The organism is Reyranella sp. GW821-FHT14A01 (genome assembly GCF_058803965.1).
The window spans coordinates 1-57,671 of the sequence record NZ_JBXAPM010000005.1; the positions used below are offsets into that span (position 1 = coordinate 1).

General features: G+C 66.2%; 50 protein-coding genes and 1 other RNA gene (1 of these 51 running past the window's edge). 20 read left to right on the forward strand and 31 right to left on the reverse strand.

The window, feature by feature from the left end; translation table 11 throughout:
- Positions 1–61: 61 nt before the first annotated feature.
- The 14 genes from AC1ROX_RS10985 to AC1ROX_RS11050 all read right to left on the reverse strand — a co-directional run bounded on the left by AC1ROX_RS10985 (position 62) and on the right by AC1ROX_RS11050 (position 17,598).
- The gene (locus AC1ROX_RS10985) at positions 62–1,603 is read right to left on the reverse strand and encodes an amidohydrolase family protein (protein WP_493125348.1); all 1,542 of its coding nucleotides are present in this window, start codon (positions 1,601–1,603) and stop codon (positions 62–64) included.
- Between the two features lie 33 nt (positions 1,604–1,636).
- Positions 1,637–2,464 carry an ABC transporter ATP-binding protein gene (locus tag AC1ROX_RS10990; RefSeq protein WP_493125350.1) on the reverse strand — a complete coding sequence of 276 codons (828 nt, stop codon included), beginning with the start codon at positions 2,462–2,464 and terminating at the stop codon, positions 1,637–1,639.
- Entirely contained in the window at positions 2,454–3,389 is a 936-nt protein-coding gene (locus tag AC1ROX_RS10995; protein ID WP_493125352.1) for an ABC transporter permease, read from the reverse strand. Before AC1ROX_RS10995 ends, AC1ROX_RS10990 begins: the two co-directional genes overlap by 11 nt.
- Positions 3,389–4,471: an ABC transporter substrate-binding protein gene (locus AC1ROX_RS11000; RefSeq protein WP_493125354.1), complete on the reverse strand. Its 1,083-nt coding sequence runs from the start codon at positions 4,469–4,471 to the stop codon at positions 3,389–3,391. Before AC1ROX_RS11000 ends, AC1ROX_RS10995 begins: the two co-directional genes overlap by 1 nt.
- A gap of 260 nt (positions 4,472–4,731) precedes the next feature.
- A complete protein-coding gene (locus tag AC1ROX_RS11005; protein ID WP_493125356.1) occupies positions 4,732–5,631 on the reverse strand; it encodes a DMT family transporter in 900 nt (299 codons plus the stop codon).
- 122 nt (positions 5,632–5,753) lie between these two features.
- Positions 5,754–6,908: an FUSC family protein gene (locus AC1ROX_RS11010; RefSeq protein ID WP_493125358.1), complete on the reverse strand. Its 1,155-nt coding sequence runs from the start codon at positions 6,906–6,908 to the stop codon at positions 5,754–5,756.
- Entirely contained in the window at positions 6,905–7,894 is a 990-nt protein-coding gene (locus AC1ROX_RS11015) for an HlyD family secretion protein (RefSeq protein ID WP_493125359.1), read from the reverse strand. Before AC1ROX_RS11015 ends, AC1ROX_RS11010 begins: the two co-directional genes overlap by 4 nt.
- Positions 7,895–8,023: 129 nt before the next feature.
- Positions 8,024–10,201 carry a hybrid sensor histidine kinase/response regulator gene (locus AC1ROX_RS11020; RefSeq protein ID WP_493125361.1) on the reverse strand — a complete coding sequence of 726 codons (2,178 nt, stop codon included), beginning with the start codon at positions 10,199–10,201 and terminating at the stop codon, positions 8,024–8,026.
- Positions 10,202–10,207: 6 nt separating this feature from the next.
- A complete protein-coding gene (locus AC1ROX_RS11025; protein ID WP_493125363.1) occupies positions 10,208–10,567 on the reverse strand; it encodes a response regulator in 360 nt (119 codons plus the stop codon).
- 9 nt (positions 10,568–10,576) lie between these two features.
- Positions 10,577–11,713 (reverse strand): NADH:flavin oxidoreductase/NADH oxidase, encoded by a 1,137-nt coding sequence (locus AC1ROX_RS11030; RefSeq protein ID WP_493125365.1) that lies wholly within the window; start codon positions 11,711–11,713, stop codon positions 10,577–10,579.
- An 18-nt stretch (positions 11,714–11,731) separates the two neighbouring features.
- Positions 11,732–12,586, reverse strand: a complete 855-nt coding sequence (gene nudC, locus AC1ROX_RS11035) for an NAD(+) diphosphatase (RefSeq protein ID WP_493125367.1) — start codon at positions 12,584–12,586, stop codon at positions 11,732–11,734.
- A 118-nt stretch (positions 12,587–12,704) separates the two neighbouring features.
- Positions 12,705–15,632: an FAD-binding and (Fe-S)-binding domain-containing protein gene (locus AC1ROX_RS11040; protein WP_493125369.1), complete on the reverse strand. Its 2,928-nt coding sequence runs from the start codon at positions 15,630–15,632 to the stop codon at positions 12,705–12,707.
- A 278-nt stretch (positions 15,633–15,910) separates the two neighbouring features.
- A complete protein-coding gene (locus AC1ROX_RS11045; protein WP_493125371.1) occupies positions 15,911–16,903 on the reverse strand; it encodes a Bug family tripartite tricarboxylate transporter substrate binding protein in 993 nt (330 codons plus the stop codon).
- Between the two features lie 2 nt (positions 16,904–16,905).
- Positions 16,906–17,598: a GntR family transcriptional regulator gene (locus tag AC1ROX_RS11050; RefSeq protein WP_493125373.1), complete on the reverse strand. Its 693-nt coding sequence runs from the start codon at positions 17,596–17,598 to the stop codon at positions 16,906–16,908.
- A gap of 62 nt (positions 17,599–17,660) precedes the next feature.
- Between AC1ROX_RS11050 and AC1ROX_RS11055 the strand changes: the two genes are divergently transcribed.
- Together AC1ROX_RS11055 and AC1ROX_RS11060 are read left to right on the forward strand one after the other, a co-directional pair.
- Positions 17,661–18,857, forward strand: a complete 1,197-nt coding sequence (locus AC1ROX_RS11055; protein ID WP_493125375.1) for a pyridoxal-phosphate-dependent aminotransferase family protein — start codon at positions 17,661–17,663, stop codon at positions 18,855–18,857.
- Complete coding sequence (locus AC1ROX_RS11060) at positions 18,850–19,494, forward strand: glutathione S-transferase family protein (RefSeq protein WP_493125377.1); 645 nt, start codon at positions 18,850–18,852, stop codon at positions 19,492–19,494. Before AC1ROX_RS11055 ends, AC1ROX_RS11060 begins: the two co-directional genes overlap by 8 nt.
- Here AC1ROX_RS11060 and AC1ROX_RS11065 read toward each other — a convergent pair.
- The 7 genes from AC1ROX_RS11065 to AC1ROX_RS11095 form a co-directional block, all read right to left on the reverse strand.
- A complete protein-coding gene (locus tag AC1ROX_RS11065; RefSeq protein ID WP_493125379.1) occupies positions 19,491–20,501 on the reverse strand; it encodes an ABC transporter ATP-binding protein in 1,011 nt (336 codons plus the stop codon). The genes AC1ROX_RS11060 and AC1ROX_RS11065 overlap by 4 nt on opposite strands.
- Positions 20,498–21,511 (reverse strand): ABC transporter ATP-binding protein, encoded by a 1,014-nt coding sequence (locus AC1ROX_RS11070; protein WP_493125381.1) that lies wholly within the window; start codon positions 21,509–21,511, stop codon positions 20,498–20,500. The genes AC1ROX_RS11065 and AC1ROX_RS11070 overlap by 4 nt, the downstream gene beginning before the upstream one ends.
- Positions 21,508–22,383 carry an ABC transporter permease gene (locus tag AC1ROX_RS11075; protein ID WP_493125383.1) on the reverse strand — a complete coding sequence of 292 codons (876 nt, stop codon included), beginning with the start codon at positions 22,381–22,383 and terminating at the stop codon, positions 21,508–21,510. Before AC1ROX_RS11075 ends, AC1ROX_RS11070 begins: the two co-directional genes overlap by 4 nt.
- 1 nt (position 22,384) lies before the next feature.
- Complete coding sequence (locus tag AC1ROX_RS11080; protein ID WP_493125385.1) at positions 22,385–23,326, reverse strand: ABC transporter permease; 942 nt, start codon at positions 23,324–23,326, stop codon at positions 22,385–22,387.
- Positions 23,327–23,393: 67 nt separating this feature from the next.
- Positions 23,394–24,974: an ABC transporter substrate-binding protein gene (locus tag AC1ROX_RS11085; RefSeq protein WP_493125387.1), complete on the reverse strand. Its 1,581-nt coding sequence runs from the start codon at positions 24,972–24,974 to the stop codon at positions 23,394–23,396.
- A 62-nt stretch (positions 24,975–25,036) separates the two neighbouring features.
- Positions 25,037–26,509 (reverse strand): M81 family metallopeptidase, encoded by a 1,473-nt coding sequence (locus AC1ROX_RS11090; protein ID WP_493125389.1) that lies wholly within the window; start codon positions 26,507–26,509, stop codon positions 25,037–25,039.
- Positions 26,510–26,516: 7 nt separating this feature from the next.
- Positions 26,517–27,407, reverse strand: coding sequence for a polysaccharide deacetylase family protein (locus AC1ROX_RS11095; RefSeq protein ID WP_493125391.1), 891 nt, complete (start codon positions 27,405–27,407; stop codon positions 26,517–26,519).
- Here AC1ROX_RS11095 and AC1ROX_RS11100 point away from each other — a divergent pair.
- The 4 genes from AC1ROX_RS11100 (at position 27,390) to AC1ROX_RS11115 (ending at position 32,806) form a co-directional block, all read left to right on the forward strand.
- Entirely contained in the window at positions 27,390–28,742 is a 1,353-nt protein-coding gene (locus AC1ROX_RS11100) for a hypothetical protein (protein ID WP_493125393.1), read from the forward strand. The genes AC1ROX_RS11095 and AC1ROX_RS11100 overlap by 18 nt on opposite strands.
- 137 nt (positions 28,743–28,879) lie before the next feature.
- The gene (locus tag AC1ROX_RS11105) at positions 28,880–30,643 is read left to right on the forward strand and encodes an ABC transporter permease (protein WP_493125395.1); all 1,764 of its coding nucleotides are present in this window, start codon (positions 28,880–28,882) and stop codon (positions 30,641–30,643) included.
- A gap of 28 nt (positions 30,644–30,671) precedes the next feature.
- Complete coding sequence (locus AC1ROX_RS11110; protein WP_493125397.1) at positions 30,672–31,700, forward strand: extracellular solute-binding protein; 1,029 nt, start codon at positions 30,672–30,674, stop codon at positions 31,698–31,700.
- Positions 31,697–32,806, forward strand: coding sequence for an ABC transporter ATP-binding protein (locus tag AC1ROX_RS11115; RefSeq protein WP_493125399.1), 1,110 nt, complete (start codon positions 31,697–31,699; stop codon positions 32,804–32,806). Before AC1ROX_RS11110 ends, AC1ROX_RS11115 begins: the two co-directional genes overlap by 4 nt.
- On the opposite strand, the gene AC1ROX_RS11120 is transcribed toward AC1ROX_RS11115, so the two are convergent.
- The 6 genes from AC1ROX_RS11120 to AC1ROX_RS11145 all read right to left on the reverse strand — a co-directional run bounded on the left by AC1ROX_RS11120 (position 32,788) and on the right by AC1ROX_RS11145 (position 39,242).
- Positions 32,788–33,978, reverse strand: a complete 1,191-nt coding sequence (locus AC1ROX_RS11120) for an aminotransferase class V-fold PLP-dependent enzyme (protein WP_493125401.1) — start codon at positions 33,976–33,978, stop codon at positions 32,788–32,790. The two genes, AC1ROX_RS11115 and AC1ROX_RS11120, sit on opposite strands and share 19 nt — an antisense overlap.
- Positions 33,979–34,000: 22 nt before the next feature.
- Entirely contained in the window at positions 34,001–35,074 is a 1,074-nt protein-coding gene (atzD, locus tag AC1ROX_RS11125; protein ID WP_493125403.1) for a cyanuric acid amidohydrolase, read from the reverse strand.
- Position 35,075: 1 nt separating this feature from the next.
- Positions 35,076–35,918 (reverse strand): ABC transporter permease, encoded by an 843-nt coding sequence (locus AC1ROX_RS11130; protein ID WP_493125405.1) that lies wholly within the window; start codon positions 35,916–35,918, stop codon positions 35,076–35,078.
- A gap of 1 nt (position 35,919) precedes the next feature.
- The gene (locus AC1ROX_RS11135) at positions 35,920–36,774 is read right to left on the reverse strand and encodes an ABC transporter permease (RefSeq protein ID WP_493125407.1); all 855 of its coding nucleotides are present in this window, start codon (positions 36,772–36,774) and stop codon (positions 35,920–35,922) included.
- A gap of 90 nt (positions 36,775–36,864) precedes the next feature.
- On the reverse strand, positions 36,865–38,154 hold the full coding sequence (locus tag AC1ROX_RS11140) for an ABC transporter substrate-binding protein (RefSeq protein WP_493125409.1): 1,290 nt from the start codon (positions 38,152–38,154) through the stop codon (positions 36,865–36,867).
- Between the two features lie 65 nt (positions 38,155–38,219).
- Positions 38,220–39,242: an ABC transporter ATP-binding protein gene (locus AC1ROX_RS11145; protein WP_493125411.1), complete on the reverse strand. Its 1,023-nt coding sequence runs from the start codon at positions 39,240–39,242 to the stop codon at positions 38,220–38,222.
- Between the two features lie 135 nt (positions 39,243–39,377).
- Between AC1ROX_RS11145 and AC1ROX_RS11150 the strand changes: the two genes are divergently transcribed.
- The 14 genes from AC1ROX_RS11150 (at position 39,378) to AC1ROX_RS11215 (ending at position 53,225) form a co-directional block, all read left to right on the forward strand.
- Positions 39,378–41,456: a hydantoinase/oxoprolinase family protein gene (locus tag AC1ROX_RS11150; RefSeq protein ID WP_493125413.1), complete on the forward strand. Its 2,079-nt coding sequence runs from the start codon at positions 39,378–39,380 to the stop codon at positions 41,454–41,456.
- Positions 41,457–41,562: 106 nt separating this feature from the next.
- Positions 41,563–43,353, forward strand: a complete 1,791-nt coding sequence (locus AC1ROX_RS11155; RefSeq protein WP_493125415.1) for a hydantoinase B/oxoprolinase family protein — start codon at positions 41,563–41,565, stop codon at positions 43,351–43,353.
- Between the two features lie 60 nt (positions 43,354–43,413).
- Positions 43,414–44,145, forward strand: coding sequence for an SDR family NAD(P)-dependent oxidoreductase (locus tag AC1ROX_RS11160; RefSeq protein ID WP_493125417.1), 732 nt, complete (start codon positions 43,414–43,416; stop codon positions 44,143–44,145).
- A 57-nt stretch (positions 44,146–44,202) separates the two neighbouring features.
- A complete protein-coding gene (locus tag AC1ROX_RS11165) occupies positions 44,203–44,616 on the forward strand; it encodes a copper chaperone PCu(A)C (protein ID WP_493125419.1) in 414 nt (137 codons plus the stop codon).
- The gene (locus AC1ROX_RS11170) at positions 44,616–45,929 is read left to right on the forward strand and encodes an LLM class flavin-dependent oxidoreductase (RefSeq protein WP_493125421.1); all 1,314 of its coding nucleotides are present in this window, start codon (positions 44,616–44,618) and stop codon (positions 45,927–45,929) included. Before AC1ROX_RS11165 ends, AC1ROX_RS11170 begins: the two co-directional genes overlap by 1 nt.
- A gap of 100 nt (positions 45,930–46,029) precedes the next feature.
- An RNA gene (gene ffs, locus AC1ROX_RS11175) (signal recognition particle sRNA small type) lies at positions 46,030–46,124 on the forward strand.
- Between the two features lie 96 nt (positions 46,125–46,220).
- On the forward strand, positions 46,221–47,978 hold the full coding sequence (locus AC1ROX_RS11180; RefSeq protein ID WP_493125423.1) for a DNA polymerase III subunit gamma/tau: 1,758 nt from the start codon (positions 46,221–46,223) through the stop codon (positions 47,976–47,978).
- A 1-nt stretch (position 47,979) separates the two neighbouring features.
- On the forward strand, positions 47,980–48,309 hold the full coding sequence (locus AC1ROX_RS11185) for a YbaB/EbfC family nucleoid-associated protein (RefSeq protein ID WP_493125425.1): 330 nt from the start codon (positions 47,980–47,982) through the stop codon (positions 48,307–48,309).
- 13 nt (positions 48,310–48,322) lie between these two features.
- Positions 48,323–48,916, forward strand: a complete 594-nt coding sequence (gene recR / locus AC1ROX_RS11190) for a recombination mediator RecR (protein ID WP_493125427.1) — start codon at positions 48,323–48,325, stop codon at positions 48,914–48,916.
- Between the two features lie 22 nt (positions 48,917–48,938).
- Positions 48,939–49,541, forward strand: a complete 603-nt coding sequence (locus AC1ROX_RS11195) for a DUF4126 domain-containing protein (RefSeq protein ID WP_493125429.1) — start codon at positions 48,939–48,941, stop codon at positions 49,539–49,541.
- 84 nt (positions 49,542–49,625) lie between these two features.
- The gene (locus AC1ROX_RS11200) at positions 49,626–50,360 is read left to right on the forward strand and encodes an arginyltransferase (protein ID WP_493125431.1); all 735 of its coding nucleotides are present in this window, start codon (positions 49,626–49,628) and stop codon (positions 50,358–50,360) included.
- Positions 50,361–50,515: 155 nt separating this feature from the next.
- Positions 50,516–51,061, forward strand: a complete 546-nt coding sequence (locus tag AC1ROX_RS11205; RefSeq protein WP_493125433.1) for a TRAP transporter small permease subunit — start codon at positions 50,516–50,518, stop codon at positions 51,059–51,061.
- A complete protein-coding gene (locus tag AC1ROX_RS11210; protein ID WP_493125435.1) occupies positions 51,058–52,659 on the forward strand; it encodes a TRAP transporter large permease in 1,602 nt (533 codons plus the stop codon). The genes AC1ROX_RS11205 and AC1ROX_RS11210 overlap by 4 nt, the downstream gene beginning before the upstream one ends.
- Before the next feature lie 83 nt (positions 52,660–52,742).
- Entirely contained in the window at positions 52,743–53,225 is a 483-nt protein-coding gene (locus AC1ROX_RS11215; protein ID WP_493125467.1) for a GNAT family N-acetyltransferase, read from the forward strand.
- Positions 53,226–53,321: 96 nt separating this feature from the next.
- On the opposite strand, the gene AC1ROX_RS11220 is transcribed toward AC1ROX_RS11215, so the two are convergent.
- From AC1ROX_RS11220 to AC1ROX_RS11235, 4 genes are all read right to left on the reverse strand, one after another.
- Complete coding sequence (locus tag AC1ROX_RS11220) at positions 53,322–54,425, reverse strand: TRAP transporter substrate-binding protein (protein ID WP_493125437.1); 1,104 nt, start codon at positions 54,423–54,425, stop codon at positions 53,322–53,324.
- A gap of 195 nt (positions 54,426–54,620) precedes the next feature.
- A complete protein-coding gene (locus AC1ROX_RS11225; protein ID WP_493125439.1) occupies positions 54,621–55,727 on the reverse strand; it encodes a TRAP transporter substrate-binding protein in 1,107 nt (368 codons plus the stop codon).
- A gap of 178 nt (positions 55,728–55,905) precedes the next feature.
- Entirely contained in the window at positions 55,906–57,012 is a 1,107-nt protein-coding gene (locus AC1ROX_RS11230; protein ID WP_493125441.1) for a TRAP transporter substrate-binding protein, read from the reverse strand.
- 94 nt (positions 57,013–57,106) lie between these two features.
- Positions 57,107–57,671 carry the 3' portion of an undecaprenyl-diphosphate phosphatase gene (locus tag AC1ROX_RS11235; RefSeq protein ID WP_493125443.1) on the reverse strand. It continues 242 nt past the right edge of the window, so the window shows 565 of its 807 coding nt (coding positions 243–807); the start codon falls outside the window, past its right edge; it ends in the stop codon at positions 57,107–57,109.

Consider the following 57,671-nt stretch of genomic DNA (forward strand, 5'->3'; position numbering starts at 1 on the left):
CTCCAGTGGCGCGTTCAAGATTCAAGAGAAGACGCGCCACTGGAGTGGCGCGCCCCCAGCATCACACCCGCGAGCTCGTGCTGTAGAACGGCTGGTGCTTCGACGGGTCCATGTAGTTCTCGTAGAACTTCCGGGCGTGCGGCAGCAGCGCGAGCGAGAGCTTGCGGCGCTCGACCTCGTCGTCGGCCAGGGCCTTGCTGAGATCGTCGTGCAGCGCCTTCAGGGCCGCCGTCCGGTCGACCTTGGTGAAGGTGCCGTCCTTGTAGATCACCTCGCCGTCGCACATCGTCATGGTGACGGCCTGCTGCTTGGCGCGCTGCACCACCGCGTCGAGCGTCGGGGTCATCTCGTCGAGATAGGGATAGGCCACGCTCTCCCAGTCGATCAGCACCATGTCGGCGGCCTTGCCGACCTCCAGGGTGCCGATGCTTTCGCCGAACGGCGTCGTCTTCGCGCCGCCGACCGTCGCCATGCGCAGCACCTGCGCCATGGTCGGCACGTCGGCCTCGACCATGCCCGGCACGCGGTGGGCGCGCAGCACCAGCTTCAGCTCCTGCAGCATGTCGCGGTCGTCGTTGATGCCGGCCTCGTCGAGGCCGATCGCGGTGTTGATGCCTTTCTTCTCGAAGTGATTGAGCGCCGCCACGCCCGAGCGCAGGCGGAAGTTGGACGAGCAGTTGTGGCAGACGCAGCCCTTGGCCTCGGCGAGCCGGTCGATGTCCTTCTCGTTCAGCCACACGCCATGGCCCAGGGTTAGGCGCTCGTTCACCATGCCGAAGCGGTCGATATATTCCAGCGCCGTGCAGTTGCCGCGCCGCCAGGCATATTCCTTCTGGTAGGCCGTCTCGAGCAGGTGCATGTGCATCGGTACGTTGTACTTGGCCGAGGCCTCGCTGAGCTTCGTCAGCGCCGGGTCCGAGCACCAGTGCAGGTTGGCCGGCGCGAGCTGGATCTTCACCCGGCGCTTGTTGTGATGCTGCGAATGGAACGATTTGAACATGTCCATCGCGTCGTCGAGGCTCATCTTGAAGCGGTCGAACCAGCGCTGCATCGGCCCCCGCAGCTCGCTCGGCAGGCTCCTGACGAACTCCTCGTCGGCCTGGTAGACGAGCCGGTTCTGGTCGCGCACCGCGTAGCAATAGCTTACGCGCATGCCGACATCTTCGTAGGCCTTGATGGTCTCGGTCGCGCGCTTCTCGACATCGGGCAAGGTGCCCGGCATCCAGCCCTGGATGTGCTGCACCGTGGTGATGCCCGAGCCGATCATCTCGAAGGCCGAGTAGAGGGTGTCGAGATAGAGGTCGAGATTGCGGATCACCATGCGGGTGATGAACCACAGTTCGAGCGGCATGTCGGGCGAGCCCAGCTGGACCGGTGTCAGGCCGACATGGTGATGGCCGTTCACGAAGCCCGGCAGCAGGATCTCCTTGCCGGTGCCGATCACCGACACGGTCGGGTGCTTGGCGTGCAGATCGTCATAGGTGCCGATGGCGACGATGACGCCGTCTTCCTGCAGGACGGCGCCGTCCTTGATCTCGTTCCAGGTGAAACGGTCCTTGGTGCCGGTGATGGCGGCGCGGCTTCGGATCAGGCTGGTGGCCATGGTCGGCTTCTCCTTCGATGAATGACTATGAAATCAGGCCGTTACGGCGAGCGCTTCCTGCTCGGCAAAGGCGCGGTCGACCTCGTCGCGCAACAGGTCGGTGAGCTGGATGCGCAGATCCTCCGCCTCGCGCGAGAAGAGGTTGCGCGGACGCGGCATGTCGATCGGCACGATGGTCTTGATGCGGCCCGGCCGCGAGGTGAAGACGACCACCCGGTCGGCCAGCGCCACCGCCTCGTCGATATGGTGGGTGACGAACAGGACCGAAGCGCCCGAATCGCGCCAGACGTCGAGCAGGAAGTCCTGCATGCGCGCGCGCGTCTGGACGTCGAGCGCGGCAAAGGGCTCGTCCATCAGCAGGACCTTGGGACGCATGGCGAGCGCGCGGGCCACGGCGACCCGCTGGCGCATTCCGCCGGACAGTTCGTCGGGCCGCTTGTCCATCGCGGCCTTGAGGCCGACCCGCTGCAAGGCTTCGCCCGCGACGGTGCGGCGCTCCTCCTTGCTGGCGCCGCGGATCGACAGGCCGAAGCTCACGTTCTCCCACACGGTCAGCCACGGGAAGAGCGAAGTCTCCTGGAAGATCAGGCTGCGCTCGGGCGACGGCTTGTCCACGAGGTCGCCGAACGACCAGAGCTTGCCTTCCGTCGCATCCTCGAGGCCGGCGATCAGGTAGAGCAAGGTGCTCTTGCCGCAGCCCGAGGGGCCGAGGAAGACCACGAACTCGCCCGGTGCGATGTCGAGGTCGATGTCGGTCAGGGCGTTGTGGGCGCGCTTGGTACCCACCGCCCAGGTCTTGCCGACGCCGCGGCAGACCACGGCGTCCTTCGAGGAAAAATGCGGGGCGTCTTCAGAGGACACGCAGTCTCTCCACGGTATCGGGCAACCAGTACAGGATGCGACGCTGCGCCAGCCGCAGCAACCAGTCGAAGGTGAAGCCCAGCACACCGATCACGGCGATGGTGAAGAACACCAGCGATGGATTGAAAGTGTTGCGCGCCAGCATGATCACCTGGCCCATGCCGTAGCCGACACCCGTCGACTCGGCGACCAGCACCACCATCCAGGCACCGAACAGGTTCATGCGCAGGACCTGGAGCATGCCGGGCAGGATGGCGGGAACGATGACGCGCGCATAGATCTGCGCCTTCGAGGCACCCATGGTGCGCGCCACGTTGATGAGGTTGGTGTTGACCGTGTCGATCTGGTTGATGGTCGCCAGCACCATGTGGAAGAATAGCGCCACCACGACCATGAAGATGGCGGGCGCGTTGCCTATGCCGAACAGGAAGATCGCGACCGGCAACCAGGCGATCGGCGACACCGGAGACAGCAGCGTAATGGTCGGCAGCACCAGCCGGTCGAAGAAGCGGTAGTAGCGGATCAGCACGCCGACACCGATCGCCAGCACCGAGGCGATGATGAGGCCCACGAACACGCGCGCCGTTGTGGCGGCTCCGGTGATCAGCACCGATTCGAAGGCCGACGGGCCCTCGGTCATCGACTGGCCGACCTGCCAGCGCGTGGCCGTGTTGAAGTACCGCCCCTGCTCGGCGATGTTGTCGAGGAAGATGTGCGGCGGCGGCAGCAGCTTCTCGTCCGCCCAGCCCATCGCCCAGCACAGTTCCCACAGGCCCGCGAACAGGCCGATCGAGAGGCAGGTCCACCAGATCTTGGCCAGCCAGTCGAGCCCGGCCATCGAGGCCAGCAGCCGGGATGCCGCCGCCGGGCGGGATGTCCCGGCGGCGGCGCCCGATGATTCGCTGTCGCGCGTGACGACAGCCATCAGGCGGACTTGTACTTGAGCTTGCCGTAGAGGTCGGGGTTCTCCTTGATCACCGCCTCGAGCATGGTCCAGTCGATTGCGTCACGGCCGGGCTTTTTCTTGATGTAGCCCATCTCCATAACGCTGTCGGTGCGCTGCAGGATGAAGTCGGTCTGGCTGCGCGCGTCGACCACGGCGGGCTGCTTGCCCTGGGCGATCTTCGCGTTCTCCATCGAGGTCTTGTAGTACTTGCCGACCAGCTCCTTCAGCACCGCCTCGGTCTCGGTCTCGGCGTCGAGCTGGGCCTGCATCATGCTCTTGATGATCGCCTTCAGCCCGGCCGGGTTGTCCTTGATCAGGCTCGCCCGTGCCGCGAGCACGCAATCGGTGTAGCCCTTGCCGTAGAGATCGACGCCGTTGGTCAGCATGACCGCACCCTTGACGTCGGCCACCAGCGCCGAGGCGTAGGGCTCGATCGTGCAGATCCAGTCGATGGCGCCCGCCTTGAAGGCCTCGACGGCCTCGGGCGTGTTGCCCATGTAGCGGACCTTCACGTCCTTGAAGGCGATGTTGTGCTTCTTCAGGTAGTCGTAGGGCATGACCTCCAGCGTATCCATCTGGAAGGTGCCGAGCGTCTTGCCCTTGAGCTTCTCCGGCGAATCGAGGCCGGGCCTCGCCACGATGGCGCAACCTTCGACGCCGCCACCGGCCACGATCTTGACCGGCGCGCCCTTGTCGTGAAGCGCCATGAAGCTGGTGTAGGGCATCAGGCCGATATCGACCTGGCCCATGCCGAGGAACGTCACCATCTCGGCCGAGGTCGGCGTGTTGATGAAGATCAGTTCGGTGCCCGCCGCCTTCGCATATTGCCGCGAATGCGCCAGGAAGAGGTTGAGATTGCAGAAGCCGCTGCCATGGGTCGACTTGATGCCGGCCGCGGCATGGGCCGGACCGCCCATGAACATGCCCGGGCCGGCTGCCATGGTAATGGTGCTGACGGCCGCGGTGCCTTTCAGGAAGCGGCGACGTGACGGCGCGACGGTGCCGCTGAAATTCATCTGGGACAGAGTCGGAAAATGCGTACAGCCGATGCGATCACACATGGAGAGCCTCCTCGGGCAGCGGAGATTGTTGAATGGCGACTGCTGGGTTCTGGCGAGTCTGCGACTGACAACTCCTTGTCGGTCGCTACTCGGTGCGACCGTCCTCAAAGGTGCCGGCACGCCAACCGAGAAGAATCGCGCTAGCGCGATTCTGCGCTGCCGAATTTCAAGCAAGGGATGTGCCAGCACAAAAAGCCGCGATGGCAATGTGAATCCGCCGCGCGGCGGCGCGACCTCAGGTCAATTCCTGACCACGCACGCTACTTCTTGATCAGCGCCTTGTGTCGCTGGCGCTCGATGTGGCCGAGATAGAGGCCCGAGCAGATGATCACGCCCGCGCCGACCCACGTCCAGAAATCGGGGAAGTCGCCGAACACGAGATAACCCAGCGCCGCCGCGCCCAGGAGCTGGACGTAGTTGAATGGCGCCACGACCGCGGCCGGCGCCTGGCTGTAGGCGATGGTTAGGAAGTAATGGCCGACGCCCGCCATGATGCCCATGCCGACGAACAGCACCCAGTGCCAGCCCAAGGTGGGCGTGACCCATTCGAACGGCAGCAGCGGCAAGGCGGCCGCGGTGCCGACGATGGTCGCCATGGTCGCCGAGGAATCGGGCCGCTCGGCCTGGCCGTAGCGCCGGGAGAAGAGCTGGTAGAGAGAACTCGAGATCGTGCTGCCGACGATCCAGAGCGAATGCCATTCGAAGTGCGCGGAGCCGGGCCGCACAACGATGAGCGCGCCGACGAAGCCGATCACGACCGCCACCCAGCGTTTCGGGCCGACCGGTTCCCCCAGGAACTTCGACGACAGCGCCGTGACGATCAGCGGGCTGGTGAGCGAGATCGACGCCGCCGAGGCCAGCGGCATGTCGACGATGCCGTGGAAGTAGAGGTATGAGGACAGGAACAGCAGCAGGCCGCGCACGATCTGGCTCGGCACATTGTGCCAGCGGAACAGCGCCAGTCCGGCACGCGGCAGGAAGATCGCCATCATGAAGACGAAGGCGAAGACGTAACGGCCCCAGATCACCTCGATGACCGGATAGGTCTGGCTCAGCGTCTTGGACATGGCGTTCAGGACGGAGAAGCACAGGACCGAGAATATGATCGAGAGGATGGCCCGCAGGATCCGGTCGGTCGGCGGGGACGCGTCGGCATTCATTCGCGCCAAACTAGCGTCCCGCCTCCGTCAAACAAGCGCAGCGGGCGGACAGCGCAATCCCGGCAGGCGCATGGGTCGTTCCGGCAGATGGCATGGGCCGTGAACGTTTCCCGGGAGCTCGGCTAGGTCTCCCGCTCCGCCTTCATCTCCTCGTCGCTCGGCCACAGCAGCAGCGACACGATCATCAGGATGCCGAGGCCGCCGGTGATGCCCGCGAAGCGGTCGACGCCCGGCATGATGCTGTCGGGCGGCGCCAGCCCCTGCACCATCGTGACGACGAAGACGAACGCGAACTGCGTGCCGACATAGGGGATGCCGTGACGGCCCATCTGGATGTGCATGCCGACCCACACGACACCGCCGATCATGGCCAGCCACCAGAAGAACGATTCGACCTGCAGCGAGAGGCAGGCAAGGGCCACGATGCCGCCCAGCAGGCAGCCCATGAAGCGATGGAACGACTTCTCGGCCACCAGATGCCGGGTGGTGACGCCGCCGCCGTCGGCGATCAGGGGTGCCGCCATCACGACAGCGATCGTGACCGCCATCTCGCCCACGTCCGGCAGGTCGACCATCACCCAGACGATCATCACGATCACCACGGAGATCGCCGAGCGCAGCCCATGCAGCACCGACGGCCATTGCGCCCCCAGCAGGTGCCGCCAGCCCGGCGCCGTCGGCGGCGGCTCGGCATGCCATCCCTGCAGGATGTTGGCCGTCACCATCGCACAGGACACGCCGACCGCCACGTCGAGCGTGCGGTAACAGGCGATCTCGAAGGCCTGGGTCGGGTCGTTCAGGCTCATCAGCAGCACGAGGCTGGAGGTGATCGACATGAAGAGCCAGGCCAGCCCGTGCGGGCTCACCTGCATGGCAACGACCCCGGCCATGGTCGCGCAGCCCAGGAACAGGCAGAGCGCGACCTGGTCGTACGGCAGCCAGCGCGCCATGACGAAGCCGAGCACGGCGCCCGCGATCGTGCCGCTGAGCCGCAGCACGCCGCGCCGCACTGAGCCCGCCCCGGTCGACATCAGGGACATGTAGCCGCTGATCGCCGCCCACCACGGCGCATCGAGCTGCATCAGCAGCGCCACGGTGGTGGTGAGCATCACCGAGACCGCCGCGACGGTGCCCATGCGCGCCTGCGCCGGCCGGGTGCCGATGTCGGCCAGCTCCCGCCAGAAGCCGGTCAGCGTCCGGTCGAAAAGGCGGGCGCCCTCGCGGAAATCCTCGACGACCGCCCGGCCGTAGTGCCCCATGCCCGAACCGCGGCTCACGGGAAGATGACGGTGCGCGCGTCGGCGCCCATGTAGAGCTTGTAGCCGGGCGGCAGATCCTCCAGCACGATCGTCACTGGAATACGGCGCTGCAGGCGGATCCAGTCCGTCGTGGGCGCGACATAGGGCAGAAGCTTGTCCACCCCGGGATTGCGGCTGAAGCCGCGGGCGATGCCGGTGATTCTGGCCTTGTGGAAATGCCAGGGCGAGCTATCGAGCCAGACCCAGGCAGTGTCGCCGACCTTGAAGTCGCGAATATAGTACTGCTTGTAGTTGGCCATGATGCGCCAGGCGTCGGAGTCCACGATGCCGACGATCGGGATATTGATCGTGGCCATGTCGCCCTTGCGGATCGTCAGGTTGGTGATCGCCCCGTTGTTGGGCGCATGGACCACGGTGCGGTCGAGGTTCCATTGCGCGGACGCCAGTTGCGCCTTGGCCAGTTCCAGCGACGCCTGATGCGCGCCGATATCGGTCTCGGCCTTGGCGATGGCCACCGTAGACATCGTCATTTCGGCCTGGGACCGGCGCAGCTGGTCGTTGGCCCGGTCGAGCTCGGCGATCGGTGCGAATTCCCGCTTCGCAAGATCGGAGAACCGGCTCTGCTCCTGGACGGCGTAGGTGTGGCTCGACGTCGACACCTGCAGGGCCGCCTGGGCCAGCGCCAGCTCCTCCTGCGCGACCTTCAGCTGGGCAACGGCCCGATCGATCTGCGCCTTCCACTGATTGACCACGAGCTGGAACGGCTCCGGATCGATCGTGAACAGCTTGTCGCCGATCTTGACGTCCTGGTTGTCGACGACATGGACCTCGATGATCTGCCCCGTCACCTGCGGCGCCACCGCCACCAGGTCGGAGCGGACATAGGCGTCGTCGGTGTAGGCGACAAAGTAGGTGACGACTTCGTAGAGGATGAACAGGCCGAGGATCGTGCCGCCGACCGTCAGCAGGCGATGCAGCCTGGTGGTCTCCCTGGCCGGCCGCACGGGCGGTGCGGCAGCAGCTTCGGGCGCAGGTGCTGGCGCAGGCGCCGCAGCGGGAACAGTCTCCGGTGGCTTGTCTGAAGGCTGGGTTACATCGGGCGGCATTGTGCGCCGAAATTAACCCGCGCCGGCCTAGAAGCCCATGCCCTTGATCTTGGCTGCAAGTGCAGCCACCGAGAACGGCTTCCCGAGGAAATTCACCCCGGCATCGATGACGCCGTGATGAACGATCGCGTTGGCCGTGTAGCCCGTGGTGTAGAGGACCTTGAGATCGGGCCGCCGCGCCACGGCCACGCCGGCAAGCTGGCGGCCGTTCATGCCGCCGGGCAGGCCGACATCGGTGAACAGGAGCTGGATATCGCTGTGATTTTCCAGCAGGCGCAGCGCGTGCTCGCCGTCGCCGGCCTCGTAGACCGTACAGCCGCATTCGCGGCAGGCCGCCACGGCGAACTCGCGCACGACCGGATCGTCCTCGACGACCAGCACGACCGGCCCCGCCCCTGCCGCGACGCTGACCATCGGCGCCAGCTCCGGGATGGCCGTCGCGTCGGCATGGGCGCGCGGCAGATAGATCTTCACCGTCGAGCCGTGGCCGAGCTCGCTGTAGATCTTCAGGTGACCGCTGATCTGTTTCACGTAACCGTAGGTCATGCTGAGGCCGAGGCCGGTGCCCTGGCCGCGTTCCTTGGTGGTGAAGAACGGCTCGAAGGCGCGGGCGATCGTCTGCTGGTCCATGCCGGTGCCGGTGTCGGAGACCGCGATCATCACGAACTGGCCGGGTGTGACCTCGGCGTTGGCCGCGGCATAGGCATCGTCGAGATGGGCGTTCGCCGTCTCGATCGTGAGCGTTCCACCGCCCGGCATCGCGTCGCGCGCGTTGATCGCCAGATTGAGGACCGCGGCCTCGAGCTGTGCCGGGTCGGCGGTCGCACGCCACAGGCCACCGCTCAGCACCGTCTCGATCTCCACGGATTCGCCCAGGGTACGGCGCAGCAGCTCCGACATGCCGGTGACCAGCCGGTTGGCGTCGACCGCCTCGATCTGCAGCGGCTGCTGGCGCGCGAAAGCCAGCATGCGCTGGGTAAGCGTCGCGGCCCGCGACACGCCGGTCCGGGCGAGGTCGAGGAAGCGCACGACGTCGGGCGTCGGCTGCGGCACGCGCCGGCCGACCATCTCGATCGCGCCGCCGATGCCGGTGAGCAGGTTGTTGAAGTCGTGCGCGATGCCGGCGGTGAGCTGGCCGACGGCCGTCATCTTCTGCGACTGGCGGAGGCTCTCTTCCACGGTCGCGCGGCGAATCTGCTCCTCGCGCAGCCTTTCGAGCGTCTCGCTCTGGCTCGCCGCCCGGCGCGAGGCGAGCAGCGCCAGGGCGAACAGCGCCAGGGTCGCCGGCAGGCCGAACAGAAGATGCGCCGCCATGCGATGCAGCCAGGCTTCCCGGACGGAGGCACTGGCAACCCCTACCGCCACATAGACCGGCAAATCGGGCAGTTTGCGATAGACCACCGTGCGCGCAACGCCATCGAAGCTGCCGCTCGACGTGCTGTAGGTACCGGTCTCGGGAGCGGCAGCGATCGCCTGCATGAACCTGGATCCGCGTTCGAGCCGCGTCGTGGTGCCGGGCGAGGCCGGATAGCGCGCCAGCAGTTCGCCGTCGGCGCGCACGAGCGACGTCGTATAGTTGTCCACCCCGGCCGCCTGCTCGAACAGCCTGCTGAAATAGGCCGGCGGTATCGCCACGAGGACGACGCCGTCGAAGCCGCCGTCCGCCCGTTGCCGCCGTTCGCTGTACTGGAAGATGTCGGAGCCCTTGATGCGGCTGCGGAACGCCTCGCTGATGTAGCGCTGCTCGTTGCCGTCGCGATGGGCGATGAAATAGGGCCGGTCCGCGGCCGATACGTTGGCCGGCATGGGAAACACGTTGGCGGCGACCAGCGGCCTGCCGTCCCTGTCCAGGATGAACACGTCCTCGACCTGCGGCAGCCTGCGGATGAGGTGCTGGAGCTGCTCGTGGAGCCTGGCCTCGTTCTGCTGGATCTCGGAATCGTTCAGGTCGTCGACCAGGCCCAGCACGTTGCTCACGATGAGCTGCTGCGTCTCGAAGGTGGCGCGGGCGCCGACGTAGAGAAGATCGAGGGTACGGCCGATCCGCTCCTCGTATTGCCGCTGCGTGTCGCCGTACGCCAGCCAGCTCGCCCCGACGAACAGCAGAACCGGCACGATGACGGTCGCGGCAAGGAGAACGAAGGACGCGTCCGCCGCCGTCGTGCCGCGAAGCGTCCAAGTCTGAAGTTTCAGAAGTCTCCGCACGGGCGCCTAGGGGTCCTTGCGAATGAGGGAGACCACGAAGTTCGAGAGCGCCGACGCACTGTAGGGCTTGGGAAACGAGTGCGTCCTGATACTGGCCGGCAATGCGCTCGGGGCGGAGGCGCCCGAACAGCGGATGATCGGCACATCCGGCCGGTGCCGGGCCGCCGCCTCGATCACCTTCTCGCCCGACATGTCAGGCAGCCCGATATCGACGATGATGGCGGCGAGCGGCGTGTCACCCTGTACGACGTCGAGCGCCTCGCGCCCGGTGGCTGCCTCGATGCATTCGACGCCGACGTCGCTCAGCGCGTCGACCAGGACGGCGCGGATCAGGAACTCGTCTTCCGCCAGCAACACACTCGACATGCAACAGCCCTATTCCGCCGCCTTGGCCATGCCGGGTTGGCGCTTGAACGGCAGGATGGTTGTGGCGCGCGCCGCGGGCAACGGCAAGGACGGGGTTTCCACACCCAGCGTTCGCGCCGCATTCCACGCCCAGCGCGGGTCGAGCAGGAAGGGCCGGGCATGTGCCGTGCAGTCGGCCTCGCCCGACGCGATGATCTTCTCGGCCTGCTCCGGCTCGGTGATGAGACCGACCGCCCAGGTCTTGATGCCCGCTTCCTTGCGGACGCGCGCCGCGAACGGCACGTGATAACCCGGTCCCAGCGTGATCTTCTGGCCAGGCACGTTGCCACCCGAGCTGATGTCGACGAAGTCGCAGCCCAGCGCCTTGAGCTGGCGCGCCGTCTCGATCGTGTCCTCGATGGTGACGCCGCCCTCGACCCATTCGACGGCCGACAGGCGCATGCCCAGTGCCTTCTCCGCGGGCCACATCCTGCGTACGGCTTCGAACACTTCGAGCGGGAAGCGACGCCGCTTGTCGGCCGTGCCGCCATACTCGTCGGTGCGATGGTTGCTGAGCGGCGACAGGAACTGGCTGAGCAGGTAGCCGTGGGCGCCGTGCAGTTCGACCACGTCGAAGCCCAGGCGCAGGCTGCGCTCGGCAGCGTCGACAAAGGCCTGCTTCACCTTCTTCAGACCGACCGTGTCGAGCGCCACCGGCGTGTGCCATTCCTTCTCCGGATCGTAGGCCAGCGCCGACGGGCCGAAGGTCGTCCACGGAAGATCCGGCGCATCGGCCTGGCTGAGCGGACCGCCGCCCTTCCACGGCCGCTGCGCCGAGGCCTTGCGGCCGGCATGGGCGAGCTGCACGCCGAGCTTCACCTCCGGCATCCAGCCGCGCACCCAGTCGATGACGGGCTTCAGCGCCGCTTCGTTCTCGTCGCTGTAGATACCGAGGCAGCCCTGCGTGATGCGGCCCTCGCGCTCGACATGCGTGGCCTCGAGGCAGAGCAGGCCGGCGCCCGACATGGACAGCATGCCGTAATGCACCTGGTGCCAGGGCTGGGCGCTGCCGTCGACGGCCGAGTACTGGCACATCGGCGAGACGATGATGCGGTTGGGCAGCGTGACACCGCCGAGCTCGACGGGTGTGAAGAGTTGGGCGGTCATTGATATTCCTCGAAAGGGTCAGCCGTTGATCGAAGGTCCGGCCTCGTGGCCCAGCCACTCCTCGATCAGGCGGCGGGCGATCGAATCGCGGCGCGGCATGAAGAAGGAGCCGTCCTTCGGCAGGTTCTCGGTCCGCAACTCCTCGCGGCTCATCCAGCGCGCGCTTTCGAGTTCGGATTCGTTGACGCTGAAGTCCAGCGACTCGGCTTCCGCGTGGAAGCCGATCATCACCGAGGCCGGGAATGGCCAGGGCTGGGACGAGCGATAGATCACGTCCCTCACCTTGACCTTCACTTCCTCGTAGACCTCGCGGGCGACCGCATCCTCGAAGCTCTCGCCGGGTTCGACGAAGCCCGCCAGGGTCGAGTGCATGCCGCGCGGGAAATGCTTGCCGCGACCCAGCAGGCACTTGTCGCCGTGATGGACCAGCATGATCACCGCGGGATCGGTGCGCGGGAAGGTCTCGGTCTTGCAATTCTCGTTGGTGCACATGCGCACATGGCCACCGCGCGTGACCTTGGTGCTGGCGCCGCAGACGCCGCAATAGCGATGGCGGCGATGCCAGTAGGTCATGCCGCGCGCATAGGCGAGGATCGAGCCCTCGCGCGCGAAGAGCAGCGGACCGACCTGGCGCAGGTCGACGAACTCGCCGAGGTCCTTCAGCGGCGTGTCCTTGCCGGTGACGTCGACGGCGAAGTACGGCGTACCCTCGACGTAACCCAGGAAGATCTGGACGTCGCTCGAGTTGGCCACCGCCCGGCCCATCATGCCCTGGAGGAAGACGGCTTCCGGATTGCCGCCGGTCTTCACCAGGTTCTTCTCGGTGTCGATCGGCACGAACCGGGCGGCCCCCGAGGAGGCCAGTTCGATCATCCGTTCATCGTCCTCGCGCTCATGGCTGGCACGGTCGATTTCGGCGCTGGAATAGGGATTTCTTGGGTTTCTCATAGGCCGCGGACCGTGCCACAGGCCCGCCGCCGCCGCAATTGGATCAAGCGGCCAAGGCGCGTTCCAGCACCTGCGCCACATGTATCGCCTGACGGTCGGCCCCGTCGGCGATCTGGTGCCGGCATGACGTGCCGTCGGCCACGACCAAGGTCCCGGCATCGGCCTTGCGCACCGCCGGCAAGAGCGACAGCTCGGCCATGGCGATAGAGGTCTCGTAATGCTCGGCTTCGTAACCGAAGCTGCCGGCCATGCCGCAGCAGCTCGATTCGATCGGCGTCACGGCAAGGTCGGGGACCAGCGAGAGCACTTCCTGCACCGCGCTCATCGCCCCGAAGGCCTTCTGATGGCAGTGGCCGTGCAGCAGCGCCTTCTTCTCGGCGAGCGGCTGCAGGTCGAGGTCGAGGCGTCCCGCCTTCTTCTCGCGGGCGAGGAACTCCTCGAACAGCACCGCATGGGCGGCGACCTGCTCGGCATCCTCGCCGAGGCCCAGCGCCAGGAACTCGTCACGCAGGGTGAACAGGCAGGACGGTTCCAGGCCGATGATCGGCACGCCCTTCTGCGCGAAGGGCCGCAGCGCGTTCAGCGTGCGCCGCGCCTCCGCGGTCGCCCGTTCGACCTGGCCGGTCGCCAGATAGGTACGGCCGCAGCACAGGGCCGGCGCGCCCAGCGTCGGCCAGGCGACGGCCACGCGATGGCCGGCCGCCGTCAGCACCCGCCGCGCGGCGTGCAGGATCTCGGGGTCGAAGTTGTTCGAGAAGGTGTCGGCGAAGATCACCACCGTGGCGTCGCCATCGTCGACCCCGGTGGTCGACAGGAACGTGTCGCCGCGCCACCGCGGCAGGCGGCGCTGCTTGGCGAAGCCGAGATACGACTGCACGAACCACGCCGCATTGAACAGCCAGGGCAGGCGGCGGGCCCACGGCGCCAACGACGGCGTGGCGCCGATCAGCCGGTCGCGCCAGCTCAGGCCCTTGGCCATGCGACGCGCCGACTTCACCTCGATCTTCATGCGCGCCATGTCGACGCCGGTCGGGCAGTCGCGCTTGCAGCCCTTGCAGCTCACGCAAAGGTCCATCGCCGCCGCGACCGCGTCGGAGCGCAGGCCTTCCGATCCGAGCTGGCCGGAGAGCGCCAGCCGCAGCGTGTTGGCGCGGCCGCGCGTCAGGTGCTTCTCGTCGCGCGTCACGCGGAAGGACGGGCACATGGTGCCGGCGTCGAACTTCCGGCAATGGCCGTTGTTGTTGCACATCTCCGCGGCCTTCGCGAAGCCGCCGGCCAGGTCGCCGCCGGTGCCGGGTGCCGTCGAGATCTCGGTGACCGGATCGGTCTGGACGTTCCAGGCCGACCAGTCGAGCGCCGGCGTGTAGTTGATCGATTCGTAGCCCGGCTTGAAGCGGAACAGCGATCGGTCGTCCATGCGCGACGGCCGCACGATCTTGCCGGGGTTCAGGATGTTCTCGGGATCGAACAGGTCCTTGACCGTCTCGAATGCCTTGGTGAGTTGCGGCCCGAACTGCCAGGCCACCCATTCCGAGCGCACCAGCCCGTCGCCATGCTCGCCCGAGAAGGCGCCCTTGTACTCACGCACCAGCGCCGAGGCTTCCTCGGCGATCGCGCGCATCTTCTCCGCACCGTCGCGGCGCATGTCGAGGATCGGCCGCACATGCAGCGTGCCGACCGAGGCATGGGCGTACCAGGTGCCGCGCGTGCCGTGCTTGCCGAACACGTCGGTCAGGCGCTGCGTGTAGTCGGCAAGGTGCTCGAGCGGGACGGCGCAGTCCTCGATGAACGAGACGGGCTTACCGTCGCCCTTCATCGACATCATGATGTTGAGGCCGGCCTTGCGGACCTCCCACAGTTCCGACTGCGGCCTGGGCTCCGGCATCTCGACGACGCTGCCCGGCATGCCGAGATCGGCCATCAGCTCGACGAGGCGCGCGAGGTCGCGCAGCTGGTCTTCGCGCTCTTCACCCGCGAACTCGACCAGCAGGATTGCCTCGGGCTTGCCGATCAGCGCCCGCTCGATCACCGGCCGGAAGGCGGGATTGGCGCGCGCCAGCTCGATCATCGTGCGGTCGACCAGCTCCACGGCGGCCGGCTTCAGCTTCACGATGTGCTGGGCGCTGTCCATCGCCTTGTAGAAGCTGGGGAAGTTCACGACGCCCAGGGTCTTGTACTTGGGCAGCGGTGCCAGGTTGAGCGTCAGCCGCTCGGTCACCGCCAGCGTGCCCTCGCTGCCCACCAGCAGGTGCGCGAGGTTCACCGAGTTGTCGGTCGTGTAGGGCCGCTCCGACTGCGGGAAGAAGATGTCGAGATTGTAGCCGCCGACCCGGCGCAGCACGTGCGGATACATGCGCTCGATCTCGGCGCGCTGGGCGAAGGCGAGTTCCGCCACCTTGTCGGCGATGGTGCGCACGCTCTCGGGCATGTCCTCGGGCCGTGCGGATCCAAAGCGCGCCCGCTGGCCGTTGGCCAGCAGCGCGTCGATCGAGGCCACGTTGTGCACCATGTTGCCGTAGCGGATCGACCGCGAGCCGCAGGAATTGTTGCCCGCCATGCCGCCCAGCGTGCACTGCGCCGAGGTCGAGACGTCGACCGGATACCAGAGTCCGTGCGGCTTCAGCCAGGCATTGAGCTGGTCGAGCACGACGCCCGGCTGCACGGTCACCTGCGCCTTGTTCCTGTCGAAGCCCACGATCTCGCGCAGGTACTTCGAGCAGTCGATGACCAGCGCCTCGCCCACGGTCTGCCCGCACTGCGAGGTGCCGGCGCCACGCGGCAGGATCGCAGCCTTGGCATCGCGCGCCACGTCGACGGCACGGGCAAGGTCGGCCTCGTCGCGCGGCACCACCACGCCTACCGGCTCGACCTGATAGATCGACGCATCGGTCGAGTACCGCCCGCGCGAGGCCCGGTCGAACAGGACCTCTCCCTTGAGGGTGCGACGCAACGTTTGTTCGAGACTGGCCATATCCAAAAAACCGTCCTAAAGCGCCCGCCCGCCGCGAAGCGAAAGGTCCCTCACTGCGTTCGGGATGACAGCATTATCGTCGCTGGCGCAGTGCGCTGGTGCAGAAATAGGTGTCATCCCGAACGAAGAGAGGGACCTTTGCGTCATACACGGCAGCCCCGCATATGACCCACCTCTCCCTCCCCGCGCTTCGCGCGGGTCCCCTCCCTCTCCCCCAGCGTATGACGCGGGCGGAGAGGGCATGGTCACGAGTGGAGAAAGCGGACGCATCGCCATCTTCAGTCGAGTTTCACGCCGGCCGCTGCGACGACCTTCTGCCACTTCTCGATTTCGGTGCGGATGCGCTTGGCGAACTCGGCCGGCATTTCGCCGCCGACCTGCGCCAGCTGCTCCTTCCAGATCGTCTGCAGCTTGGGATTGCCCAGCGCCTTGACGATCTCGTCGTACATGCGCTTCACGATCGGCTCCGGCGTGCCCTTGATGGCCCACATGCCGTACCAGGTGGAGACGATCCAGTTCGGCACGCCGATCTCGGCGGCCGTCGGCATGTCGGGGAACTCCGGCACGCGCTTCTCGGTGGCGACGGCCAGCCCCTTGAGCTTGCCCGCCTTGATCTGCTGCGCCGAGGTGCCCATGCCGTCGAACATCATGTCGGCGTTGCCGGCGAGCAGGTCCTGCATCGCCGGGCCGGCGCCGCGATAGGGCACGTGCACGATCTCGGTCTTGGTCTCGAGCTTGAAGAGCTCGCCCGCCAGGTGATGCGCCGTGCCGGCGCCGGCCGAGGCGTAATTCACCTTGTTGGGATTGGCCTTCAGGTAGGCGACGAATTCGGCGGCGTTGTTCACCGGCACCTTGACCGGGTTGATCGAGATCACCTGTGGCACCAGCGCGATCATGGTGATCGGCTCGAAGTTCTTCTCGAGGTCGTAGTCGAGGTTCTTGTAGACCGACGGGGCGATCGTGTGATGGATCGCGCCCACGAAGAAGGTCTGGCCGTCGGGCTTCATCTTGGCCGCCTGCGAGGCGCCCACCGTGCCGCCCGCGCCGCCCTTGTTGTCGATCAGGATCTGCACGCCGAGCTGCTCGCCGACCTGCGCCGCCAGCGGACGGGCGAAGACGTCGGTGCCGCCGCCGGCCGGGAACGGGTTGACCCAAGTGATCGGGCCGCTCGGCCAGCCCTGCTGCGCGCGGGCCACGGCCGGCGCCGCCAGCGTCGCGGCGAGGCCGAGCTTGAGGGCCTTGCGGCGCGAGGTCGAGAAGGTCGAAGTCATGTTTATTTGCCTCCCAGCAGGTTCTTGTCGTCTCGGTTGTCCATGGAATCGAGGACAGCCTGCTGCTTGGCCCGCAGATGCCCTACGAGCAGGTCACGTAGCGCAGCGCCGTCCCGCGCGGCAAGGGCTGCAATCATGGAACGATGTTCCGCGACGGCCTGGTCCCACTTGGCCTGGATGAGGTTGGAGCGGAACCGGAGCGCATGCAGGCGGGCGTTGAGCGTGCGGTAGGTCTGCTCCAGCACCGCGTTGCCGGCGATCGCGTTCAGCCGGTCATGGATCAGGCGGTTGATGCGGTAATAGGCCGGCAGGTCGTGGCTGGCATGGGCGGCCTCCATCTGCTCCTGCAATGCGCGCAGATCGGCGACGTCGGCGTCCGTCACCCGCTTCACGGCCAGCTCGCCCGCCAGCCCTTCCAGCGCCCCCATGACCTCGAAGGCGCCGCGCACATCCTCGCGCGACAGGGCCACGACCTGGGCGCCGCGATTGGGGAGCTGGACCAGCAGCCCGTCGGCCGCGAGCATGCGGAAGGCCTCCCGCAGCGGCGTGCGCGAGACGCCCAGCCGTTCGCTGAGTTCGCGCTCATTCAGCTTGGCGCCGGGCGCCAGCTCGCCCTCGATGATGAGGGCCCGCAGCCTTTCGGCCGCCGCTTCGGGCAACGTCAGACGCGTGATCGGAAAAGTCGAACCGTCCATCTGGACTCACTCTGGCATATTGTATACAAAATGCAACAGCAAAGCCGAAAGGGGCCTCGACCATGCGCCTGAACTCACATCCCGCCGGACGTCATTTCCTGCAAATACCCGGTCCGACCAATGTCCCGGACCGCGTTCTTCGTGCGATGGATTATCCGACGATCGATCACCGCGGCCCCGAGTTCAACGCGCTGGCGAAGAAGGTCCTCCGGTCGGTGCGCCAAGTTTTCCAGACAAAACAACCGGTTATCATCTATCCCGCATCCGGTACCGGAGCCTGGGAAGCGGCCCTCGTGAACACCCTGTCGCCCGGCGACCTGGTGTTGATGTGGGAGACCGGTCACTTCGCCTCTCTCTGGAAGAAGATGGCCGACAAGCTTGGAATCAAATCGGAATTCATGGGCGGTGACTGGCGCAAGCCGGCCGATCCGGCGGCCATCGAGAAGCGCCTGAAGGAAGACACCGGCCACGCCATCAAGGCGGTCTGCATCGTCCACAACGAGACCTCGACCGGCGTGGTGAGCGACATCTCGGCCGTCCGCCAGGCCATCGATGCGGCCAAGCACCCGGCCCTGCTGCTGGTCGACACGATCTCCTCGCTGGGATCGATCGATTATCGCCACGACGCCTGGGGCGTCGACGTGACGGTGGCCGGCTCGCAGAAGGGCCTGATGCTGCCGCCCGGCCTCTCCTTCAACGCGCTGAGCGAGAAGGCGATCGAGGCGTCGAAGGCCTCGAAGATGCTGAAGGCATTCTGGAACTGGGACGAGATGCTGACGGCCAACGCCAACGGCTGGTTCCCCTACACGCCCGCCACCAACCTGCTCTACGGCCTCAACGAGGCCTGCGACATGCTGCTGGAGGAAGGGCTCGACGCGGTGTTCGCCCGTCACGCCCGCCACGCCGAGGCGACGCGCACGGCCGTGAACGCCTGGGGCCTGGAGATCCTGTGCAGCGATCCCAAGGCCTATTCGGGCTCGCTGACGGCGATCGTCATGCCCGAGGGCCACGACGCCGACGCCTTCCGCAAGGTGGCGCTCGAGAACTTCAACATGTCGCTCGGCCAGGGCCTCACCAAAGTCGCGGGCAAGGTCTTCCGCATCGGCCATCTCGGCGACTTCAACGACCTGATGCTGATGGGGACGCTGTCGGGCGTCGAAATGGCGCTCGGCCTCGCCAAGGTGCCGCACAAGGCGGGCGGCGCGCAGGCCGCCCTCACCTATCTCCGCGACACGGCGCCGGGCGCGCGCCGTGACTGAGAAGATGCGCCTCTACGTCACGCCGGCCTCGCCCTGGGTCCGGCGTGTCCGGATCTGCATCGACGAGCTCGGGCTTAGCGACCGCTTCGACTACGTCCAGACGAAGTGGCCCCATGCCTGGGGCACGCGGACCGTCGAGATGCCCGCCGACTTCACGCAGGCGACCCCGGTCGTGCGCATTCCGGCGCTCGTCGCGGATGACGTCACGCTGACCGATTCCCATTCGATCATCGACTATCTCGACGGCAAGTTCGGCAACCATCGCCTGCTCGCGGCCGACGGACCCGAACGGTGGCGCGCGCTGGAGATCAACGCCCTGGCCTCTGCCATCCTCGAAGCGCAGATCATGCGCCGCGCCGAACTTTTACGCATCGGCGCGGACCGCTCCGACGACTTCATCGCCAAAATGCGCGACCGCGGCCTGCGCTGCTTCGCGGCGCTGGAAAAGAAGGTATCGTCGTTCGGCGAAGCCTTCGACCTCGCGCAGATCACGACCGCCGTGGCCTGCGGCTACGACGAATGGCGCTACGGGCCGGGCTGGCGCGAGGCCGCTCCGACGCTCGCCGCCTGGTACGACACCGTCGCGCAACGCCCCTCGATGAAGGCGACCGAACCGGCCGAGACGCCGCAGCGTTAGCCCGGGATCGAGAGCGGCGCCGGATCGCCGCTGACGGGCCTGCGCAGGCAGGCGACATGGTGGCCCGGGGCCACTTCGAGCAGCGGCGGATCTTTCACCCGGCATTCCGCGGTCGCATACAGACAACGTGTGTGGAAGTGACAGCCGGGCGGCGGCTTGGCCGGGCTCGGCACGTCGCCCTGCACGATCTTCTTTCTCATCCCGCGACGCTTCGGGTCGGGCGCGGTTGCGGCCGACAGCAAGGCCTCGGTGTAGGGATGAAGCGGTTGCGTGAAGAGCGTGCGCTTGTCGGTCAGTTCGACGATGCGGCCGAGATACATCACGGCGATGCGATGGCTGATGTGCCGCATGACCGCGAGGTCATGGCTGATGAACAGGTAGGCGAGCCCGTACTCTTCCTGCAGGTCGATCAACAGGTTGAGCACCTGCGCCTGCACCGACACGTCGAGGGCGGAGACCGGCTCGTCGGCCACGATCACGTCGGGATTGACCGACAATGCCTTGGCGATGCCCAGCCGCTGGCGCTGACCGCCCGAGAATTCGTGGGCGTACTTGCGCATCGCCTCGGGACGCAGGCCGACGCGGCGGAAAAGCTGTGCCACCTGGTCGTCGCGCGCCGCGCCCTTCGCGATGCCGAAATTCTCCAGCGGCTCGCCCACGATCGTGCCCGACGGCAGGCGCGGGTTCATCGACGAGTACGGATCCTGGAAGATCGTCTGGATGCGGCGGCGATGGGGCCACATGGCGCCTGGCTTGAGCACGGTCACGTCCTCGCCCGCCAGCACGATCTTGCCGGCGGTCGGCTCGATCAGCTTCAGCACGACCTTGCCGATCGTCGACTTGCCGCAGCCCGACTCGCCCACGAGGCCCAGCGTCTCGCCGCGGCGGATCGAGAAGGTGACACCGTCGACCGCCCTCACCGCCCCCACCTGGCGCTGCAACAGGCCGCCATGGATCGGGAAGTGCTTTACGAGGCCCTCGACCTGCAGGACGGGTGCGTCGCTCATGCCGCCATCCTCACGCGATCGATCTCCCAGCAGGCCACGAGATGCCCTGCCCCGGCATCGACCAGCGGCGGCGATACGCTGCGGCACTGATCGGTGGCGAAGCCGCAGCGCGGCGCGAAGGCACAGCCGATAATCGGCTGGGTCAGGATCGGCACGAGGCCGGGAATTTCCTGCAGGCGCGGGCGCGTGCCGGCCGCATCGGCCTCGACGTCGAGTCGCGGGATCGCGCGCATAAGCCCGCGCGTATAGGGATGCAGCGGCTCGGCAAACAGCGCCTCGACCGTCGCCTGCTCGACCTTGCGGCCGGCATACATGACCACGACGCGCTCCGTGGTTTCGGCCACGACGCCGAGATCGTGCGTGATCAGCACGATGGCGGTGCCGGTCTTCTCCTTGAGCTCGATCATCAGGTCGAGGATCTGCGCCTGGATGGTGACGTCGAGCGCCGTCGTCGGTTCGTCGGCGATCAGCACCTGCGGGTCGCAACTCAGCGCCATGGCGATCATGACGCGCTGGCGCATGCCGCCCGAAAGCTGGTGGGGATATTCGTCGAGCCGCCGCCGCGCGTCCGCGATGCGCACGAGGTCGAGCATCTCGAAGGCCCGCTCCTTCCCCGCCTTCCATGACACGCCAAGATGGCGCACCACGTTCTCGGCGATCTGCGTGCCGACCGTCAGGACCGGATTGAGGCTGGTCATCGGCTCCTGGAAGATCATCGAGATGCGATGGCCACGCAGGCGCTTCATCTCCTCTTCGCTCAGTGTCGTGAGCTCTTCGCCCTCGAACTTGATCGAGCCCTTGGCGATGCGCCCGGTCTCCGGCGGAATGAGCCGCAGGATCGACATGGCCGTCACCGACTTGCCGCAGCCCGATTCGCCCACGATGCCCAGCGTCTCGCCGCGCGCCACCTCGAACGACACGCCGTCGACGGCACGCACGACGCCGTCGAGCGTGCTGAACTGGGTGTGCAGGTCGCGGACTTCGAGGATCGGGCCTGTATTGCCGCTCATAGGCGCCTCGCCAGGCGCGGATCGAGCCGATCACGCAGGCCGTCACCCAGCAGGTTCACCGCCAGCACCGTAACCGCGAGGAACGCGCCGGGGATCATGATCGTCCAGGGCGCGATCTGGAAGAAGGTGCGGCCCTGGGCGATGATGTTGCCCCAGCTCGGCACCTCGGGCGGCACGCCGGCGCCCAGGAAGCTGAGGCTCGCCTCGATCAGCATCGCCGAGGCGCAGACATAGGTCGATTGCACGATCAGCGGCGCCAGCGTGTTGGGCAGGATGTGGCGCGTCAGCAGCTTCCAGTTCTTCGTGCCGCCCGCGATGGCGCTTTCGATATAGGGCTGCGAGCGGATCGACAGGACGACGGCGCGCACCACACGCACGATGCGCGGCACCTCCGGGATCACGATGGCCACGATCACGATGCCGAGGCCGGGACGCGACAGGGTGATCAGCGCAATGGCGAGCAGGATCGAGGGGATCGCCATCAGCCCGTCCATGATGCGCATGACGATCGAATCGACCTTGCGGAAATAGCCGCAGGCCAGACCCAGCGCCAGGCCCAGGATGCTCGAGAAGGCCGCCACCGAGAGGCCGACGATCAGCGAGACGCGCGCGCCGTAGACGGTGCGCGAGAAGATATCGCGGCCAAACTGATCGGTGCCGAACCACCAGCGCTCCGACGGCGGCCGCAACCGGTTGACCGGCGTGATCTTGAAGGGATCGGCGGTGGCGATGAAGGGCGCAAACACCGCCATCACGATCAGGAGGAACAACAGCACCGCGCCCAGCGCGATCGTCGGATTGCGCCGGACCGTCGTCCACAGCGAGAAGCGGCGGGCGGGCGGCAGAGCGAGGTCGTCGGCAAGTACGGCCATGTCAGTACCGGATCCGAGGATCGAGGAAGGCGTAGGAGATGTCGATGATGAGGTTCACCAGCACCTTGGCGCCGGCGAAGACGAGGATCAGCCCCTGCACCACCGGATAGTCGCGCTTCAGCACCGCGTCGACGGTGAGCCGGCCGAGGCCCGGGATGTTGAACACCGTCTCGGTGATGACGACGCCCGAGATCAGCAGCGCGATGCCGATGCCGATCACCGTGATGATCGGCACGGCCGCATTCTTGAGGGCGTGCAGCAGCAACACGCGGTCGGTCGCCAGGCCCTTGGAGTTGGCGGTGCGGATATAATCCTGGGCCAGAACCTCGAGCATCGAGGCACGCGTGATGCGCGCGATCAACGCCATATAAGTGATGCCGAGCGCCACCGACGGCAGGATCAGGCTCTCGGCGAAGGGCCAGAACCCCTCCTTGATCGGCTGATAGCCCTGCACCGGCAAAAGCTGCCATTGCACCGCGAAGAAATAGATCAGGATGTAGGCCAGCACGAAGCCCGGCATGGCGAAACCAAGCACGGCAAAGCCCATGACCAGCCGGTCCACCAGTTTTCGCGCCTTCCACGCCGCCAGAACGCCGATCGGAACGGCCAAGGACACCGCCACGAACAGGGTCGAGAGCGTGAGCGCCACGGTCGGCTCCAGACGCTGCGAGATCAGGCGCGTCACGGGCATGTTGGAGAAGATCGACACCCCCATGTCGCCGCGCAGAAGCTGCGAGGTCCACACGAAGAACTGTTCCACCATCGGCTGGTCGAGGCCGAGTTTGGCCCGGACGGCGGCGATCGATTCGGCCGTCGCGTCCTCGCCGGCGATGATCGCCGCCGGATCGCCCGGCGCGAACCGCAGGAGGAAGAACACGAACAGCGCCACCACTGCCATGACGGGCAGCGTGGCGAAGAGGCGGCGGACGATATAGGCGGTCACGACGAGGCCTTGCCCGGATCAGACAAGGCCTCCGTGCGCGCGACGGCAACGCATACTCGAGACGACATTACTTCTTCGTGATCCCCCAGAGCACGGCGAGACCCGTGTTCGGTACGATACCGTCGATCTTGTCGGCGCGATAGGCAAGTGGCGTGTCCCACTGGCCGAACGGGATGAACACGACGTCTTCCATTGCCTTGGTCTGCAGTTCCTTGGCGATCCGCTTGCGGTCCTCTTCGGTCGAGGCCATGCCGAAGGCGTTGCGCAGCTCCTCGACCTTCGGATCGCAGGGCCAGCCGAACAGACCCTTGTCGCAAGCGGCACCGATCCAGGTGTGCAACACGGGATTGGCCGAGCCGACGCCACCCGACGTGGTGATGAAGATATTCCAGCCACCCTGGGCCGGCGGATCCTTCTTGGCACGCCGCGAGACGACCGAGCCCCAGTCCATCGACTGGACATCGACGTTGATGCCGGCCTCGCGCATCGCCTGAATGAGAATCTGCGTCGCCGGCGTGATGGTCGCGTGATCGGTGGTGGCAAGGATGGTGATGGGTTCACCCTTGTAGCCAGCCTCCTTGAGGAGCTGCAGCGCCTTCTTGGGATTGTATTCCTTCATGAACGCAGTGCCGCCGTCGTTCTCGTACGGACCACCGCAGGTCAGAAGGCCGTGGCATACGCGATAGTATTTCGGGTCGCCGACGATGGCGCGCAGGAAGTCTTCCTGATTGATCAGGTAATACATCGCCTGCCGCGCCTTGATGTTGTCGAACGGCGGATGCAGGTGGTTGAGCCGGATGAAGCCTTGCGTGCTGTCGATCTTGCCGGTCTTCAGCAGCTTCACGCCCTTGGCCTTTTCGAGCAGGGGCAGGAAATCGATCGGGGGCGCTTCGTAGAAGTCGATTTCGCCATTGATCAGCGCCGACATCGCCGTTTGTGGATCGGAGATCCAGACGAGTTCGATGCGATCGACGCCCGGGATCTTGGCGCCGGCGAACGACGACGGTGCCTCGGTCCGCGGCTGGTAGTCCTTGTTCTTGAGGTACACGGCCTTGCTGCCGGGCACCCACAGGTCCTTGGCGAAGACATAGGGGCCGGATCCCACTGACTCCTTCACCTGCTGCTGCGGATCGGTGAGCGCATCCTTCTCGCGCATGATGGCGGCGATCGAGCTGCCGCTCTTGCCGAGCGACTCGAGCACCATGCCGTACGGCTCCTTCAGGACCATGGTGAAGGTCTTGTCGTTGACGGCTTCCATCTTGGTGACGTAGCCCATCAGCCGCTGGCCGACGCCGTCCTTGGAGCCCCACCGCTTCAGCGAGGCGATGACGTCCTTGGTCGTGACGGGCGAGCCATCGTGGAACTTGAGGCCGTCGCGCAGAGTGAACGTATAGGTGAGCTTGTCGGGGCTGACCTCGTACTTGTCGACCATCTGGGGCTTCGGCTTCTGGTCGGCGTCGTTGCCGAACAGCGTGTCGTAGACCAGCGCACCATGGATGTTGGCGATTGTCTGGGTGGTCCAGACCGGATCGATGACGCGCACGTCAGCGTGCATCACGGCCTTGAGGACCTTCTCCTGCGCCAGCGCCTGGCCCGCGGCAAACGGAATGGCAAGCGCGAGAGCACCCGCGAAGATACGGTTGAACATTCGTTAACTCCCTTACTCCCCGCAGAGAGTATGCAAAGCCGCGCTCCGATTTGTCCAGCGCGCTAGAAGATCAAGCCACGTGGCTCGGCGCCTTCGTCGAGCGGCCAGATCGGGCGCTCGACCTTCGTGTACGGGACCTTGCGGTGATTGCGCGGCAGCGGGCCGCTCGATTCGACGTAGATCACTTTCTTGGCGATTGGCCCGTACGCCGCCATGAAGTGGTTCGTCGACTTCACGACGACGATCTTCCGCTGGGTCGGATCGATCCCGAGATTGGTGAACAATTCCAGGCCGGTCGCCTGCGTACGATTCGCAATCAGCACGACCTCGACTCCGCCGATGCGAACGGCCGCACAGTCCCCGACCTTGACCTGAGTCGGCCCGAATTTCTGCCAGGCGTCGCGCTTCAGGCCCACGATCTCGACCTCGGCATCGATCGGCTGGCCGGAGCTCGGCGCGATCTTCCCGCCAAAACGCAGGCCGATGCGGGCGCCGAGGCCCGCGTCGAAGCAGATGCGCACCGCGATCGGGTCCCAGATCGGCCCGAGGCAGGCGCTTTCGACGTTCTTCTCGATCAGGTGTCGCAGGATATCGGTATTGTCCGACGGCGCGCCGCCGCCGGCATTATCGGACGGATCGGCAATGACGACGGGCAGGTCGTTGAAGGCCACGCCCTCGCTGATGCCGGATGCGACATCGAGCGATTGCGGCGCCGTCTTGCCGCGCAGGCCGACCAGCTCCTGGCCGAGCTGCGTCGCCAGCACATCGGCCTTCTTCTTGTCGCCGTCGGCGATGACCAGCACGCGGGTGCCGATCTCGGGAACGTCGCCATAGGGAAAGCAGTGGGCGATCGAGACGGACAGGATGCCGTCCTTGCCTTCCATCGCCATGATCCGGTCGACGATGCCGCGCATCGGCTGCATCGTCGTGGGATAACTCTGGATCTGCCGGCAGTCATAGACCGACATCACCGGCTTCACCTTGCCGCGCAAGGTCGCCAGCACCAGATCGAGCACGTCCTCCGCCCGCTCGACCACGTCGGTATGGGGAAATTCCTTGTAGAGCACGATGATATCGGCGTTGGAGACGCGCTTCATCGTGAGATGGCAATGCGGGTCGAGCTCGACGCCGATCACGCATTTCGGCCCCACGATGGCCCGGCAACGCTCGACGATGTCGCCTTCGACGTCGTCGTAGCCGTGCGCCACCATCGCGCCGTGCAGGCCGAGCAACAGGCCGTCGACCGGCAGTGCCGCCCTGAGCTGGCCCAGGATCTCGTCGCGCATGGTCTCGTAGTCGGCACGGTTGGTCGTGCCGGCCGGGCTGGCGGCAAAGCAGCTGCCCTCAATCAGCTCGAAGCCCTCGGCCTTTGCGCGGGCGCGCGCCACGAACAGCGGCGCGGTGCACATGCGCGGCGCATCGGTCGGATGCTCGCCGGCCCGAAAGAACACCGACTCGCGATAATTCTCCAGGCTCGTCGGCAAGGGGGAGAAGGTGTTGGTTTCGGTGGCCAGGGTGGCCGAGAACAGACGCATGGGACTCCTAGGGAACGATACCGGCGGGAAGGGAAAGACAGTGTTGCGCGATCGCGCCAGGCGTCGTCAGCCATATCGAATCGCGATGCCGGGCGATATGACGAAGCGCGCGCTTCAGATGCCGCAGGCGGTGCGGTTGGCCCACCAGATAGGCGTGCAGCGCGATGCCCATCACCAGCGGCCGCTCCTGCGACAGTTCCAGCATCTCGTCGAACTGGTCGACGACGATGTCGGCGAAGGCGTCGCCGCCGATCTTGCGGCCGACGATTTGCGGAATGTCGTTCACTTCCTGGGGATAGGGCACGGCGAGGATGCGCCTGTCGCCGCGGCAGCGGAACCAGATGGGCTGGTCGTCCATGCACCAGTCCAGCAGGTAGCGATAGCCCGTTTCGGCCAGCAGGTCGGGCGTGACGTGACTGTGTGATATCCACGGTCCCAGCCAGCCTTCCGGCGGACGGCCTTCGGCTTCCGCCAGGCGTGCGGTCGCCTCGCCGATCAACGTCCGTTCGCCCGCCTCGTCGAGCACGCCCTGGCGCTCGGCATTGGTCCGGCCATGGCCCACGATCTCGTCGCCGCGCGCCCGGCAGGCCGCGACCAGGTCCGGCGCATAGTCGTACATCGCGCTGTTGACGAGGGCCGCCATCGGCAGCCGCAGGGCGTCGAAGGCGTCGAGCATGTACCAGGCGCCGACGCGATTGCCATAATCGCGCCATGCATAGTTGAGAATGTCCGGGTGTGGACCACCCGGTGCCAGCTCAGCCCCAAGGCCTTCGCCGTAAGAAAAATGCTCGAGATTGAGCGCAAAGTAGACGGCGAGTCGTCGGCCGGCCGGCCAGGTATAGTCGGCGCGGCCGCGCAGCGGCGCATAGCTGTATCGGTCGTGTGTTCGCAGTTCCATCCCTACAAATTAACGTCACGCGTCACGAAGGGCTACGGTTTCGCCATGCTCAATCGCCTGCTGTCGGCTGCCCTCACCGGCTGCCTGTTTCTCGTCACCGGCTCGCCGGCCTTCGCCTACTATTCGAAGGACTCGTACGAAGCGGAAGTCAGCTTCACCAGCATGGTCGAGATCGCCGCGGACACGCCCGACTACATCCTGCTGCCCTCCTACATCAACCGGCAGCTCCTTTATCTCGCCGGCCCGCTGCAGGCCGCGCCGAAAAAGGCCGCCGCCAAGAACGACGCGAAGGTCGACGTTCTCGGCAGGCAGCGCGACGACAAGACCGGCAAGCTCTATGTGCGTTACCGCTACACCGGCACGATGGTGCTCGATAACGGGCTCCAGGACGTCGTGAAGATCCGCCTGCCCCTCAACCTCGACGAGGTGTGGGACCGCTCGACCGACAAGTGCTTCAGCTGGGGCGAGAAGTATCGCATGGCCTATTTCTGGGCACCGCTGAACAAGGGCTGCCCACTGGTCGACGGCATCGACTATGTCACCTCGGACGGCGCGATCGTCGCCAAGCGCGCCAACACCGCCAATTCCGCGCCCGCCTACGAGCGGCTGGCCAACGCCAACAATGAGATCCGCTTCGTCCTGACCTTCGGCGCCGACGAGGACAAGAACGGTAACCTGTCTCCCGACAAGAACAACACCGACTACAACGCCGGCAACTACCGCGACGTCCGCAAGTACCTGTCGGGCCAGGGCTTCGCGTCGCGCATCGTCTCCGCCGACGAGCGCGCGCGGGAATGCGGAACGACCAAGCCTCTGGCCGCCTCCCCCGGCCATGTCGAGGAATTCACGCGCAAGGATGGCGGCCGCACGCTCGTCGTCCGCCTGTTCTGGGGCGTCACCAACATCGGCGAGGACAGCGTCGCCTTCTTCTGCATGGCCAAGGAGGCCGCGGAGCGCGGCTCGGTGTTCCTCTATGCGGGACATTCCCGCGTCGGCCTGCTGGACCTCACCTACATGGGCGAGCAGATCGGCGCGCCCATCCGGATGAACAAGGACCAGTACCAGATCTACGCCTTCTTCGGCTGCTCCAGCTACAGCTACTACAATCTCTCCTATTTCGCGGCGAAGGCCTCGCAGGCCGATCCCGAGGGCACGAAGAACACCAATATCATCACCAACGGCATCACCGGCTCGTTCGGATCGATGGTGGATTTCACGACCAAGACCTTGACGCCGATCTTCACCTGGTCCGCGCGCGGCACCCGGACGAGCTGGCAGCAGATCATGAATTCCTACTCGGAGAGGTTCCTGACCGGGGTCAACGGCGACCAGTAGCCGGACTGCACACCGCCGGGCGACGACTCCGCGCACCAGCAAGGCGTAGCGCCGCAAAAGCGGATAGGCTACGCTTCGCACACTAAATGAAGAAGCCGCACCCTTCAGGCTGCGGACGAGCCGGGAGGAATAACGCGTTGACGGCGACGAGTGCTGCCGCTTTGCCTGTGACCACGGAAGCCGCGCCCGCGACGCGCCGGTGGGCCGTGCCGCTATGGGTCGGCGGACTGTTGGTCATCCTGACCTTCCTGGTCATCTATCCGTTGCTGATGCTGTTCTTCGGCGCGATCAGCGATTCGAACCCGGTGATCGACGGCTTCGGCAAATTCAATCCCTCGCTGACCCACTTCCTGGCGGTGCTGGGCAACGAGAACGTGCGCCTGGCCTTCTTCAATGCGCTGGCGGCCTGCGGCGGTGGCACCATCCTGGCGGTCGTGATCGGCCTCGCCTTTTCCTGGATCGTCGTGCGCACCAACACGCCGTTCAAGGGCTTCATCGCCGGCGCCAGCATGATCCCGCTGTTCGTGCCGCCGCTGGTCGCGGGCGTCGCCTGGAGCATCCTCGGCTCGCCCAAGACCGGCCTGCTGAACACGGCGCTCAAGTGGATCGGCATCGACTTCCGTTTCGACTTCTATTCGATGTCGGGCCTCATCCTGGTCTTCGGCTTCTATTATGCGCCCTATGTCTACATGTTCACGGCCTCGGCGCTCCGGAACATGGATCCGAGCCTCGAGGAAGCCTCCGAAGTCTCCGGCGCCTCGGCCTTCACGACCCTCTTCACCGTCACTTTCCCGCTGATCGCCCCGGCGATCCTGGCGGGCTCGCTGCTGTCCTTCGTGGTGATGCTCGGCATCTACGGCATCCCCGCCGCGCTGGGCGCGCCGGCCAATATCAGCGTGCTCACGACCTACATCTTCAAGCTCACCGCCTGGAGCCCGCCGCTCTACAACACGGCCGCCGCCGTCGCGATCCTGCTGATGATGGTCACGGCGGTCTTCGTCTGGGCCCAGCAGCGCGTCCTGTCGGGCCGCAGCTTCGCCACGGTGGCCGGCAAGGCGTTCCGCCCGCGCAGCCTCAATCTCGGGCCGTGGCGCTGGTTCACCTTCAGCCTGGCGCTCGTCTACCTGTTCATCGTCGTCGTGCTGCCCACGATCGCCCTGGTGATCGCGGCCTTCCGCCGGTTCCTGTTCTTCAAGGATTTCGAGGCCGTGTTCGACATGAAGGCCTATAGCTGGGTGCACTTCAATTCGATCTTCGACAATCCGCTGACCATGATCTCGATCTGGAACACGATGAAGGTCGGCGTGATCACGGCCGTGATCGGCGGCGTCCTGGCTTTCGCCATCGGCTACACGATCAACCGCACGCAGGTGCCCGGCCGCAAGATCATCGACCTCCTGTCGACCATCCCGGTCGCCATCCCCGGCCTGGTCGTGGGCGTCGCCTATCTCTGGGCGTGGATCGGCCTGCCCGGCGGCCTCTACGGCACGATCTGGATCCTGGCGCTGGCCTTCGTGGCGCGCTTCATCCCCGACACGGTCAAGGCGCTCTCGACCTCGTTCATGCAGATCCATCGCGAGCTCGAGGAAGCGGCCTGGATCTGCGGCCGCGGCCTGCTGAGCACCATCGCCACGATCATGGTGCCGCTGGCCCGCCCCGGCATCATCGCCTCGATGACGCTGCTGTTCGTGCTGTCGGTGCGCGAACTGGGCTCGTCGCTGTTCCTCTACACCAGCGACACGACCGTGATGGCCGTGCTGCTGCTCGACTATTACGAAGGCGGAAACGTCGGCAAGACGGCCGCCTTCAGCCTGGTGCAGACCGTGATTCTCGCGGTGCTGCTGGGCATCACGACCTGGCTTTCCCGCGGCGCTGCCGAGAGCAGCGCCCGCGCCGGCTGACGAACGACAACAATCGGAGGAAATGACAATGAAGCGCAGAACCGTATTGGCCGGCATCGCCGGCGCCGCCGCGACGGCGGCACTCCCCGCCCATGCCCAGCAGGATCAGTTCGGCTCCAAGGAGCTGATCGCCGCCGCCGAGAAGGAAGGAGCGCTCACTTTCTACACGGCCGACTTCGCCGAGACGCAGCAGGAAGTGATCAAGGAATTCAACAAGCGCTTCCCCAAGATCAAGGTCGCCATGGTCCGTGCCCCGGGCGGCCAGCTCATCACCCGCATCAAGACGGAAGCCGCGGCCGACAAGCTCGGCGCCGACGTGGTCAACCATTCCGACCGCGGCCTGATGCTCGAGATCGCCGATCTCTTCCAGGATTACGCGCCGCCGAACGCTGCCGACTATCGCCCCGACGCGCTGGTCTCGCCGAAGCTGTGGCCGGGCGTCACCCTGGGTTGGGCGATCGCCTACAACACGCAGCTCGTGAAGAATGCCCCCAAGACGTGGATGGATCTCACGAAGCCCGAGTACAAGAACAAGCAGATCGGCCAGGTGATCGGACCGTCGGGCGGCACGACCTGGACCCGCATCATGTTCGAGCGACAGGTGCTCGGCGAGGATTACTGGAAGAAGCAGGCCGAGCTCGGCATCGCGCTCTACCCGTCGGGCGCCCCGCTCTCCGACGCGCTGGTCCGCGGCGAGGTCTCGATCGCGCCGCTGCTCTACAACATCATCTTCACCAAGATCGTCGAGGGCGCGCCGGCCGAGGCCATCTTCGCTCCCGAGGGCGTGCCGATCGTCCCCTACGCCGACGGCATCACCAAGTCGTCGAAGAACCCCAACGCGGCCAAGCTGTTCATGAACTGGCGCCTGTCGAAGGAAGGCCAGACCTTCGTGATCAACAAGCTGGGCTACATCACCTCCCTCAAGGAGCCGCCGGCCTTCCCGAAGGGCTGGGATCCGAAGACCATCAAGGTCTGGGTGCCGAAGTTCGAGGAATTCGACAAGCTGCGCGTTTCCTGGCTGGAAGAGTGGAACAAGACCTACGGGTACCGCCAGTGAGCGCTGCGCTCCTCATCGAGGACCTGGTCAAGAAGTTCGGGACCGGCAAGGCGGCCGTCGACGGCGTGAGCTTCGACGTGCCGGCGGGCGAGATCGTGGTGCTGCTGGGGCCTTCGGGCTGCGGCAAGACCACGACCTTGCGCTGTGTCGCGGGTCTCGAACATCCGACCGGCGGCCGCATCTCGATCGGCGGCCGCGTCGTGTCGGAGCCCGAGCGCGGCACCCTAGTCAGCCCGCGCGAGCGCGACATCGGCATGGTGTTCCAGTCCTATGCGGTCTGGCCGCACATGACGGTGCACCAGAACGTCGCCTACCCGCTGAAGTACCGCCGCAAGAACAGCAGCGGCAGCAGCGATATCAACACCAAGGTCCGCGAGACGCTCGAACTGGTCGGTCTGGGCGAATATGCCCAGCGCCCGGTGACGTCGCTGTCGGGCGGCCAGATGCAGCGCGTCGCATTGGCCCGCAGCCTGGTCTACCGGCCGCAGCTCCTGCTGCTCGACGAGCCGCTGTCCAATCTCGATTCCAAGCTGCGCATCCGGCTGCGCGACGAGCTGCGGCGCATCCTGAAGATGACCGGCATGACCGGCCTCTACGTGACGCACGACCAGTCCGAGGCCGTGGTGCTGGGCGACCGGATCGGCGTCATGAAGGACGGCAAGCTGCTGCAGATGGCGCCCCCGGGCGAGATCTACAACAGGCCGGCCGATGCCTTCGTCGCCAACTTCACCGGCGCCGCGAACGTGCTCAAGGGCAAGGTGCTGGAACGCAAGGGCGAGCAGGCCGTGATCGATCTCGGCGCCGCCGGCCGCATCGAGGCCTGGACGCCGCAGCCGCTTAGCGTGGGCGACAAAGCCCATGTGGCGTTGCGCGCCGAGAACATCCGCCTCGGCGAACGCGGCCCCGCCAACGCCTTCACCGGACGGGTGATCGAGCGGCGCTACCAGGGCATGCAGACCATCTACGACGTCGAGTTCGGCGGCCAGAAGCTCGAGGTGCTGGAACTCGGCACCGCGGCCCGCCACAACGACGGCGAGGTCGCCCTCACCCTGCCGCCCGACACGTGCTGGGCGTACCGGGACGAGGGTCAGGCCGCCGCCGACTGAAGCACAGCGCGAAGCGCCGCCGCGAGCGGCGCATCGTGCTCAGGCAGAAGCACCTGCGGATCGAGCGTGAGCACGCCCCGCGCGGCGTGCCGCTCCGACAGATGGACCGGGGGATCGCCCTTCTGCAGTTTCGCGCTGACGGCGAGCGCATTCGGCACCGCGATCTCCAGCACCGGCACGCGGCCGGTCTGTACCGCCGACACCAGCTTCACATCGAAGCCGTTCAATATCGCGGCGATCGCGTCCAGGCGGGCCTGAAAGATGGCGTTCGCCTTCGCATCGTCGGCCTTCACGAAGCGCTCCAGCGCCGTGAGCAATCCAACGATCTCCTCCTTGCCCGCTTTGAAGCCGCGCCCGATCCCGTGATGTGGGACGCCGCGCAGGTTGGCGCGGTCGACCAGGCGCGGCGGCGTCCAGGTATCGGGCGCCACGTCCATGTCGAGTTGCTGAAGCAGCGCCGAGGCCACGAGGTCGCGCCGGCCGGCGAGGATGCCGGACGCCTGCGGGCCGCCCAGTGCCTTGCCGCCGGAGAAGGCCACGAGGTCGACACCCATGTCGATGAAGCGCCGCAGGTTCTCCTTGGGCGGCAGCTGCGCAGCCGCATCGACGATCAAGGGAATACCGTTGGCGCGACAGGTCGCGACGGCGATTGGAAGATCGACGATGCTGGTGGCGTTGACCGAGAAGGCCATGGCCACGACCGACGGCGACAGTGCCGTCTCGATCTCCCAGGCCTCGAGCCCGCGCACGCCGGCACCTGTGCCGCGATCGTTGTGCCCGATATCGACCAGCCGTGCGCCCGAAGCCGCCAGCGCATGCGCATAGCCGGTGCGTTGGGTCCGCGGGATCAGGATGTCGTGCGGAAAGGCGCCGGCGTGGGGCAGCGCCGCCATCTTCGCGATGTCCCAGCGGGCGATCGAAGCTGCCGCCGCGAGCGTGAGGGCAGCCGCTGCACCGGTCGTGACGAGCCCCGACTCGGCGCCGGTTGCCGCAGCGATGCGCCCGCTGGCGGCATCCTGCAATTCGCCGATATCGACCGATGCGCGCGACGCCGCGGCCATGGCGGCCACGACCTCGGGCGCCATCACCACGCCGCCCAGCCGCGTCAGCGCGCCGGCGGCGTTGATGCGGCGTCGCACGCCCAAAAGTTCGTAGGGATCCGTCTCGGTCATGCGGCGAGCTTAGCCCAGCCGCTCAGACCCGCCCAATGATCGCGATGGGGCCGCCGCCGGCCGGGCCCTGGTGCTCGGCGCCGCCGGAGACGTAGAGCATCGTGTCGCCAATCACGCCGGCCAATACGCCGCCCACCAGCGCGCGGGCGTGGCGGGTCGAGTGGATGTCGCTGTCGTCCAGCATCGTGTGCCGCCGCCCGCGGATCGCGCCCGACGGCGCGGCTTCCGCCTTGGCGAGCACCGCCGTGACGTCCTCGCCGGTCACGCCCAGCCGCCCCAGGATGCGATGCGCTGCGCCAGCATCGATCGCATCGCGCATCACGTCGTGATCAATCACGAGGTCGCCGGACCAGCCGTGCGCATTGCCCAGCACCACGACCTCGTTGCGCAGCAGCTCGACGCCCGACGAGGTGCTGGCAACGCGGGAGTAGAGCGACCAGTCGCGGCAGATCGCCTCCTCCGGCGCGTCCTTGATCTCGCCGAGCGCCAGCGCGACGCCCAGCGCCGACGCGCCGCGTGACAAGGCCATCGAATGGTAGGTGTCGTCGGTGGCGGTCGTAGCGCCGCGCTTGGCGGCCTCCTCGATGCGCTCCTTGGTCAGTAGCGGGCATTTGATCTGCACGAAATGGACATCGTGCGGCGTGGCAATGCCGGCATCCTTCATGGCGAGCGTCACGGCTGCTGCCGTTTCTTCGATCTGCGCCGCCCGGCCGATCTCCTCGGGCTGGAAGCTGCGTGTCAGGCCGACACCGATGGCAAGCCGCGGCCCCGCGGAATCCGGCGGCGGTGCAGTCTGGCGGCAGAAGACGAGCAGATGCGGCGACAGCCCACCTTCCGTGCCACCCGACATCACGATGGCGACCCGCTTCTCGATCTCCGCCAAGGGACAGTCGAGTGCGGTCGCCAGCACGAGCTTCAATGCCAGCGTGGCGTAGCCCCGCGTGAAATCGTTGACGCAGCCGTTGCCCTCGGTCTTGCCGACGATGGCGACGATGGTCTTGGCGTCGACCTCGCCCGATGCGATGGCGGCGGCCAGCGGCGCCGTGTCCTGCGGGCCGGCCGTCGGCAGGCGCAGCACCCTTGCCCGGCGCGCCATGTCAGGCGGCCTTTCCGGCGTCGCTGCCGTGCCGCGCCCGGCGGCGGCGCAGCAGCGTCACCGACAGCAGCGCCACCGCGATCACGACGAAGGAGACGCCCGTCGTCACGGTGCCCAGCGCGTAGAGCACCGGCGTCGTCACATTCGTGGTCATGCCGTAGATCTCGAGCGGCAGCGTGTTGAAGGTGCCGGCGGTGTAGAGGCTGCGCGCGAACTCGTCATAGGAGAGCGTGAAGCCGAACAGGCCGACGCCGATCAGGCTCGGCAGCAGGATCGGGATGACGACATGGCGGATCGTCTGCCACGAGGTGGCGCCGAGGTCGCGCGCGGCCTCCTCGTAGCGCCGGTCGAAGCGGTTGAAGACGGCGAACATGATCAGCAGGCCGAACGGCAGGGTCCAGGTGAGGTGGGCACCGAACGCCGAGCTGTACCAGGCAGGATCCCAGCCCAGTACGCGATACAGCAGGCCGATGCCCAGGCTGATCAGGATCGAGGGCACGATCAGGCTGGCAATGGCGAGATAGAAGATGATCGCCGAGCCGCGGAACCGCGAGCGGAAGGCGAGGCCTGCCGAGAAGGAGGCCACGACCGTCACCAGCATGGTGGCGGCGCCCAGGATCATCGAGCGCTGGAAGGAGCCTGCGAAGTCGCCGACCATCTGCTTTTCGAACAGGTTCCTGAACCAGTGCAGCGAGACGCCATTCATCGGGAACGTCAGTCCACCCGACGGGCCCTGGAACGACAGGATGAGGATGGTGAGCGTCGGGCCGTAGAGGAACAGCACGAACAGGCAGAAGAAGGCGCCGAGAAGCCAGAAGGCGGGACCGCGCTTGCCGTGCTGCACGTCACAGCTCCTTGCGGATGTCGACCATGCGCATCATGGCGGCGACGATGAACAGGACCAACAGCAGCAGCACGACCGCGTTGGCCGCGGCGGCGGGATACTGCAGCAGCGACATGGCGTTCGCCATCATCAGGCCGACCGAGGCGCTCAAGCCGCCGCTCATCATGCGCACGGTGACGAAGTCGCCCATCACGATGGTGACGACGAAGATCGAGCCGATGGCGATGCCCGGCTTGCAGAGCGGCAGGATGACGTTGACCAGCGTCTGCCAGCCCGTCGCGCCGGCGTCGCGCGCCGCCTCGAGCAGGCTGCGGTCGATGCGCATCATCGAGTTGAAGATCGGCACCACCATGAACAGCGTGTAGAGGTGGACATAGGCCAGCACGACCGAGAAGTCGGAATAGAGCAGGAACTCCAGCGGCTCCTTGATCAGGCCGAGGTTCATCAGGGTGGTGTTGGCGAGCCCGTGGCGGCCGAGAAACGGAATCCACGAGATCATGCGGATGACGTTCGAGGTCCAGAACGGGATGGTGCAGATCAGGAACAACACCGTCTGCATCGTGGACGACCGCACATGGAAGGCCACGAAATAGGCGACGGTGAAGCCGATCGCGAGCGTGAGTGCCCAGGTGATCAGCGCGAACTGGACGGTCTGGAGATAGGTCCGCCAGGTGACCGGCGAAAAGAGAAGCTCCTCGTAGTTCTGCAGCAGGAAGGCCGGGATGATCTGCGTCGCGTTGTAGTCGAAGAAGCTCACCACCACGATCGTGGCGATCGGGACGATGAGGAACAGCAGGAACACCAGCGCCAGCGGCGCGACCTGCAGGTAGGTGACCCAGGACTTTACGCGGTTCATCGATTCATACCCTCTCCCCCGCTTGGGGGAGAGGCAGGATGTGGGGTGATAAACGCAATATTCGAAATATCCGAAACACTCGAAACGGATTCAGGCGGCGATGAACTGGTTCCACTTCTGGACCATGTACCGGTCCTCATCCATCACCGCGTTCCAGCAGGCGACGGCGCCCATGCGCTCGTAGAACGAGCCGCCGTCGCGCACGGCGCCGGCCTTCTCGACGATCTGGCCCTGCGGGTTCTTGATGTCGCCCTGGGCGGGCTTGCCTTCCATCCAGAAGCCCCACTCGTCGGCCGTCATGTTGGCCTTGGCCGTCTCGAGCACCGCCGAGTAATAGCCTTGGCGGTTGAGGAAGGCGCCAACCCAGCCGGACAGGTACCAGTTGATGTAGTCGTAGGCCGCGTCGAGCTGCGCGCCCTGCAGATGCTTGGCGAGCGCCAGGCCGCCGCCCCAAGCTCGGTAGCCTTCCTTGAGGGGCTGGTAGACACAGGGCACGCCCTTGCCGCGCACCGCCGAGACCGCCGGCGACCACATCGACTGGATCACGACCTCGCCCGAGGTCATGAGGTTCACCGATTCGTCGAAGGTCTTCCAGAAGGCGCGGAACTGGCCCTCCTTCTTGGTCTTGATCAGGAAATCGATGGTCTTGTCGATCTCCGCCTTGGTCATGTTGCCCTTGTCGCCGTACTTCACGATGCCGGCCGATTCGCAGATCATCGCGGCGTCCATGATGCCGATCGACGGGATGTTCAGGATCGACGTCTTGCCCTTGAACTTCGGATCGAGGATGTCCTTCCACGAATCGATCTTGCGGCCGACCAGGTCGGGCCGGATGCCGAGCGTGTCGGCATTGTAGATCGTCGGCACGATGGTGAACCACTGGGTCGGGGTCTTGGAGAACTTGGTCGAGGTCGCGCCCTCGACGAAGCTCACGGTGCTGGGCGCCGTACCCTGGGCGATGACGCTGTCGGGCTTCAGCTTGCCGGTGGTGAAGATCGGCACGATCTTGTCGAACAGCTTGATCTTCTTGACGTCCATCGCCTGCAGCGTGTTGGCGCCGAAGATCTTCTTGATCATCCAGTATTCGATGTCGCCGATGTCGAAGGAGTTCGGCTGCGTCACGACACGCTGCACGACGGCGTCGGAATCGAGCGCCGTCATCTGCAAGGTGATGCCGAGGTCGGCCTTGCACTTCTCGGCGATCTCGTTGATCGCCGACACGCCGGTGCCGCACTGGCGCAGCACGATGTTCTTGTTGTTCTGCGCCCAGATCACCGGGAAGCCGGTGATCGCGCCGCTGCCGACGGCCGCGCCCGCGATGCCGGCCGCGCCCTTGAGCATCCTGCGGCGGCCGATGCCGCCATTCGATTTCCGAGCCATCTGTTCCTCCTCCTGTTGCGACGGCGCGGGGCCGCCTCCCTTTGACGTCTCTTCGGCAAGTCTCTTCAACGCCCAAGCACGTGCACGTCCTCGGGCTTCCACGACAGAATGACCGGCTCGCCGGGCTTCACCGGCGATGCGTCGAAGCGCGCCTCCGACAGCGTGGCCGACAGCGTTTCGAGACCGGTGACGTCGATGCCGACCTGCACGGTCGAGCCGAGATATTCGACGGACCGGGTGACGCCCTGCAGCGAGGTGACGCCTGCTTCGCCCGAGGTGCCAGCCTGCACCGACATGCGATCGGCGCGGATGGCGACGAACGGCCCCTCGCCCGCGCCCGCGCGGGCGACGGCCGCCGGCAGCACGTTGTGGCCGCCGATGAACTTCGCGACGAAGGCAGAGGCCGGCTTGTTGAAGACCTCGCGCGGCGGTGCCGCCTGCTCGATCTTGCCGCCGTTCATCACGACGACGAGATCGGCCAGCGCCATCGCCTCGTCCTGGCTGTGAGTCACATGGATGAAGCTGATGCCCAGCCGCGTCTGCAGGCTCTTCAACTCCTCGCGCATGCGGATGCGCAGGAAGGGATCGAGCGCCGACAATGGCTCGTCGAGCAGCAGGACCTGCGGATCGGTGATCAACGCCCGGGCGAGCGCGACCCTCTGCTGCTGGCCGCCGGAAAGCTGGGCCGGCAGGCGGCCGGCATAGGCATCCATATGGACGCGCTTCAGCATCTCGACGGCGCGGGCGCGGCGCGTTTCCTTGTCGACGCCGCGCATCTTGAGGCTGAAAGCCACATTGTCGGTGCAATCGAGATGCGGGAAGAGCGCGTAGCTCTGGAACATCATCGCCGTACCGCGCGCCGCCGGCGGCAGGACGGTGATATTCTCACTGCCGAGGATGATGTCGCCCTCGGATACCTCCTCGTGGCCCGCGATCATGCGCAAGGTGGTGGTCTTGCCGCAGCCGCTGGGGCCCAGGAGACAGCAATAGGAGCCGGCGGGGATGCGCAGGCCGATCGAATCGACCGCCACCGTCTCGCCGTAGCGCTTGGTCAGGGAAACGAGTTCAATATCCGGCTGCTTGGCCATGCCATCGGGGAAGCAAGCCGTATGCCAGCACTGTAAAATTCCCTGGGGACAGAGACGCATACGAGGAAGCGTTGGCGCGGCTCTTGCTCGCTGGGGGCCACAGCCAAACAATGGGCAAAGCTTAGGGAGGTCGGGATGCGGTTGATCGGCGTGGACGTGGGCGGCACCTTCACGGACCTGGTCTTTGCCGACACCGAGGCCGGCCGCACCGCCGTGCACAAGGTCTCGACCACCCCGGACGACCCGTCCCGCGGCGTCGTGCAGGGGCTGATGGCGCTCTGCGACAAATATTCGATCCCGCGCGAGACCATCGACACGGTGTTCCACGGCACGACCATCGCCACCAACGCGATCCTCGAGCACGATGGGGCCGTCACCGGCATGATCACCACCGGCGGCTATCGCGACATCCTCCATATCGGCCGCCATCAGCGGCCGCAGCACTACTCGATCATGCAGGACATCCCCTGGCAGGACCGGCCGCTGGTGAAGCGCCGCCATCGCAAGACGGTGACGGAGCGGCTGGTGCCGCCGCGCGGCGAGGTGCTGGAGCCGCTCGACGAGGAAGGCGTGCGCCAGGCCGTACGCGAACTCAAGGAAGCCGGCGTCCAGGCCATCGCGATCTGCTTCCTCTTCTCCTATCTCGACGCCAGCCACGAGGCGCGCGCGATGGAGATCGTGCGCGAGGAGTATCCCGAGTGCTTCGCCACGACCTCCTCGTCGGTGTCGCCGCAGTTCCGCGAGTTCGAGCGCTTCACGACGACGGCGATGAACGCTTTCGTCGGGCCCAAGGTGCGCAACTACGTGACCCGCCTCGAATCGGAGATCGAAGCCTCGGGCTTCAAGGCCGACCTGCGCATCATGGCCTCCAACGGCGGCGTCGCGACGCCCGCCATGGTCGCCGAACGTCCCGTCCTCACCCTCCTCTCCGGCCCCGCGGCCGGGGTGATCGGCGGCGACTGGGCGGGCGCGCTCTCGGAAAAGCGCAACCTCATCACTTTCGATGTCGGTGGCACCTCGGCGGATATCGGCATCGTCACCGAAGGCGGCTTCGGCGAGGCGACGGCGCGCGACACCTGGATCGCCGGCTTCCCCGTGCTGGTGCCGATGATCGACGTGCATACGATCGGCGCCGGCGGCGGCTCGATCGCCTTCGTCGACCAGGCCGGCGCCTTCAAGGTCGGCCCGCGCTCGGCCGGTGCCGTACCCGGCCCCGCCGCCTACGGACGCGGCGGCACGCGTGCCACGGTGACCGACGCCAACGTCGTTCTGGGCCGGCTCGACGGCGGCAACTTCCTGGGCGGCGGCATGTCGCTCGACGAGGTGGCGGCCCGCCGCGTGATCGGCGAGTTGGCGCGCGAACTGGGCCTCTCCGACCGCGAAGCCGCCGAAGGCGTGATCACCCTCATCAATGCCAACATGGCCAACGCCATCCGCTCGCGCACCGTCCAGAAGGGCATCGATCCGCGCAACTACGCGCTGGTCGCTTTCGGTGGTGCCGGCCCGCTGCACGGCGCCGAAGTGGCCGACATGCTGGGCGTGACGGAAGTGATCGTGCCGCCGCATCCCGGCATCACCTCGGCGGTCGGCCTGCTGATCAGCGACCTGCGTTACGACGCCATCCGCACCTCGTTTCAGGTCTCAGGCGCCGCCGACCTTTCACGCATCAACGCCGACTTCGACGCCATGGCGAAGGAGTTGGCAGGGCGCTTTACCGCCGACGGCATCGATCTCGCGCAGGTGACGTTCGAGCGGCGCGGCGACCTGCGCTATGTCGGCCAGGGCTACGAACTCCGGGTCACCTTCCCCGACGGAATCCTCGACGAGGCCACCCTCGCCCAGGCCTTCGAGGCGTTCCACGAGGTCCATAAGCGCGAGTACGGCCATCACTTCGCCCAGTCCGCCATCGAGATCGTGAACCTGCGCCTCGTCGGCGCCGCCAGCGCCGCCACCATCGCCAAGCCCGTGCCCGATGGCGCCCGCTCGCTCGAAGCGGCGACAGTGCGCTCCGGCAACGGCACCTTCCGCGTCGACGGCAAGCTCGCCGACTATCCGACGGCCTTCTACCGCCGCGACCTGCTCCCGGTCGGCAAGTGCATCCCGGGGCCGGCCATCGTGCTCCAGATGGATACGACCACGGTCGTGCCGCCGCACTTCAGCTTCGAAGCCGACACGGCCGGCAACCTCATGATCCGCAAGGAAGCCCGGCAATGAATAAACCTCTTCGCTGGGAGCGCGCCACTCCGGTGGCGCTCTTGCTCTTCGTTCGTGACGTTATGAGCGCCACTGGAGTGGCGCGCTCCCAGCAGAGGAGTGCCGCATGACCACCGCCACCGCCCGCCAGTCCGCGACCAAGCCCGACCGTATCGATCCGATCACCAGCAGCGTGATCCAGGGGGCGCTCGAGAACATCGCCGTCGAGATGGGCTACAAGCTGATGCGCATGAGCTACTCCTCGATCATCCGCGAGTCGGAGGATTTCGGAGCAGCGCTCGTCGACGCGGAAGGCCGCGGCCTCGCTGAATCGGCGCAGTCGACGCCGCTGCAGTCGGGCCCGATCCCGGGCTATGTGCGCGGCATCCAGCGCATCATGGCCGCGCGCGGCGAGGTCATCCGTCCGGGCGACGTCATCATGCACAACGATGCCTATTCGGGCGCCAGCCATGGACCCGATGTAGCCTTCATCGTGCCGGTCTTCGTACAAGGCCGCCTGATCGCCTTCGCCGCGACCACCGCGCACCATCTCGACATCGGCGCGCTGTCGCCCGGCTCCTGCGGCATCGTCGAGGCGATCGATGCCTATGCCGAGGGCCTGCAGTTCAAGGCGATCAAGGTCTACGACCGCGGCGTGCGCAACGACGCGGTGTGGCAGATCGTGCGCGACAATATCCGCGCCTCCGACCTCGTGGTCGGCGACATGGACGCCCAGGTCGCTGCCGCCCGGATCGGCGCCGAGCGCATGGTCGAGCTGGTCGAGCGATACGGACTCGAAACCTTCGAGCAGGCCTGCGGCGCACTGATGGATCATGCCGAGCGGCTGATGCGGCAGGCGATCGCCAAGCTGCCCGACGGCGTCTATCGCGCCGAGACGGCGATCGACGGCTATCTCGACAGCGACGATCCCACCAAGAAGGAACTGCCGATCGTCGTCACCATCACCAAGAAGGACGATTCATTGGTGGTCGATCTCACCGGCACGGCGCCGCAGGTGCCCGACCGGCCGATCAACATGCCGCTCGAAGGCACCGCCGACATCGCCATCTGGCTCACCATTCGCTCTGTGCTTTTAGACACCGAGGTCCACGGCCATATCCCGGTGAATGCGGGCCTCATCCGGCCGATCACCATCGTGGCGCCCAAGGGCTGCCTCGCCAATCCGACCTTCCCTGCCCCGACCATCGCGCGCTTCTGCCCCGGCAACCAGCTCGCCGACACGGTGATGAAGGCGCTGTCGGCCGCCATGCCGGGCAACGTCTCGGCCGGCATCGGCAACCTCAAGGTCATCGCCTTCTCCGGCCTCAAGGACGAGACGCACTGGGTGCACATGGAGATCTTCGAGGGCTCCTACGGCGGGCGCCTCGGCAAGGACGGCATGGACGCCGTCGACACGCTCTACGCCAACACGCGCAACAACCCGATCGAGGATATCGAGACCCACCTGCCGCTGCGCGTGCTGCGCTACGAATTGCGCGAGGACGTGGCCGGCGCCGGCAAATGGCGCGGCGGCCTGGGCTCGGTGCGCGAGTTCACCTTCCTGAGCGACGGCGGCGCCTCGGTCGAAGGCGAAGGCCATCGCTACCGGCCCTGGGGCTTCCTGGGCGGCAGCGAGGGCATGCCGGCCAAGCTCGATCTGATGGTCCCAGGCCAGGCCGACCGCGCGCTGCCTTCGAAGGTGCCGCACATGAACATCGGCAAGGACGGCCGCTTCGTCTGCTACGGCCCGGCCGGCGGCGGCTACGGCAACCCGTTGGAGCGCGATCCGGCCAAGGTCGCCGACGACGTGCTCGACGGCGTGATCTCGGTCGAGACCGCGCTGCGGGACTATGGCGTGGTGATCTCGGCCAAGGGCATCGTCGACCAGGACGCGACCGCAAAGGCGCGAGGCGGCTGACGCCTCGCTTTCCGGCATCGGTCTATTGGCAGACCGAACGTTCTCCGCCATCAAGGCGCGATGGATTATCAGCTCAAGGACCGGACCTGCCTCGTGTCCGGCGCAAGTTCCGGCATCGGCGCCGGTGTCGTCAGGCTCCTGGCACAGCAGGGCGCGCGCGTGGTTGCCACCGCACGGCGGGCCGACAAGATCGAACGGCTCGATGGTGTGACCGCTATCGCGGGCGACGTCACCGACACGAATGATCTTGCACGCATCGCGACCGAGGCCGGCAAGGCACTCGGCGCGATCGACATCCTGGTGAACTGCGCCGGCGGCTCGCGGCCGACCGGGCCGGATGCCGGAGAGGATGTCTGGGAGGAGGCCTTCGCGCTCAACTTCACGGCGGCGCGGCTTCTGACCAAAGCACTGCTGCCGGAAATGCGGGCACGCAAATGGGGGCGGGTGGTCAACATCAGCGGCTCCATGGAGCCGCGCGGACTGAACGCCGCCATCGCTGCAAAGGCCGCATTGCACTTGTGGGCAAAGGGCCTGTCCTGCGATGTGGCGGCCGACGGGGTCACGGTGAACACCATTCAGCCAGGCCGCATCAACAGCGAGCAGATCCTGCAAAAACTGCATCCGACCGAGGAAGCCCGCCGCAGCTTCATCGAGCGAAACATCCCCATCGGCTATTTCGGCGAGCCGGAGGATGTGGCAAACCTCGTCGCCTTCCTCGCCTCCCCGGCGGCGCGCTACATCACGGGCGCGGTCATTCCAGTGGATGGCGGCATGCACTATTTCGCGCACTGACGGCGCGGCGGAGGATGGATTTTGCTGAAGTGGCTTCGTCGTTCTGAGCCAAAGGAAGTGCCGGCCGCGAGCCTGGGTCCGCTGCAGATCGTCAAGCCCTGGGCCCGTTCGTCTTCCTCCCATCCGGAGATCGCCGGCGGCTTCATGACGGTGGTCAACGAAGGCGAATCGGACCGCCTCGTATCGGCAACCTGCACCGCCGCCGGCTCTGTCGAAATCCAGGCCATCCGGGTCAAGGGGCCCGTCCTGGAGATGCGGAAGATCGCGGAGGGCATCGTCATCCCGCCGGCCAACCAGCAGGTCTTCAAGCCGCGTGGCTATCATTTGCTGTTGAGCGGGCTGGCCTCGCCGCTGGCGGCCGGCAGCAAACTACCGATCACGCTCGTCTTCGAAACGGCCGGCAGTGTCACCGTGGACTTCGCCGTCGAAGCGCCCGGCGCGGTAGGACAGGCCACGCTCAGCTCATCGTAATGGATCGATCGGCTCGCCAGATGCGGCTCGGCGTCTTCGTGCAGACGCCCGGCCATCATGTCGGCGGCTGGCGTCATCCCGAGGCCGATGCCCGCACGCCCAACCTGGCGCTGATGCAGCACATCGCCGCCACTGCCGAGGCGGCCAAGTTCGACATGTTCTTCCTGGGCGACGGCTTCGCCACCGGCTACGGCGAGCATCCCTCGACCATCGGCAAGTTCGAGCCGCTCGGCCTCCTCTCCGCACTCGCCATGGGCACGACGCGGCTCGGGCTCGCGGCGACGGCATCGACGACCTACGCCGAGCCCTATCACGTGGCGCGCGGCTTCGCTTCGCTCGACCATCTTTCCGGCGGGCGCGCCGGCTGGAACGTGGTGACGACGGCCTATTCCAAGTCGAGCGCTGTGTTCGGCCGCTCGCATCCACCGCATGCCGAGCGCTATGCCATGGCGGAGGAGTTCGTCGAGGCCTGCCGCCTCCTGTGGGACAGCTGGGACGACGATGCCTTCATCGCCGACAAGAAAGCCGGCCTCTTCGTGCGGCCGGGCAGCCTCCACGTCCCGGCCTTCCAGGGGAAGTATTTCTCGATGCAGGGCGGGCTCAACGTGCCACGCCCGCCGCAGGGCCATCCGGTGCTGATCCAGGCCGGCTCCTCCGGCCCGGGCCAGGCGCTGGCGGCGCGCATAGCCGACGTCGTGTTCACGGCGCAGAACGACCTTGCCGAGGCGCAAGCCTTCTACGGGAGCGTGAAGAGCCAGCTCGCTGATTATGGACGCCCTGCCCATGCCGCCCTGGTCATGCCGGGCGTGATGCCGATCGTCGGCCGGACAGAACGCGAGGCGCAGGAGATCTTCGCCGAGCTGAACCGCAACATCGACACCGCACAGGCCTTCACCGTGCTGTCGGAACGGCTGGGCGCCGACATGTCGGTCCATCCGCTCGACGGTCCGGTTCCTGACGTACCGGAAACCGAGCATCTCAAGAGCCGGGCGGCGCTGCTGATCCAGATGGCGCGGCGCGAGAACCTCACCCTGCGCCAGCTCTTTTATCGTGTCGCGGCGGCGCGCGGACACCTGCTGCCCATCGGCACGCCCCTACAGGTCGCCGACGTCCTGGAGCGCTGGTTCCGCGAGGGCGGCGCCGATGGATTCAACGTCATGCCGCCGTTCTTCCCCGGCCAGTTCGACGCGTTTGCACAAAGCGTCGTGCCGATCCTGCAGGAGCGTGGGCTGTTCCGCGCCGACTATACCGGCACGACCTTGCGCGACCATCTCGGGCTGGCGCGGCCCGCCGATCGCAGGCAGCGTACATAATCCTTTGAAATCAAAAGCTTGCCGGTATTTCAGCAAGACGTTCACAGCAGCTTCATTCGGCTCTTGCGCCGGGCGGCAAGACTCCTGATATAACCGCCTCGAGGGGCCGGTGTGGGCGGAGCAGTCGCCAACCCGGTCAGATCCGGAAGGAAGCAGCCGTAACGAATTCGCTTCGGGTCATGCCGGTCCCTCACCCGTTCCCCTGCGCGCGCCGCCGCAGAGGGCGGGCGGCCCGGGCGCGATGACCGCCGGGCCTGAGAGGGCCACGGCGCAGAATAGCGGGTGATCGCCATGGCGCAGGCCACCAAGGGCCCGGAAGATCCGGCAACCCCCTATCGCGTCCTTGCCCGCAAGTACCGTCCCGTCGATTTTACGACCCTGGTCGGCCAGGAGGCGATGGTGCGCACCCTGCGCAACGCCATTGCCACCGGTCGCATCGCCCATGCCTTCATGCTCACCGGCGTGCGCGGCGTCGGCAAGACGACGACCGCGCGCATCATCGCCCGCGCCCTGAACTGCGTCGGACCGGACGGCAACGGCGGCCCGACGGTCGATCCCTGCGGCGTCTGCGACAACTGCAAGGCCATCACCGAGGACCGCCATGTCGACGTGATCGAGATGGACGCGGCCTCGCGCACCGGCATCGACGACGTGCGCGAGCTGATCGAGGGCGTGCGCTACCGCCCCGTCTCGGCGCGCTACAAGGTCTACATCATCGACGAAGTGCACATGCTGTCGGAGAAGGCCTTCAACGCACTGCTGAAGACGCTGGAAGAGCCGCCGCCGCATGTGAAGTTCCTGTTCGCCACCACCGAGATCCGCAAGGTGCCGGTGACGGTGCTCTCTCGCTGCCAGCGCTTCGACCTGAAGCGCGTGCCGCAGGAAACGTTGACCGAGCATTTCGGCAGGATCGCGCAGACCGAGAAGGTCGATATCTCGCCCGAAGCCCTGAGCCTGCTGGCCCGCGCCGCCGACGGCTCGGTGCGCGACGGCCTCTCCATGCTCGACCAGGCGATCGCCCATGGCGGCGGCGTGGTCGATGCCGCGCAGGTCCGCGACATGCTGGGCCTCGCCGACCGCAGCCGCGTGCTCGAACTCTTCGAAAAGACGATGCGCGGCGACGCGCCCGGCGTGGTCGCGGCGCTGGGCGAGATGCACGATTCCGGCGCCGACCCCGTGGTCGTGCTGCAGGACCTGCTGGAACTCACCCATTGGGTCACGCGCCTCAAGGTGGCGCCCGATGCCGCCGCCTCGACGGCCGACAGCGAGCGCGCGCAAGGGCTTGCCATGGCCGGCAAGCTTTCCATGGCCTCGCTGACGCGGGCCTGGACGCTGTTGCTCAAGGGCCTGCAGGAGACGCTCACGGCGCCCTCGCCGCTGCGCGCCGCCGAGATGGCGCTGATCCGGCTCTGCTATGTGGCCGACCTCCCCTCGCCCGGCGACGCGATCAAGGCATTGCAGAATGGCAGCGGTGTTCCTGCCGGCGCGCCCGCTCCGGCGGCGCCGCGCGGCAACGGTGGCGGCGGGGCAGCAGCGCGCCTGGCAACCCAGCCGGTGACGGCGGTCGCCGCCCAGCCGGCGATGCCGGCGCCGCGGAACTTCACCGAAGTCGTGGCGCTGTTCGAGACGAAGCGCGAGGCACGGCTGGTGCACAGCCTGATGCACCATGTCCACGAGGTGCGCTGCGAGCCGGGCCTGATCGAATTCCGGCCGGAGCCGAAGGCGCCGGCCGACCTCGCCCCACGTCTCAGCGAGATGCTGAGCTTGTGGACCGGCCGCCGCTGGATCGCCTCGGTCTCCAGTGCCGAGGGCAAGCCGACGCTCATCCAACAGAAGGCGACCAAGGCCGACGACCTGCGCAGCTCGGCCGAGAACAACGAGCTGGTGCTCGCCATCCTGAAGACATTTCCCGGCGCCAAGCTCGACTCGGTGCGGCGCAAGGGCGAGCAGACGTCCCTGGTCGCCGGCCTCGGCGACTTCACCGCCGAAGAGCCACCTCCCGCCGAAGAATACCCGGCCGACGACGACATCCCGGAAAGCGAGTTCTGAAATGTTCGACAAGCTCAAGGACCTTGGCGGCCTGATGCAGCAGGCCCAGCAGATGCAGCAGAAGATGCAGGAGCTGCAGGCGGCGCTCGAGCGCCTGGAGATCGTGGGCTCGTCCGGCGCCGGACTGGTCAAGGTCACGGTCAATGGCAAGAACGAGACCCGCAAGATCGAGATCGACGCCTCGCTCTTCAAGCCCGAGGACAAGGGCGTGGTCGAGGACCTGATCGTGGCCGCCGCCAACGACGCCCGCGCCAAGGTCGAGCAGACCGTGCAGGAGCAGATGCGCGACATCACCGGCGGACTGCCGCTGCCGCCGGGCTTCAAGCTTTAAGGACGTACCGCCGATGAACGGCCCGGAGATCGAGCGGCTGATCCAGCTCCTCGGGCGCCTGCCGGGGCTCGGCCCGCGCTCGGCGCGCCGCGTGGCGCTGCATCTCCTGAAGAAGCGCGAGACGCTGATGCAGCCGCTGGGCGCGGCGCTGGCCGACGCGGCGCGCGCCATCCGCGCCTGCGGCGTGTGCGGCAACCTCGACACGATCGATCCCTGCTCGATCTGCGCCGATCCGCGGCGCGATGCCGGCCTGATCTGCGTCGTCGAGGATGTCGGCGACCTGTGGGCCATGGAGCGCGGTCGCATCTTCTCCGGCCGCTACCATGTGCTGGGCGGCTCGCTGTCGGCGCTCGACGGGATCGGCCCGGAGGAGCTCAACATCGGCTCCCTCGTGAAGCGGGTCGCCGCGGGCGGCGTCCGCGAGGTGATCATGGCGACCAATGCCACGGTCGACGGCCAGACGACGGCGCACTATCTCGCCGAACGGCTGGCCGAGCACGACGTGCCGCTGACACGGTTGGCGCATGGCGTGCCGGTGGGCGGTGAGCTCGACTGGCTCGACGACGGAACGCTGGCCACCGCGTTCAAGGCGCGGCGCGCCCTCTAATCTCGCCCGCCGCCTCCCCCGCATGAGCGCCGAAACCCTCACCGCCATCGCCGTCGCCCTGGCGGCCGGCTGGGCCAGCGGCCTGAACGCCTATGCCGCCGTGCTGGTGCTCGGCGTGGCGCAGCGCCTCGGCTTCGTGACCCTGCCGCACGACCTGCAGATGCTCGAATCGCCCTGGGTGCTGGGCGTCGCGGCGATCCTGTTCGCCCTCAACTTCTTCGCCGACAAGATCCCCTACATCGACAGCATCAACGACGTGCTGCAGACCTTCGTGCGGATTCCGGCCGGCGTGCTGCTGGCCTATGGCGCGGCCGGCAGCCTCAGCCCGGAGGTTTCGATCATCGCCGGCCTGCTGGGCGGCACCCTGGCGGCGGGCACCCACATCGCCAAGACCGGGTCGCGGGCCCTGATCAACACCTCGCCGGAGCCGTTCAGCAATGTGCTCGCCTCGTTGGGCGAGGACGTGACGGTCTTCGGCGGGCTGGCGCTGGCGATCGCCCATCCGATCACTTTTTTGTGCCTGCTGGCATTGTTCGTGATCCTCCTTATATGGCTCCTGCCGAAGCTGGTGCGACTGGCCCTGGTGCCGTTCCGCAGGCTGGCCCGGGGCCGCCAGGGGCCCTGATCGCAAGGCCGATCATCGACCTTAGGCGTAAGAACTGTCGCTTTCCTTCGCCGGCCCGAGGGGTACACTCGCAACCGCAAGCACATGTTCATCCGCCAGAACATCCAATCCCTTCGGTTCTTCCGCACGACGCCGGCGATGCGCTGCCCGTATCTGCCGCATCGTCTCGAGACCAAGCTCGTCACCGAGCTGAGCGGCCCGGACGCCATCTCCCAGCACGACACGCTGACCGACGCCGGCTTCCGCCGCTCGCATCACTTCGTTTACAAGCCGCTGTGCGACGGTTGCAGAGCGTGTGTGCCGGTTCGCATCCGGGTGCGCGATTTCGAGCCCAGCCGCGGCCAGCGCCGCATCCAGCGCCGCAACGAGCATGTCCACGCGACCGAGACGCAGGCCCTGGCGACCGGCGAGCAATTCTCGCTGTTTTCACGCTATGTGCTGACGCGTCATCGTGACGGCGACATGGCCGACATGGATTTCGACGACTACCGCGCGATGGTCGAGGAAAGCCCGGTCGATACGGCGATCATCGAGTTCCGCGAGGATTCGGCCGACGGTCGCCTGGTGGGTGCCTGCCTCGTCGACTGGCTGGCGAGCGGCGTGTCGGCCGTCTACAGCTTCTTCGACCCGCAGGATCCGCGGCGCGGCCTCGGCACGCACATGATCCTGTGGCTGGCCAATGCCGCCGCGAAACGCGGGCTGCCCTATGTCTATCTTGGCTACTGGATCGCCGATTCCACCAAGATGGCCTACAAGCGGTCATTCCAGCCGCTGGAGTTCTTCGGCCCCGACGGGTGGATGGAGTTGCCTACGACATAGGCACTGTAACGATAGTGGTGCGACTTGACGCACCTCGTCCGCTGCGCGGATCGATCCAACCTCTGGCATCGCCCAGCGGACCGCGTTAAGAGAGTTGGTCCGTCGGCGAGAACGGACGAACGGCCAAATAAGAACTCGCAAGCAGGGGAGACGGGATGCGCTCATTGCTGGCATTCAGCGCGCTGATCGACGCGTTAAACGAAAAAATAGGAAGTGTGTGTAACTGGCTCGTACTGTTGGCCTGCGTGGTCAGCGCCGGCAACGCCATGGTGCGCTACGCCTACGACACGAGTTCGAACGCCTGGCTCGAGATCCAGTGGTACATGTTCGCCGTGATCGTGATGTTCGGCGCCTCTTACACAATGAAGCGCAACGAACATGTCCGGGTCGACCTCTTCTACATGACCTTGAGCCGCCGCGGGCAGCTCTGGGTCGACATTCTGGGCACGCTGATCTTCCTCCTGCCCACCTGCACGATCCTGGCGTGGCTCAGCTGGCCGTTCTTCATGCAGTCCTACAACGTCAACGAGCATTCCTCGAATGCCGGTGGCCTGCTGCGCTGGCCGATCAAGCTGGTCCTTCCGGTCGGCTTTGCCCTGGTCGCCCTTCAGGGCCTTTCCGAACTCATCAAGCGGGTCGCCTTCCTCAACGGATATGCAGTGGACAGCCTCGAAGCCCACTACGAGAGGCCCACGCAATGATCCCTCTCGAGTATATGCCGCCGCTGATGTTCGGCGGCCTCGTCGTCTTCATGATCATCGGCTACCCGGTCGCCTTCTCGCTCTGCGCGGTCGGCTTCTTCTTCGGGTTCATGTCGATCGAGATGGGCTACTTCACGATGGCCTTCATGCAGGCCATCCCCGGCCGCGTGTTCGGCTCGATCCTGTCGAACGAGCTGCTGCTCGCCATCCCGTTCTTCACCTTCATGGGCGCCATCCTGGAGAAATGCGGGTTGGCCGAGGACATGCTCGAATCGATGGGCCAGCTCTTCGGCCCCATCAAGGGCGGGCTGGGCTACTCGACCATCATCGTGGGCTTCATCCTCGGCGCCATCACCGGCACCGTGGCCGCGCAGGTCATCGCCATGGCGCTGATCACCCTGCCGGTGATGATGCGCTACAAGTACGACATGCGCTACGCGACCGGCGTGCTGGCCGCGTCGGGCACGATTACGCAGCTCGTGCCGCCGTCGCTGGTGCTGATCGTGCTGGCCGACCAGCTCGGTCGCTCGGTCGGCGACATGTACCTCGGCGCCTGGGGCCCCTCGCTGCTGCAGATCGCCCTGTTCGCCGGCTACACCTTCTACCTGACCCTGGTGAAGCCGGAGGCCCTGCCGCCGGTGCCGCGGACGCTGTTCGGCAAGGCCCTGCTGGTCAAGTGCGCCTGGGGCATCATCCCCGCGGCGGTGCTGATCTTCCTCGTGCTGGGCACCATCATGATGGGCCTGGCGACGCCTACGGAAGCGGGCGCCATGGGCACGATCGGCGCGATCGTACTCGCCGTGGTGCGTAACGCACCGCTCACCAAGTTCGATCGCATCGTCTTCTTCGGCGGCTGCGCCGCCGCCATCATCGGTGCCCTGATCGGCACGGTGGCGTTCAAGTCGATGCCCTTCAAGGCAGCCTTTACGGTGATGTTCGCTTCCATCATCTGGCTGTGCTGGCGGGCCTGGCAGGAGAAGGACCTGCGCGACCTGATCGTGCAGGCCTTCCAGGCGACGATGCGCATCACCGCGATGGTCGCCTTCATCCTGGTCGGCGCGACCTGCTTCTCGATCACCTTCCAGGGCGTCGACGGCAACCAGTGGGTCGAACATCTGATGTCGAACCTGCCGGGTGGCGTCTGGGGCTTCCTGATCGTCGTCAACCTGTTCGTCTTCTTCCTGGCCTTCTTCCTCGACTTCTTCGAGATCGCCTTCATCATCATCCCGATGCTGGCGCCGGTGGCGAACAAGCTGCTGACGCCGGTGGTGGGTGCCGATGCCGCCCTCATCTGGTTCGGCGTCATGCTCTGCGTGAACATGCAGACCTCGTTCATGCACCCGCCCTTCGGCTTCGCGCTGTTCTACCTGCGCAGTGTGGCGCCCAAGGAAGTGAAGAGCTCTGACATCTACTGGGGCTCGATCCCCTGGGTACTGCTGCAGCTCATCATGGTGGCGATCGTGATCGCGGTGCCGCAGTCGGTGACCTACTTCCTCGACAAGCCGCACGGGGTCGATCCCAGCAAGGTGACGATCGAGATCCAGGCGCCGCCGACGGAGGACTCCGCACCGCCGGTCTTCGGGGCGCCGCCTAAATAGCGCAAGCATCCGGTCCATCGATCGAACGACTCACGCCCGCCGGCCACACCGGCGGGCATTTTGTTTGGTATTCTGCGTCCGTGATGCTGACGTTCAGAACGGCGATCCCTTCAGAGAGCGCTGAAGTCGTGCGCGTCATACGCGCAGCCTTCACGCCGTATCTCCGCGCTTTGGGGCGCGAGTTTCCTGCCGACGAATCTGCCGAGTATGCCGAGGAGTGGGAGCAATTTGCGACGGAGCTCGAGCGCGGCGACATCTACGTCGCTTTGGACGGTGAGCGCATCGTCGGTGCCGCCAGGACCAAACCACAGGAGAAAGACCTCTACATCCACACTATTGCCGTCGATCCGGCACGACAGGGCACCGGTATCGGGAGTTGGCTGTTGCAGCGGATCGAGGGGATAGCGCGAGCGCGCGGCCTTGGCAGCCTGTCGCTTGAAACCGCCGAGATGGCTGTGGCCAACATTCGCCTCTACCAGCGATACGGCTTCGCGATCGTGCGCCGTGGCCCGCCCGACCATGGCCTCGACCCTCATACCAGGGTCTACATGGCGAAGTCGTTTTAGGTCATGGCGCGTTGAAGCGGCTGTCGACGCCAGTTCCATCACGGGCAACAAAAAAGCCCCGCCAAACGGCGGGGCTTTCTCTTTGTGGGTTTCGCGTTAGCGGCCTGCGGCCGACATCGCGAAGTTGAAGTTGTCGAAGGTGTTCTCGGCGACGCGGAACCAGAGGTTCTCGTCCGAGCGGAACGCCTTCAGGCTCTCGTAGATTTTCTTGAACTTCGGATCCTTGGCCGCGAGTTCGTCGTAGAACTTGTAGGCCTCGTTGAAGCAGGGCTCGAGGACCGCGCGCGGGAACGGCCGCAGCTCCGCGCCGCCGGCCACCAGGCGACGCAGCGCCGCCGGATTGCTGGCGTCGTACTTCGGCACCATCCAGGAAGTCACCAGGCCGGACGCGACCTCGACCATGCTCTGGTAGTTCTTGGGCAGCTTTTCCCAGGCCTGGTTGTTGATGTAGAGCGAGCCGCCGGAGCAGCCTTCCCACCAGCCGGGGTAGTAGTAGTACTTGGCGACCTTGTTGAAGCCGAGCTTCTCGTCGTCATACGGACCGACCCATTCGCAGGCGTCGATCGTGCCCTTTTCCAGCGCCGGATAGATGTCGCCGCCGGCGATCTGCTGCGGCACCACGCCGAGGCGCTCCAGGATGAGGCCCGCGAAGCCGCCGACGCGGAACTTCAGGCCCTTCATGTCGTCCATCGACTTGATTTCCTTGCGGAACCAGCCGCCCATCTGGCAGCCCGTGCCGCCGAAGACGAAGGAGCGGAAATTGTACTCCTTGTAGAAATCGTTGATCAGCTGATGGCCGCCGCCGAAGTACAGCCAGGCATAAAGCTGGCGCTGGTTGACCGAGAACGGCAGGCCGGTCTCGAACACGAAGTTCGGATGCTTGCCGAAATAGTAGTAGGCGGCCGTCTGGCCGGCTTCGACCGTGCCGTTCTGCACCGCGTCGGCGACCTGCAGACCGGGGACGATTTCGCCGGCGGCGAAAGCGCGGACCTGGAACTTGCCATCCGACATCTCGCCGATGACCTTGGCGAACAGCTCCGAGCCGCCATAGAGCGTGTCGAGCGACTTGGGGAAGCTCGATGTCAGGCGCCACTTCACTTCCGGCATGCTCTGGGCAATGGCCGGTGCCGCGACCGTGGTCGCCGCCGCAACACCCGCGGCGCCAACGCCCGCGGTCTTAATAAACTTCCTGCGCTGCATTTTTCTGTTTCCTCCCGTGGTTGCCTTCATGGCCCCCTTCAGCAACTGCAACACTGGCATGCGAAATTGAGTTTGAAAAGCGCCCGCCTGCCGGAAATTCCTTAAAAATAAGCAATGTTCGGCCGTGAAATGACGGCGTCCGAACAACAAAAAGCCCCGCCGAAGCGGGGCTTTCGACCGGCAAGCCGGCTGGTCCTAGAGTTTGTTGGCAGCCGACTGGCGCGCCATGAAGTTGTCGAACGTGTTCTCGGCCACACGGAACCAGAGCACCTCTTCGTTCCGGAAGGGCTTCCAGGAATCGTAGACCTTCTTGAACTTCGGATTCTTGGAGATGGTCTCGGCGTAGAGTTCGTTGGCGGCGCCGAAGCACGCCTCCATCACCGCCTGCGGGAACGGCAGGAACTTCGTGCCGGCCGCCACCAGCTCGCGCAGCGCGCGCGGGTTCTGGGCATCGTACTTGGCGACCGACCAGCTCACCGTGTCGCCGCATGCGACCGCGATCGCTTCCTTGTAGACCGGCGGAAGCGCCTCGTAGGCCTTGTCGCCGCAATAGAGCGACAGGGCCGCGCAGCCTTCCCACCAGCCGGGATAGTAGTAGTAGGGCGCGACCTTGTTGAAGCCGAGCTTCTGGTCGTCATACGGGCCGACCCACTCAGCGGCGTCGATCGTGCCCTTCTCCAGCGCCGGATAGATGTCACCGCCCGCGATCTGCTGCGGCACCACGCCGAGCTTCGCCATGACCTGGCCGGCGAAGCCGCCGATGCGCATCTTCACGCCCTTGAGGTCGTCGACGGTCTTGATCTCCTTGCGCCACCAGCCGCCCATCTGAGCGCCGGTATGGCTCATCAGGAAGGAGGTCATCTTGTATTCCTTGTAGAAGTCCCGCATCAGCTCGAGACCGCCGCCGAAATAAACCCACGCATTGTGCTGGCGGGTGTTGAGGCCGAACGGCAGCGCCGTGTCGAAGGCGAAGGTCGGGTCCTTGCCGACATAGTAGTAGGCCGCGGTATGGCCGCACTCGACCGTCTCGTTCTGGACGGCGTCGACGACCTGCAGGCCCGGGACGATTTCGCCGGCCGCGAAGACGCGGATCTGGAACTTGTTGTCGGTGAGAGCGGCGACGCGCTTGGCGAAGTACTCGCCGGCACCGTAGATCGTGTCGAGCGACTTGGGGAAGCTCGACGCCAGGCGCCACTTCACCTCGGGCATCGACTGGGCAACCGCCGGAGCGGCCAGGACGCCGGCAGCAGCGACCGTCGCACCGCCGACACCGGCCGTGCGCAAGAATTTGCGACGTTGCATTTTTTATCTCCCTAACTCTTTTGCTTACCGAACGCGCGACTTTTGCCACGCGAACCACACCTTATGGGTGCCGGTTTATCGCATAGCGCAACGTCCATGGAAAGCAGTTGCCGGGAGAGTGCAGACAAAAGAAAACCCCGCCAAAGCGGGGTTTTCCAAGCCATTCAGGCGTCGAAGCCTAGAGCTTGTTGGCTGCCGACTGACGCGCCATGAAGTTGTCCATCGTGTTCTCGGCGACGCGGAACCACAGGACCTCCTCGGCGCGGAAGGGCTTCCACGATTCGAAGATCTTCTTCCACTTCGGGTTCTTCTCGCTGAGCTGAGCGAAGAGGTCGTTGGTCGCGTTGTAGCAGGCCTCGAGGACCTGCGGCGAGAACGGCAGCAGCTTGGTGCCGGCGCCGACCAGCTCGCGAACCGCCTTCGGGTTCTGGGCATCGTACTTCGAGAGCATCGAGGTGTGCGCCTTGGCGGCGGCGGCCTCGACGATCGCCTGGTACGACTTCGGCAGCTCGGCCCACTTGGTGGTGTTCACATAGGCCGACAGCTGCGGGCCGGCTTCCCACCAGCCGGGATAGTAGTAGTACGGCGCGACCTTGTTGAAGCCGAGCTTCTGGTCGTCGTAGGGACCGACCCACTCCGCCGCGTCGATCGTGCCCTTCTCGAGCGCCGGGTAGATGTCGCCGCCGGCGATCTGCTGCGGCACCACGCCGAGCTTGGTCAGGACTTCGCCGGCGAAGCCGCTGACGCGGAACTTCAGGCCCTTGAGGTCGTCGACCGTCTTGATCTCCTTGCGGAACCAGCCGCCCATCTGGGCGCCGGTGTTGCCACAAGGGATCGAGACGATGTTGTAGTCCTTGAAGAAGTCGTTCATCGCCTGACGACCGCCGCCCCAGTTCCACCAGGCATCCTGCTGGCGCGCGTTCAGGCCGAACGGCACGGCGCAGTCGAGGGCGAAGGTCAGGTCCTTGCCGACATAGTAGTAGGACGCGGTGTGGCCCATCTCGACGGTGCCGTTCTGGACGGCGTCGGCGACCTGCAGGCCCGGGACGATCTCACCGGCCGCGAACAGGCGGATCTGGAACTTGCCGTCGGTCGCTTCGGACACGTACTTCGTGAACAGCTCGGCCGAACCGAAAATCGTGTCGAGCGACTTCGGGAAGCTCGACGCCATGCGCCACTTCAGCTCGGGCGCGGACTGCGCGATGGCCGGCGCGGCCAGCGTACCGGTGGCAGCGACCGCAGCGGTGCCGATGCCGGCCGTGCGGATGAATTTACGACGTTGCATAAAACTAGGACTCCCAGCTCGCGTTGCAGAACGGCACAGTGTGGCCGCCTGATTTGCGCGGCTTATGACACGCGCAAGACGTGGGGCGAAAGCTTCAACGCATGAGCAATAAGACAAGCGCCAATGCGCCCACTGCAATGCGGTACCAGGCAAAAACGGTAAAGCCGTGGCGGCTGATGAAGCGCACGAAAGCCCTTACCACCAGCAGTGCCGACAGGAAGGCGGCGGCGAAGCCCAGCGCGATCACCCCGCCATGTTCGCCGCTGAGCGACGACCAGTTCTTGTAGAGATCGTAGACAGTCGCCCCCAGCATGGTGGGCATCGCCAGGAAGAACGAGAACTCGGCCGCCGTCGCACGGTCCACACGGAAAACTCGGGCGCCCATGATCGTGGCCCCCGCCCGCGACACGCCGGGGATCATCGCCAGGCACTGGCAGAGGCCGATGTACAAGGCGGTCTTGAGGTCGATGTCGTCGACCGTCTTGATGCGCGGCCGCTGCGCGAACCGCTCGATCACCAGGATGGCGACGCCGCCGACGATCAGGGCGACGGCGACCACCCACGGGCTGAACAATACCGACTTGATGTATTTATGCGCCACGACGCCCACGATGGCGGCCGGCAGGAACGCCACGAGAATCGCGATCGTGAATCGCGTC

Excerpts from the sequence above, each read along its gene's own strand:
- AC1ROX_RS10985 (WP_493125348.1), bottom strand. The coding sequence starts at position 1,603 with ATGGCCACCAGCCTGATCCGAAGCCGCGCCGCCATCACCGGCACCAAG.
- AC1ROX_RS10995 (WP_493125352.1), bottom strand. The coding sequence starts at position 3,389 with ATGGCTGTCGTCACGCGCGACAGCGAATCATCGGGCGCCGCCGCCGGG.
- AC1ROX_RS11000 (WP_493125354.1), bottom strand. The coding sequence starts at position 4,471 with ATGTGTGATCGCATCGGCTGTACGCATTTTCCGACTCTGTCCCAGATG.
- AC1ROX_RS11005 (WP_493125356.1), bottom strand. The coding sequence starts at position 5,631 with ATGAATGCCGACGCGTCCCCGCCGACCGACCGGATCCTGCGGGCCATC.
- AC1ROX_RS11025 (WP_493125363.1), bottom strand. The coding sequence starts at position 10,567 with ATGTCGAGTGTGTTGCTGGCGGAAGACGAGTTCCTGATCCGCGCCGTC.
- AC1ROX_RS11030 (WP_493125365.1), bottom strand. The coding sequence starts at position 11,713 with ATGACCGCCCAACTCTTCACACCCGTCGAGCTCGGCGGTGTCACGCTG.
- nudC (WP_493125367.1), bottom strand. The coding sequence starts at position 12,586 with ATGATCGAACTGGCCTCCTCGGGGGCCGCCCGGTTCGTGCCGATCGAC.
- AC1ROX_RS11040 (WP_493125369.1), bottom strand. The coding sequence starts at position 15,632 with ATGGCCAGTCTCGAACAAACGTTGCGTCGCACCCTCAAGGGAGAGGTC.
- AC1ROX_RS11045 (WP_493125371.1), bottom strand. The coding sequence starts at position 16,903 with ATGACTTCGACCTTCTCGACCTCGCGCCGCAAGGCCCTCAAGCTCGGC.
- AC1ROX_RS11050 (WP_493125373.1), bottom strand. The coding sequence starts at position 17,598 with ATGGACGGTTCGACTTTTCCGATCACGCGTCTGACGTTGCCCGAAGCG.
- AC1ROX_RS11055 (WP_493125375.1), top strand. The coding sequence starts at position 17,661 with ATGCGCCTGAACTCACATCCCGCCGGACGTCATTTCCTGCAAATACCC.
- AC1ROX_RS11065 (WP_493125379.1), bottom strand. The coding sequence starts at position 20,501 with ATGAGCGACGCACCCGTCCTGCAGGTCGAGGGCCTCGTAAAGCACTTC.
- AC1ROX_RS11070 (WP_493125381.1), bottom strand. The coding sequence starts at position 21,511 with ATGAGCGGCAATACAGGCCCGATCCTCGAAGTCCGCGACCTGCACACC.
- AC1ROX_RS11075 (WP_493125383.1), bottom strand. The coding sequence starts at position 22,383 with ATGGCCGTACTTGCCGACGACCTCGCTCTGCCGCCCGCCCGCCGCTTC.
- AC1ROX_RS11085 (WP_493125387.1), bottom strand. The coding sequence starts at position 24,974 with ATGTTCAACCGTATCTTCGCGGGTGCTCTCGCGCTTGCCATTCCGTTT.
- AC1ROX_RS11090 (WP_493125389.1), bottom strand. The coding sequence starts at position 26,509 with ATGCGTCTGTTCTCGGCCACCCTGGCCACCGAAACCAACACCTTCTCC.
- AC1ROX_RS11095 (WP_493125391.1), bottom strand. The coding sequence starts at position 27,407 with ATGGAACTGCGAACACACGACCGATACAGCTATGCGCCGCTGCGCGGC.
- AC1ROX_RS11110 (WP_493125397.1), top strand. The coding sequence starts at position 30,672 with ATGAAGCGCAGAACCGTATTGGCCGGCATCGCCGGCGCCGCCGCGACG.
- AC1ROX_RS11120 (WP_493125401.1), bottom strand. The coding sequence starts at position 33,978 with ATGACCGAGACGGATCCCTACGAACTTTTGGGCGTGCGACGCCGCATC.
- atzD (WP_493125403.1), bottom strand. The coding sequence starts at position 35,074 with ATGGCGCGCCGGGCAAGGGTGCTGCGCCTGCCGACGGCCGGCCCGCAG.
- AC1ROX_RS11135 (WP_493125407.1), bottom strand. The coding sequence starts at position 36,774 with ATGAACCGCGTAAAGTCCTGGGTCACCTACCTGCAGGTCGCGCCGCTG.
- AC1ROX_RS11140 (WP_493125409.1), bottom strand. The coding sequence starts at position 38,154 with ATGGCTCGGAAATCGAATGGCGGCATCGGCCGCCGCAGGATGCTCAAG.
- AC1ROX_RS11145 (WP_493125411.1), bottom strand. The coding sequence starts at position 39,242 with ATGGCCAAGCAGCCGGATATTGAACTCGTTTCCCTGACCAAGCGCTAC.
- AC1ROX_RS11150 (WP_493125413.1), top strand. The coding sequence starts at position 39,378 with ATGCGGTTGATCGGCGTGGACGTGGGCGGCACCTTCACGGACCTGGTC.
- AC1ROX_RS11155 (WP_493125415.1), top strand. The coding sequence starts at position 41,563 with ATGACCACCGCCACCGCCCGCCAGTCCGCGACCAAGCCCGACCGTATC.
- AC1ROX_RS11160 (WP_493125417.1), top strand. The coding sequence starts at position 43,414 with ATGGATTATCAGCTCAAGGACCGGACCTGCCTCGTGTCCGGCGCAAGT.
- AC1ROX_RS11170 (WP_493125421.1), top strand. The coding sequence starts at position 44,616 with ATGGATCGATCGGCTCGCCAGATGCGGCTCGGCGTCTTCGTGCAGACG.
- AC1ROX_RS11180 (WP_493125423.1), top strand. The coding sequence starts at position 46,221 with ATGGCGCAGGCCACCAAGGGCCCGGAAGATCCGGCAACCCCCTATCGC.
- AC1ROX_RS11185 (WP_493125425.1), top strand. The coding sequence starts at position 47,980 with ATGTTCGACAAGCTCAAGGACCTTGGCGGCCTGATGCAGCAGGCCCAG.
- recR (WP_493125427.1), top strand. The coding sequence starts at position 48,323 with ATGAACGGCCCGGAGATCGAGCGGCTGATCCAGCTCCTCGGGCGCCTG.
- AC1ROX_RS11195 (WP_493125429.1), top strand. The coding sequence starts at position 48,939 with ATGAGCGCCGAAACCCTCACCGCCATCGCCGTCGCCCTGGCGGCCGGC.
- AC1ROX_RS11200 (WP_493125431.1), top strand. The coding sequence starts at position 49,626 with ATGTTCATCCGCCAGAACATCCAATCCCTTCGGTTCTTCCGCACGACG.
- AC1ROX_RS11205 (WP_493125433.1), top strand. The coding sequence starts at position 50,516 with ATGCGCTCATTGCTGGCATTCAGCGCGCTGATCGACGCGTTAAACGAA.
- AC1ROX_RS11210 (WP_493125435.1), top strand. The coding sequence starts at position 51,058 with ATGATCCCTCTCGAGTATATGCCGCCGCTGATGTTCGGCGGCCTCGTC.
- AC1ROX_RS11215 (WP_493125467.1), top strand. The coding sequence starts at position 52,743 with ATGCTGACGTTCAGAACGGCGATCCCTTCAGAGAGCGCTGAAGTCGTG.
- AC1ROX_RS11220 (WP_493125437.1), bottom strand. The coding sequence starts at position 54,425 with ATGCAGCGCAGGAAGTTTATTAAGACCGCGGGCGTTGGCGCCGCGGGT.
- AC1ROX_RS11225 (WP_493125439.1), bottom strand. The coding sequence starts at position 55,727 with ATGCAACGTCGCAAATTCTTGCGCACGGCCGGTGTCGGCGGTGCGACG.
- AC1ROX_RS11230 (WP_493125441.1), bottom strand. The coding sequence starts at position 57,012 with ATGCAACGTCGTAAATTCATCCGCACGGCCGGCATCGGCACCGCTGCG.